Consider the following 57671-nt stretch of genomic DNA (forward strand, 5'->3'; position numbering starts at 1 on the left):
ATTCACCTAATGATATAGAAATAGGACCCAATGGTAAAATTTGGTTATCTACAACCAATAGTTATTTGTATGGTGATGGAGGAGGAGTCGTCTTTTCCTCTACAGATGGAAATACGTTTACTCAAGCTTATTCTATCAATGGAGCTGCTAGAACTCAAATAGCAGTATCAGCAACAATACCTGATAAAGTTTATGTGTTGGCAGAAACGGCATCTGGTGTTATTATCAAAAAAACAACAACTGCATTCGTGCCTGCTTTTTTAGTAGAAACAAAAGCATTACCAAATGATGCTGACCCTAATATTCCCGCAAATGACTTCGCTAGAGGACAGGCATTTTACGATTTGATGTTGGAAGTGGACCCAAGTAACGACGAGATTGTTTATGCTGGTGGAATTGATTTGTTTAAATCTACCAATGGAGCCACAACTTGGAATCAATTTTCTCATTGGTACGGAGGATTCGGATACCAAGAAGTGCATGCCGATCAACATATTTTAGCTTTTGGAAATAACGATCCAAGCAAAGTTGTTATTGGTAACGATGGAGGCGTGTATTATTCCAGCAATGGAGGGGCAACAACCCAACCTAGAAATACAGGATTCAATACATCCCAGTTCTATACTGTAGGAGTAGCACCAACCACTGCACTTTCCGGAGATTATTTTGCTGGAGGTTTACAAGACAATGGTACCCAATTATTGCAAAATGCAAATCCAAATGGTGTAGATGATGCTATTGAGCCTTATGGAGGTGATGGTGCTTATACCTTCTTTGATCAAGATGGAACCGACCGTTATTTTATTAGAAACTATGTGTATAATGCTGGAGTTGTTTTACGTTTTTTAAACGCGAATGGATCATTAGGTTCTGAAGTTGTTATAAATAATGAAAACGCTAGCAATGGATCTTTCATTAATCCACAAGCATTGGATTCCAACCTGGATATTTTGTATTCTAATTATAACTCTGGAGCAACCCCAGGTATTAGAAGATATTCTGGAATTAAATCATCAGGAACTTTATCTGCTACAACTTTAACTCATCCTGAATTAGTAACTATAGTAACTGCTTTAACGGTATCTCCCTATACAACCAATTCTTCAAAATTACTTGTAGGCGACCGTTTAGGAAACATTATTTTAATTGAAAATGCTAATACAGCAAACCCAACTTGGACAACTATTGATGGTAACTTGTTGGTAGGTAGTGTTTCAGATGTTGAATTTGGTCAGACTGAAGATGATATTTTTGTAACCATGCACAATTATGGTGTAAACAATGTTTGGTACACCAGCAATGGAGGAGTCACTTGGGAGCCTAAAGATGGTAACTTACCAGATTTGCCAGTAAAAACTATTTTACAAAACCCATTAAATCTTGAGCAAGTGATCATTGGAACCGAATTAGGTGTTTGGTTCACTGAAAACTTCTCAGATGCAAGTCCAACTTGGAATCAAGCCTATAATGGAATGAGCAATGTTAAAGTTTTGGATTTAGACCTAAGAGACGATAACATGGTGTTTGCTGCTACTTATGGTAGAGGTGTCTTCTCCGGTATGTTTACTGCCGATTTCTTAAGTGTTGAAGAAAATACTTTAGCCTCAGATTTAACTTTATTTCCAACAGTCTCTAATGGAGAGATTACCATAACTGCTAAATCCAACTTAGGGAAAATGGATTTATCCATTTATAACCTTAGTGGTCAGTTGGTCTACAATACGGCCTTGGATATGAACTCAAATAGTAGAAAACAATTATCGTTAGATTTAAGTTCAGGATTGTACTTGGCTAAATTTTCAAAAGGAAGTTTTAGTGAGACTAAAAAGTTTATTATAAAATAAACATTATTTAGATAATATGAAAAAGGTGGTTTTTTAAAACCACCTTTTTTGTTTTCCAACAATGAAAGCTTAGACGTATTTATTGATACATTTGGAAATAGAGATAGGATCGATGTGACATTCTATCTGTAGCTCCTCTATTGTCCCATGTTCAATAAAGGTATCGGGAATACCTAACAATTCAAAAGTGTTTTTATATTGATGTTTTGAAGCAAATTCCAATATGGCGTTACCAAAACCACCATTTACACAACCGTCCTCAACAGTGATGATGGTATCATAAATGGCGCAAATATCGTGTAGAAGTTTTTCGTCTAGAGGTTTCACAAAACGCATGTCGTAGTGGGAGACAGTGTCTGAATTTTCTAACAAACCTATGGCTTCGGTACAATTTTTTGAGATGGTGCCAATGCTCAAAATGGCAATTTTACTGCCTTTTTTCAAGGGTATTGCTGTCCCAATTTCAATCTCTTTAAAATCTAATTGCCAATCCATGGTAACACCTCTTCCTCTAGGATACCTAATGGCAATGGGTTGGGATAATTTTCCCAATTGAGCCGTGTACATAATGTTTCTGAGCTCTATTTCGTTTCTTGGTGCAAAAATAATGAGGTTTGGTATACAACGTAAATAAGCCAAATCAAAAACTCCATGATGCGTTGCTCCATCTTGTCCAACCAATCCAGCACGATCCAAACAAAAAACAACAGGTAAGTTCTGCAATGCCACATCATGGATTACTTGATCATAGGCTCTTTGTAAAAATGTGGAATAAATGTTGCAAAACGGAACGGATCCTTGTGTGGCCATACCTGCAGCAAGTGTTACAGCATGTTGTTCTGCAATGCCTACATCGAAAGCCCGATCAGGAATTTGTTCCATCATATATTTTAAAGAACTTCCAGTTGGCATGGCAGGAGTTATTCCAATTATTTTTTGGTTTTTTTTGGCTAATTCCACTAAGGTTAAACCAAATACATCTTGATATTTGGGAGGTTGTTTAAAATCTAGTTTTTTACTTAACTCACCTGTAATGGCATCAAATTTTCCTGGTGCATGATAGGTGACTTGGTTGTCCTCTGCTTGTTTAAGACCTTTCCCTTTTTTGGTAATTACATGTAAAAATTTAGGTCCTTTTACTGTTTTTAAACGCTCTAGTTCTGAAATGATCTTAAAAATATCATGACCATCAATAGGACCTGAGTAATCGAAATTTAAAGCTTCAAAAATATTGTCTTGTTTTTGGGTTCCTTTTTTAACATTGGTAAGATATTGTTTTAAAGCACCTACAGAAGGGTCTATCCCAATGGTATTGTCGTTTAGGATAACCAATAAATTGGCTTTGGTAACACCAGCATGGTTTAAGCCTTCAAAAGCCATTCCACTTGCAATGGAGGCATCACCAATAACAGCAATGTGATGTCTGTTTTCACCTTTTAATAGGTTGGCAATTGCCATTCCCAAAGCAGCCGAAATAGAGGTTGAAGAATGGCCTACACCAAAAGTGTCAAACTCACTTTCTTCTCTTTTTGGAAAGCCACTAAGACCTTTAATTTGTCTGTTTGTGTGAAAAACATCCCTTCTTCCAGTTAATATTTTATGTCCGTAAGCCTGATGACCAACGTCCCAAACAAGCAAATCTTTGGGTGTATTAAAAACATAGTGCAAAGCAATGGTTAATTCCACAACTCCTAAACTGGCTCCTAAATGTCCTTCTTTGGCAGCAACAATTTGAATAATAAACTGTCTAAGCTCTTTAGCAAGTTCCGGAAGTTGCTTAATGGGTAACTTCCTTAGCTCCTCAGGACTATGAATGGATTTTAATATATCTGTAATCATTGCTTTATTTGATTTGGTAAAATTATTAAAATAGAAGTTATTTTGGTGATTTTGATAAGTATTTTACTTATTTATTGTTATTATAAAATGTTGAGACCTATATTTGTTACATTAAATAAAATCAATAACTAAAAAATGAAAAATAATTACGCCCAAAAATTTGTGATAATTGGCATGTTATTATTTGGATTTATTGGGTTTGCCCAGCACAACCTTTCAGATTCAGAGTATGGCAGTCTTATCGAGACTTATTTAACCAAAAATTTAGCTACATATCAACTTACAGAACCGGATATTCAGGATTTATATGTTAGTAACGAGTACTTCTCTAAGAGTACTAAAATTAACCATGTATTTGTAAATCAACGTTATCAAGGGATTGAGATTTTTAATGCAACCTCTAGTGTGGCCATTAAAGACAATGCAGTTTTTTACTATGCCAATAATTTTATTGGTCAAGTTAGCCAAAAATTAAACACCATAACTGCTCAAATTAATGCACAGGACGCATTGGAAAACGCAGCCTCACAATTGAATCTTGGAAACGTTCAAGGATTGGAATTGATTTCTACCAAGCATAATGAATTCGTTTTTAACGGAGCAGGTGTTTCTCAAACAAACATACCTGTAAAATTGGTGTATTCTTACTCCGAAGCTGAAGATGCTTTAAAATTGGCTTGGGACTTAAACCTAAACACACTTGACTCCAAACATTGGTGGAGCGTACGAGTAGATGCAATAAGTGGCCAAATTATTGATAAATCTGATTGGGTTGTGTCTTGTAATTTTGGTGATGGAGATCACTCTAATCACGACTTTCACACAAATACCAATACAGATTTCACTTTATTTAAGCCCAATGCTATGGTTGCTGACGGTTCTCAATACCATGTGTTCGCCTTTCCCGTTGAAGCGCCTAGTTTTGGAGGAAGAACACTGTTAAGTTCCCCAGCAGATGATACGGCTTCCCCATATGGATGGCACGATACCAATGGAGTAGCAGGAGCTGAATATACCATAACAAGAGGAAACAATGTTTATGCTTATGAAGATACAGCAGACTCTGATACGCCTGGGTATTCACCAGATGGGACTGCAACTTTAAATTTTGATTTTTCACTAAACCTAAGTCAAGAACCATTGGGTTATCAAGATGTATCGGTTACAAACATGTTTTATGTTAGCAATGTGATGCACGATGTATGGTACCGTTATGGTTTTGATGAAGTGTCTGGAAACTTTCAACAAAACAATTATGGCAATGGAGGTGTAGGAAACGATGCTGTTCAAGCTCAAGGACAAGATGGAGGAGGCACTAACAACGCTAATTTTGCAACACCAGTTGATGGAAATGCACCAAGAATGCAAATGTATTTATGGTCTGCTCCAGGAGGAATACAAAATCTAGTTACAGTAAATAACACTCCTATTGCTGGTCCTTATCCAGCTGTTAACCCTGCAGCTACACCACCAAACAATATTACCGGAATTGGTGAAACACCTGTTACAGGAGACTTGGAGCTTGTTAATGATAGTTCTGCTGCTCCTTCAGAAGGCTGTAACCCAATTTCTAGTGTTGCTGGTAAAATTGCTGTGGTTAGAAGAGGTAATTGTGCCTTTGTGGATAAAATTCAACATGCTCAAGATGCAGGAGCCATTGCTGTTATAGTTGTAAATCATAATAACCCAACTAACGACCCTAATTACGCAGAATACGTAAATATGGCTGGAGAAGTCACTCCACCGTTTACCATTCCTTCTGTATTTATGAACTACACAAATGGTGAATTGTTAATTTCTCAAATGCAAACAGAAACCGTTAATGTTACCCTTCAAGGAACAGGTAACTATATGCGAGATGGAAGTTTCGATAATGGCATTGTAGCTCACGAATATGGTCATGGTATCTCAACCAGGTTAACAGGAGGTCCAGCCACAAACTGCTTGTCCAACCCTGAACAAATGGGAGAGGGATGGTCTGACTGGTTTGGGTTAATGTTGACGATGCAACCTGGAGATCAGCCAGAAGACCCAAGAGGAATTGGAACCTACGCTACAGGCCAACCAACCAATGGGATTGGTATTAGATTAGCACCTTATAGCACAGATTTTGCTGTTAATGACTATACATATAATGATACTAATGATGCAGCAAACGTGGCTGCACCACATGGTATTGGATTTATATGGAGTACTATTTTATGGGACTTAACATGGGCCTATGTAGATAAGTATGGTTTCGATCCAGATTTATACAATGGTACTGGGGGGAACAATAAAGTCATGCAAGTAGTTATAGATGGTCTAAAAATACAAGGTTGCAGCCCAGGATTTGTTACTGGTAGAGATGCTATTTTAACAGCAGATATGGCTTTAACCGGTGGCGAAGACCAATGTTTAATTTGGGACGTGTTTGCCAATAGAGGTGTAGGCTTAGATGCCTCTCAAGGATATGGTTTTAGCAGAACAGACCAAGTGGAAGATTTTGCAATGCCTCCATCTGATGATCCTACTCTGGCTAATTGTACCAGTTTAAGTGTAAATGAATTTAACTCCAACAGTTACAAAGTGTATCCAAACCCTACCAATAATCGTTTGTTTATTAAAACAAACAAAAACTACGGTCAGGTAACTCTTTCTTTAACTGATATTAACGGAAGACAAGTACTTTCTAAAAAAGTAGAATTGTTTAACCAAGTAGAATTGGATCTCAATCAATTGCAATCCGGTATTTATATCTTGAATATAAACGGAGAATCATTTAGTGCCAATCATAAAGTTATTAAAAACTAATTGATTTTTTCAATGAAAAAATTAAGACAGCTGGTAATTACTAGCTGTCTTTTTTTATTTTTACACCTATGGAAAACGTATTTAGTGACACCTATTTTATGAAGAAAGCCCTTCAAGAAGCCGAAATGGCTTTTGAGAAAGGTGAAATTCCCGTTGGAGCAGTTATAGTAATTGATAACCGAATAATTGCAAGAGCTCATAATTTAACCGAACTGTTAAACGATGTTACTGCTCATGCTGAAATGCAAGCCATAACAGCAGCTTCCAATTTTTTAGGGGGTAAATATCTTCAAAACTGTACACTTTATGTAACATTGGAGCCTTGCCAAATGTGTGCAGGAGCATTGTATTGGAGCCAAATTAGCAAAATTGTTTATGGAGCGAGGGATGAAGAAAGAGGATGCATCCAATTAAAAACAAAATTACATCCAAAAACCATCATGGTTGGAGGCATATTAGCTGATGAGGCATCACAGCTGTTAAAACGCTTTTTTATAGAAAAACGAAACTTAAATTAAGACTCTTTTTTATTATTGTATTCTCTCATTTTTTCTAAACTCTCCTTGGTTATCATATAATCTTTTACATTTCTATCTTTCCATCTGTAATAGGAAAACAAAGGAAAAACCACCAGAAAAAGCCCAACAACTCCAAAGCCTATGAGTTTTTGTGAATAAGCTACATCTAGGAAATAACCACAAGCAATGCTACTTATGGAAGCAATAAAAAAGAATGCAATTAGGTATTTCATGTGTGTTTAATGGGTAAAGTTTAACAATTCGCGTCTGTATGCCGTTAATAATTTGGATTTTGAAACAAAACCGTAATATTTGCCTTGTTTAATAACAGGTAAATTCCATGCATTGGTATCTTGAAATTTTTGCATAACCATTCTCATGTTGTCTTTTTCATAGTCAATGTGTCCAGGAGGTAACTGCATAAAAGTCTCTACAGATGTAGAATGGTACAAAGATTGGTCAAACATAATACTTCTAATATCATCTAAAAGAATAATTCCAACCAAAACATGGTCCTCATTAATAACAGGAAACAAGTTTCTATTGGATTTTGAGACACCTTTATGTAACATGTCGCCTAAAGACATTGTTGGGTTTAAGGTAATAAAATTTTGTTCAATAACACTGTCAAGGCTCATGGAAGTTAGAACATTTTGGTCTTTGTCATGCGTCAGTAAATCACCTCTTTCAGCCAATTCTTTCGTATAAATGGTGTGTTCCATATAATTTTTAGTAATCATATATGAAATAGCAACAGTTATCATTAAAGGTAAAAACAGCTCATAGCCTCCAGTAATTTCAGCAATTAAAAAAATGGCAGTTAAAGGCGCATGAATAACACCTGCTATAAGACCAGCCATTCCAACCAGTGTAAAGTTGGATTCGGAAACTTGGTGTCCAAGCCCAATATTATTAACTATTTTGGCAACTACATTCCCTAAGGCGCTTCCCATAACCATTGTAGGTACTATAACACCGCCAACACCACCAGCAGCAAAGGTTGTGGTCATGGCTATGGCTTTAAAAACCGTAAACCCAATAAGTAGCACGATAACTACCCAAATATTATCCAAATATTCATCAAATAAGTTGGAGCCTAAAGCGTGTAAGTAGTTTCCATCAAACAAATCTTTTGTAAAACTTAAACCTTCACCATATAATGGAGGAATAAAATAAAGCATGATCCCTATGGCCAAACCTCCAACCAGTAATTTGGAAAATCTGGTTTTAAATCTGTCAAAGAAAGCGTAAACCGCAAAATATATTTTAGTGAAATAAATAGACGCCACACCTGTTCCAATACCAAGAATTATATAAAAAGCAGTATCATGCAAGGTAAATTTATCAGTAAGCGTAAAATTGAATAAAACTTCATCTCCAAGGAAAAAATAAGATGTTAACACAGAAGAGATAGAAGCAATCAATAAGGGTAGTAAAGACGCAAAGGTTAAATCCAGGCTAAACACTTCTACAGCAAAAACTATGGCCGCAATGGGAGATTTAAACATGGAAGCTACAGCTCCAGCCGTTGCACAAGCAATAAGTAGCGTACGTGTTTTTTTATCAATGTGCATGAGCCTACTTAAATTGGAACTAATGGCAGAGCCAGAAGTAATGGCAGGTCCCAACAACCCAACGGAACCACCAAAACCAACTGTTAGTGGAGCTAGTATCAAGGGATGGTAGATTAATTTATAGGATAGAAGCCCTTTTTGTCTTAGCAAAGAATATAAAAGTGACGGAACGGCTCGTTTTATAAAAGGAGGTACCGAAGGCGTCAATTTTTTGCTGAACATGTATTTTTTTATAAGATATACTATCAGTAATCCTATAATAGGCAATATAAAATACAGATGGTTTTCTGAAAAAACAATCCCTTTTTCCAGTGTGTTTTGAATGAAATAAGTAATGTTTTTTAAGGTTACAGCAGCCAAACCAGCCAATAATCCAACAAAGGTGCTTAAAAACAAAACAAAGTTTTTCTGTGAGATATGTTTGTATCTCCAAATTAAAAATTGTTTTATTAAAGTTTTTATGTGCATTCTATAGTGCTATTTATTTACTGAATAGGTTATGAATTCATCATAAAATAAGCATAGGTATATAACCCAAACAGAATTATGGTAAAGATTAATGCTGTATATAAAACGATTTTTACAAGCTTCTTTCTCATGAATTAAAACTACTAAAAAATCCTGCAATTGCAGGATTTTTTGTCTTATGATTTTAAGTTGAGTTTTAAACTTAGCTCTTCCAGCTGTTTATTGTCTATGGGAGCAGGTGCATCTATCATCACATCGCGACCCGCATTGTTTTTAGGAAAGGCTATAAAATCCCGAATGGTTTCTTGTCCACCAAGAATGGCAACCAATCTATCCAAACCAAAAGCCAAACCACCATGTGGAGGAGCTCCATACTCAAACGCATTCATCAGGAATCCAAATTGGGCTTTGGCTTCTTCCTCAGTAAAACCTAAATAATCGAACATCAAGGCCTGGGTTTTTTTGTCGTGAATTCTTATGGAACCTCCACCAATTTCGTTTCCGTTCAACACCAAATCGTAGGCATTGGCTTTTACTTCTCCCGGATTTGTAGCCAATAATTCCAGCTGTCCAGGTTTTGGCGAAGTAAATGGATGGTGCATGGCATGATAACGTTCGGTTTCTTCATCCCATTCCAAAAGTGGGAAATCCATCACCCAAAGAGGTGCAAATTCGTTTGGATTTCGCAATCCCAAACGTTCTGCCAGCTCCATACGCAAGGCACTTAATTGGGCTCTTACTTTATTTTTATCTCCTGAAAGTACGCAAATTAAATCGCCAGCTTTTGCTCCAGTAGCTTCAGCCCATTTGGACAAATCGTCCTGGTCGTAAAATTTATCAACTGAAGATTTATAGGTTCCATCGTCATTGCATCTGCAATATACCATACCCAATGCGCCAACTTGTGGACGTTTTACCCAATCAATTAATTGGTCTATTTCTTTTCTGGTGTAAGCATTTCCTCCGGGAACAGCAATACCAACAACCAATTCGGCAGAGTTGAAAACACCAAAATCTTTATGTTGTGCTACCTCGTTCAGTTCCCCAAACTCCATCCCAAAGCGGATGTCTGGTTTGTCGTTCCCATATAAGCGCATGGCATCGTCATACAACATGCGTGGGAATTGGTCTATTTCAACACCATTCACTTCCTTTAAAAGGTGTCTGGTTAAACCTTCAAACGCATTTAAAATATCTTCTTGCTCCACAAAAGCCATTTCACAGTCTATTTGCGTGAATTCAGGTTGTCTATCGGCACGTAAATCTTCGTCCCTAAAACATTTTACAATCTGAAAATACTTGTCCATGCCACCAACCATCAACAACTGCTTAAATGTTTGCGGACTTTGTGGAAGGGCATAAAACTGTCCTTGGTTCATGCGACTTGGTACCACAAAATCTCTGGCACCTTCTGGAGTGGACTTGATTAAATATGGGGTTTCTACTTCAATAAAACCTTCTTTGGACAAATAATTTCTAACTTCCTGAGTGACTTTATGACGAAAAATCAAGCTGTTTTTCACAGGATTGCGTCTAATATCCAAATAACGATATTTCATTCTAATATCCTCGCCACCATCGGTTTTGTCTTCAATGGTAAAAGGTGGTAACAAGGCTTCGTTTAAAACAGTCAGTTCAGAAACCAAAATTTCTATGTCACCTGTTGGGATGTTTGGATTTTTGGAAGCTCGCTCAATAACCGTTCCGGTCACTTGAATCACAAATTCACGACCTAAGTTTTGAGCTTTTTCCATCATGGCTTTAGGCGTACGTTCTTCATCAAAAACCAATTGGGTGATGCCGTAGCGATCGCGTAAATCCACCCAAACAATAAACCCTTTGTCACGGGATTTTTGTACCCAACCAGCTAGTGTAACTTCTTTATTGATATGTGATGCCCTTAACTCACCACAGGTATGACTTCTATACATATATTGGAATATTAAACTTGAATTTTTATTTCAAGCTATTTAAATAGGTTGCAAATTTAAGGAAGTTAACCGATTATCAAATAAAAAAGCCCCAACATTTGTCGAGGCTTTTTCCGCTATTAATCAATCCTTCTAATTGAGAATAAAAGGAAGGTAATTAAATAAGATCTGTTGTTGCTCTTTTGTTACGAATCCACATTTTTAATTGCATGGATAAAAAGAACAATACAGGTACCACAATAAGTGTTAAAAACGTGGCTATCAATAAACCATAAATAACGGTCCAGGCCAAAGGGCCCCAAAAAACCACGTTGTCTCCACCCATGTAAATATTGGCATCAAACTCTTTAAATAAGGTAAAGAAATTGATGTTTAACCCAATGGCTAAAGGTATTAAGCCTAAAATGGTGGTAATGGCTGTTAAAAGTACCGGACGCAAACGGGCTTTACCAGCTTTTACAATGCTTTCAAATAAATCTTCCTTACTTAAATATTCCTGGTCATCCAATCCAAGTTGTTGTTTTTTCCTATCAATTAACAATTGCGCATAATCCAGCAGTACCACACCATTATTCACCACAATTCCTGCTAAGGAAATAATACCAACCATGGTCATCATGATTACGAAAGCACTACCTGTAATCACTAAGCCTCCAAAAACACCTATAAAACTCAAAAAGATGGCCAACATAATAATAGCTGGCTTTGAAATGGAATTAAATTGAAATATCAAGATGAAAAAAATAAGTCCCAACCCAGTAAAAAAAGCACCCATTAAAAAGGCCATTTGTTTGTTTTGCTCCTCAATCTGACCTGTATAATCTATTTTGATGTTCTTAGGTAGGTTTTTAAAGCTTTTCATCTCGTTTTGAATTTGGGCAACAATGGCGCCTGCATCTGTAAATCCTGGAGATAAAGCCGAGTAAACGGTTACCACACGTCTGGTGTCTTTGTGTTTAATGGCGCTAAAACCAGAATTGTTTTCATGTTTGGTTATGGCCGAAACAGGGATGCTTTTTATTTGTCCCGTATTGTCCCTAAATGTGATGTTTTGATTAAACAGTGCACTGGTGTTGTAACGGTTGTCCTCATTGAAACGCACGTAAATATCAAAGTCGTCACCACCTTCTTTGTAGATGCCAGCTTTAGAACCAAAAATAGAGTTACGTAACTGTTGTCCCACTTGGGCAGCACTAATGCCTAATTCTCCAGCTTTTTCCCTATCTATAACCACTCTCATGGATGGCTTGTCTTTATTGACATCTATTTTAAGTTCATCAATACCTTGAATGTTCTTGTTGTTGATAAACTCACGCATGTTTTCGGCCGTGTTAATCAACTCGTCATAATCGTCACCTTCAATTTCAATATTGATAGGAGATCCAGCAGGTGGTCCATTGGCATCTTTTTCAACAGAAATAAGTACGCCTGGGAAAATACCAACTAAGGCTTTTTGTACTTTCTGTCGTAACAATTCACTATCTTCTCCACGACGATATTTATACTCTCTCATGGATGCCGTTATTTTTGCTTTATGAGGCATTTCGGCAGAAGAACCACTATCCGTTTGAGGGTTTCCGGCACCTTCACCTACCTGCGAGACTGCACTTTCAACCATAAAGTTGTAGTTTCCATCTGTATATTGGTCATCGTTTATAACCTTATAAACAATTTTTTCTATTTCTTTGGTAATGGCATTGGTTTTTTCAATGGCAGTTCCTTGTGGATATTCTATATATACAATAATTTGATTTGGTTTGTTGTCTGGAAAGAATTCCACTTTGGTGCGTTGGGTTGATAAAGAAATCCCAAAAGCCACAAAAGCCAAGATCAATAGTGCAAAAGTACCAATAGTCAAAATATATGGTTTCTTAGCAGATAGTGCCCAACGCAATTGGCCTTCATACCAACGTTCTAATTTTACAAGCGCTTTTGTTTGAAAGCTATTGGCCCATTTTCGTAAAAACAAACGATAGATCCAAAGCATAATGGCAGTAAATACCATTAGGGTTCCAAGAGCTCGATACTCACCACCAACAATAAATACCAAAATCCCTAAAACAGCCATAATAACTGTGGTTCTGACAATTTTTTTAAGTGGCATGTTTTTATCTTCGGTATTCATAAACTGAGACACCAAAACGGAGTTAAAGAAAATGGCAACAAATAATGAAGATCCCAAAACCACAGAAAGCGTGATTGGTAGTATCATCATAAATTCACCCATAATACCAGGCCATAAGCCTAAAGGTATAAAAGCTGCTACGGTTGTTGCTGTAGAAATTATAATAGGAAAAGCTATTTCCCCAATTCCTTTTTTGGCTGCTTCAATTCGGCTCATACCTTCTTCGTCCATGAGACGATAGACATTTTCCACCACTACAATACCATTGTCCACAAGCATTCCTAATCCCATGATCAACCCAAAAAGGACCATGGTATTTAAACTTTGTCCTAACATGCTTAAAATCATGAGCGACATAAACATGGACATTGGGATGGCAAAACCTACAAATATGGCATTTTTAAACCCTAAAAAGAACATTAAAACGGTTACCACCAAGATAACACCAAAAATAATGTTATTCACCAAATCGTCTACCTGTCCTATGGTTACTGAAGATTGGTCGTTGGCAATGGTGACTTTTAAATCCTGAGGAAATACATTGTCTATGGCATCTTGAACAATAACTTGTATCTGTTCGGCAGCAGCGACCATGTTTTTACCAGCACGTTTTTTTACGTCCAGCATGACCACAGGTTCTCCAAATTCTCGGGCAAATGTGGTTTTATCTTCTTCTTGAAATGATACAGTTGCCACATCTTTTAAATAAATGGCATGACCTTCTTCAGATTTTACCACGAAATTTTTAAGCTGGTCTGGCGTTTCAATTTCCCCAAGAATCCTAATGGTTCTTCGTTGCCCACTGGTTTTTAGGTTTCCGGCAGACATGGTCACGTTTCCATTGTTTATGGCTCCTATAATGTCCGAAAAGGTAACTTCGGCAGCCATCATTTTATAGATATCCACTGCAACTTCAACTTCTTTTTCTTGGGCACCACGAATATCCACCTGTTTGATTTCCATTAAGTCTTCAATTTCATCTTGAAGATATTCGCCATATTCCTTGAGTTTTTCAACGGGATAATCACCAGAAATATTAATGTTTAAAATGGGCATTTCTTCCGAAAGGCTCAGCTCAAACACGTCTGGTTTTACTTTGGCACCATTGGACATTGGCCAATCTTCTCCTGCTGTCTTGGTGTCTATTTCGTCTTTTACTTTTTGTTTGGCCTGTTCTACTGTAAGGTGTTCATCAAATTCCACGATAATCATGGAAAAATCCTCTTGGGAAGTTGAGGTAATTTCTACCACATTGCTCACTGTTTTTAACTCATCTTCCAGTGGGTCCGTTATGAGTTTTTCAACATCTTCTGCCGTGTTTCCTGGGTATACAGAGCTTACATAGATTTTGGTTTCGTTTACTTCAGGGAAATTTTCACGTGGCATGTCGAAAAAGGCAGCAACGCCTAAATAAAAAATCACCAGAATAAGGACATACATGGTGGTTTTATTGTTGATTGCCCAGGATGATAAACCAAATTCCTTATCGACTTGTTTTTTCTTTTTAGTCATTGAATGTTACTTTTTAGTCGTTAGAATTATCGGTTGTCTCGTCTTGGTTTGGTAAATTGATCACTTTCACAATTTGTCCATCCTTAACGCTTCGTGCACCTTCCTTGATGATTTCTGCGCCATCGTCAATGCCCTCAAGCACTTCTATGACATCTCCTTGGGTTCTTCCGGTTTTAATGATAATGCGTTTGGCATCTGCTTCACCATTGGAGTTTTTATTGGTAACAACATACACATATTGCTCCCCTTCTGCGTTTTCTGAAATAATGCTTTGTGGTATAAGAATCGCTTCTGGATTGGTGTAGTCGTTAATTTTTAAACGTGCTGTTAGGTTTGGTTTAATGGATTTGTCTTCGTTTGGTATACCAACTTCCACTTTAAAGGTTCTGTTTGCAGGATTGATAACATCTCCTGCTTGGCGTACTTTGGTCTCGATGGTTTTTCCCAATACAGGAAATTCCACTATAACATTTTTGCCTTTGGTAACATTGGTTATATAGCCTTCCGGCACATCGGTTTCAATGTACATGTCTTCCAAATTTACAAGACGAATAAGAGGTGTTTGTCCAGCAGCTACCACACTTCCTTGCTCTGTAATCACATCGTCTATGGTTCCCGAAAAAGGAGCCGTTACATTGGTTTTGGCTATTTGTTGCTTTAACTGGTTTACAGATTCGGCTTGAGACTCGTAGGTGGATTTGGCTTGTAAGTATTGAATTTCACTCCCAATATTTTGGTCCCACAAACGTTTTTGACGTTCAAAAGTGGTTTTGGCTAAATTGGCTTGAATTTCCAATTGTGCCAATTGCTGACTTAGGCCTCCATCGTCAATTTTAGCTAATAGCTGTCCTTGACGCACCTTTTCACCTTCTTTAACATACACATTGGTTAAAATGCCATTAAATTCAGGTGTGATAACCAACAGGTTTTTGGTTGTAACGTTCCCTTGAATTTCCAAATGATGGTTAAATACTTCCTGCTTGGCTTTAATGGTGGTAATTAAAGGAACTTTCCTAACCGTGTCCAATTGCGCTATTTTTTCATTAAGCAAGCTTATTTGTTCGTTCAGTTGTTGTTGTTTGGCATCTATTTCGTTGCGTTTTTCTTTTAGTTCCGATACATTATCAGAAGCTAGGACTTTTTCAAATGATTTTGCTTCCTTATCACCACAAGAGCTAATAAGAACGGCAAGAATAAAGAGGAGATGTATGTTTTTCATGAGTGTTATATAATTAATGGCTTAGTAATTTACAGTGTTTAGTATGGTTTCTAACTCGGCTTTTTTGGCAATCACATCGAACATGGATTGCAAATATTCCTGTTGTGCAGTATAAAGTTGGGTTTGTGCTTGTCTTAAATCGAAACTGGACGCGATCCCTTCAAAAAATTTGGTTTGGTTTTTTTGCTCAATACGTTCGGCCAGATTTAAGTTTTGACGTTTGTTTTCGAATTCTTCTATGGCAAACCGATAATTGCTCTTTGCATTTGCTATATCAAATTTAAGCTGTTGTTCTGTTTGCGTTAGTTCTTCTTTGGCAATTTCCAAATCTATTTTGGCACGTTGTGTAGCAGCACTGCGCATGCCAGAACTAAAAATGGGAATGGACATGCTAACACCCAAAAGTGAAGACCCATACCATTCCTGGTTATTGGTGGTGAATTCAAATTTTTCGCCATATCCACTGTAGCCAGCATTAACAAAGGCACTTAAACTAGGTAAAAATGTGCTTTTCTCTAATTTTAAAAGCAGTTCTTTGGATACTTCCTGGTTTTTGGCAATTTGATAATCTATATTGTTCTCAATACTTTCATTGGCTTCCAATAATTCCAAAGAAATATTTTGAAGGGTCAAACTTTCAAGGGAATCTGTTAAAACAGTGTTTTCATATAAATCTATTCCCAAGGTAATGTTGAACATTTTATATGATAAATCCTTTATACGTTCTACATTGTTTTGATAGTTTTCCAAACTGGTTAAGGTAATTTGCAGTTGTTCGACGCTCTCTTCTTCAGCAAGACCATTTTCATAGATCTTGGTGGTTTCGTCAAGGTTTATTTCAAGTACTTCTATGTTTTTATTGACTATTTGTAAGTTTTCTTCAGCCAATAACACATTGCCATAGGCATTTATTACAGCTTGACGGACTTCCAAATCGGTTTTGGTCTTGGCATTTTTTGAGATTTCCAAATACACTTTTGCCGATTGTAAGCCTACAATATAAGAGCCGTCAAACAATAATTGATTTAGGGTTGCCATGGCATTAACACTTTGTTTTGGGCTAAAGGTTACAGGTACAAAGGTGCCAGGTTCCCCACCAGCAATTTCTGCTGGCAGTAAAGACACTTGTTGCTTAAGCCAATTTTGGTAATCTACAGCGCCATTTATTTGTGGTAATCCTGTGGCTGTGGTTTCCCATTTTTGTTTTTCTACAGCTTCAATGTCCCTAACGGCGTTTTTTGCCAGTCTGTTATTTTCCAAAGCAAAATCTATGGCTTCTTGTAGCGTGAAACTACTTGGAACTTCTTGGGCAAATAACCAAGAAGTAAAGCATAACATAATTATTACTAGTGATTTGTGTTTCATGTTTGTTAGAACGTAAGTTTTAGTGGTTTTGTTTGGTGTTTATAATACTGTTTAGTTTATCTATTCCTTTCTCTGTGCTGATTCCACGAATGTGATACTCTAAAAAATTATCCATTAAGGTTCTCATGGAAAAATCGTTCAATGGAAATAAGTCTGGGTCCTTTAAGCACATCATGGTGTTAAAATATAGCCTGGAAATAAACTCAATATCAATGGATTTTCGGTAATACCCTTCTGCCACACCACGTGCAAGGTTGTTTGTGACACAGTCTTGCATGATACAAAATTGATTGGTTTTTAACTTTTCGAAAATCTTTGGATAGTATTTTTGAAGTTGGTGCTGTGGCGACGATTTTTCATCCTTTAAGTGCTCCATGGTGAATTTTTTTATCTCGTAAATTTCATCAATAGGGCTTTTGTTTAAAGCACAAATGCAATCTATGCCATGCGAAATAAATTCAAACATGTATAGCGTAGTAGCTTCCACCAATTTGGTTTTGGTGTCAAAATGTTGGTAAATGGTTTTTTTAGATATCCCAATTTTATTGGCAATATCATCCATTGTTACGCTTTTAAACCCATAGTTTAAAAACATGTCTGCTGCATTAATAAGTATCTTGTCTCTCATAATAGGAGGCAAATGTACAATAGGAAACTATAAAAACCTAAAAAGTTTCCAAAGTTTTAACAATTTGTTAATATTCAAAAAACTTATTGCAAAAGTATCTTTAATTGCACTATTTTTGTTTGATGCAACAAGTATCAATTTATCAAGAAGCCTTTGTTTCTTATTTAAACAATTTCATCAAGCCAAGGGAACCGGAATCTCTATACAATCCCATAAATTATATTTTAAAACTAGGAGGCAAGCGTTTGCGTCCAGTTTTAACTTTAATGACGGCCGAAATATTTAATTGCGACTACAAAAAAGCGCTGGATGCAGCTTTGAGCATTGAAGTGTTTCACAACTTTTCTTTGGTGCATGACGATATTATGGACGATGCGCCTTTAAGAAGAGGTGAGGAAACCGTACACGAAAAATGGGACTTGAACACTGGTATCCTTTCTGGCGATGCCATGTTAATTATGGCTTACCAATTGTTTGAGAATTATAGTCCAGACGTTTTTCAGGCTTTGGCCAGATTGTTCAGTAAAACAGCTTTGGAAGTCTGCGAAGGACAACAGTTTGATGTTGATTTTGAAACCAGGGACAATGTTACCATTCCCGAGTACCTAAAAATGATAGAATACAAAACAGCTGTTTTGGTTGGTGCAGCCATGAAAATGGGAGCCATAGTGGCTCAGGCCACAAAAGAAGACCAAGATATTATATATGAATTTGGTAAAAACTTAGGGATTGCCTTTCAATTACAAGACGATTACCTAGATGTGTTTGGGGATCCAAAAACCTTTGGAAAACAAGTTGGAGGCGATATTATTGAGAACAAAAAAACCTATTTGTATTTAAAGGCAGTGGAATTTTCTGAAGCAGATAAAAAAACCGAACTGCAACATTTATACAGCTTGAACACCACAGACCATTCCGAAAAAATAAAAACAGCCAAACAAATTTTTGTGTCCAGTGGTTCTGCAGAGGCTACCAAAAAAGCCATAGAGGCCTATACCAATAAAGCTTTTAGGGTTTTAGACCACTTAAATGTGTCTGAAAAAAATAAATTAGGCCTTATAGCTTTTGGAAAGCAATTAATGGGTAGAAATGTGTAATGGCTTTAAAGCTATGGTTTTATGATGATGAAACAGTTAAAAACAACTCAAGAGATTTTGGATGCGTCCTTGCAACAGGATTTATACAATAAATTGGTCCAACAGCTAAACAAGGATTTTTTATATGCCAACATCGATTTGAGTTTTAACGAAGATGTCTTGCCATCTAGCCTAAAACTCATCTTGCACGAAACCATTTACATTTTAATTCAGGAAAAATTCATGGATTACCTAAACCTGCTTTATATTATAGATGTTCCAGAATACAAAGTAAAACAACTGGATGGTAGCGATGTGTTGGCACTTTCAGAACAGGTTACCTTTTTGCTGCTACAAAGAGAATGGCAAAAGGTGTGGTTTAAACAACAATATTCTTAAAAATACACACGTACAAATGGCATCCAAGGATCTGCATAAGTGCTTTTGGAATTGTCGTAAAGCACATCAAAACGTATGCCTATGGTGACGTTCCTGGCATGATAGCCAGCTCCAAGAAATAAGGAAGGGTACCAATAATTTTCGTTAGCAAAGCCTGTTCTGCTGTCCCAATCAATACTGACATTGTTTTCTTCAAATTCAGCAGAGATTTGAATCTCATTAATTGGATTAAAAAGTCCAATGATACTTCCTCCAATTATGGTGGATTTGTAATAATTTTTTTGAGAATTGTATGTGCCACTCAACCCAAACCCTAAAGCAAACTGTCGGTTAAATTGATAAATGGCACTGGGAGCCAAGGTGCCGCTAAAGAAATTGTTGCCAAAACTCAAACCAATACCACCTCCAAACCGAACATGATTCCAAAAATCACTTTTTTGACTGTAATTGTTTTCTTGTGCAAAAAGAGGTGCTGAAAACAAACAGATTAACAGCATAAGCATCCTGGATTCGTGTATAATAAGGGATTTTTTTTTCATAATAGGGTTTTTGGTTAAAATAGGTTGGATAAAAATAATAAAAGCATATCTAATTTTACTAAAAGTTGTACTTTTGTATTAATTTTATTTAAACGTTTTAGTTTTTCATTTTATATGGACAAATATTCCTTCTTAAATGCAGCACATACAGCTTACTTTGCTGAATTATACGACCAATATTTACAAAACCCAGATTCTGTAGAACCAAGTTGGAGAGCCTTCTTTCAAGGCTTCGATTTTGGCAGCGAAAGTTATGGTATGGTAGATCAGCCTGTAGAAGCTGCCTCCTGCGAACATGTTTCGGAAAGCCTTACCAAGGAATTTCAGGTAATCAAGCTTATAGATGGCTATAGGACAAGAGGGCATTTGTTTACAAAAACAAATCCGGTTAGAGAGCGTAGAAAATATGCTCCTACTTTGGAAATTGAGAATTTCGGCTTGTCTAAATCCGATTTAAACACGGTTTTTAGTGCAGGTGAAGTTATTGGGATTGGGTCTCAAACCCTTCAGGAAATCATCAACCACTTAGAGAAAATTTACTGCAGCTCCATAGGTGTTGAATATATGTACATTAGAAAACCTGAAGAAATAAAATGGATTCAAGACAAATTAAACATTAACGACAATCAGCCTAACTTTTCAGCAGAACAAAAAAAATACATCCTTAAAAAGCTAAACGAAGCTGTTTCTTTTGAAAGTTTCTTGCACACCAAGTATGTTGGACAAAAACGCTTTTCATTGGAAGGAGGCGAGTCTTTAATTCCAGCATTGGATGCCTTAATTGAAAAAGCTTCAGAATATGATGTTAAGGAATTTGTGATGGGAATGGCACATCGTGGTCGTTTAAGTACCTTGACCAATATTTTTGGAAAATCGGCCAAGGATATTTTTAGCGAGTTTGAAGGCAAAGATTACGAACAGGAAGTGTTTGATGGTGACGTAAAATACCATTTGGGTTGGACTAGCGATAGAATAACAAATTCTGGAAAGAAAATTAACTTGAACATCGCTCCAAACCCATCGCACTTGGAAACCGTTGGTGCCGTAGTGGAAGGGATTGTTAGAGCCAAACAAGACGATAAATATGCTGAAAACCCATCACAGGTTTTACCAATTATCGTTCATGGAGATGCAGCAATAGCAGGTCAAGGCTTGGTGTACGAGATCATTCAAATGGCCCAATTGGATGGGTATAAAACCAATGGAACCATTCATATTGTGGTAAACAACCAAGTAGGATTTACAACCAACTATCTAGATGCTCGTTCCAGTACCTATTGTACAGATGTTGGCAAAGTAACACTTTCGCCTGTTTTGCACGTTAATGCAGATGATGCAGAAGCTGTGGTTCACGCCATGTTGTTTGCCTTGGATTTTAGAATGCAGTTTAAACGCGATGTGTTTATAGATTTATTGGGTTATAGAAAATATGGCCATAACGAAGGGGATGAACCACGTTTTACACAACCTAAATTGTACAAAGCCATTGCAAAACATAAAAATCCAAGGGAGATTTATGCCGAAAAGCTAATTTCTCAAGGGATTGTTGATGAAGCTTATGTAAATAAGTTGGAAGAGGAATACAAAGCGACCTTAGAGGAAAAATTAGAAGACTCAAGAAAAGAAGACAAAACCGTTATTACGCCATTCATGCAAAACGAATGGGAAAATTATTTTACGGTTGAAGAAGATAAAATGATGAAACCTGTAGATACCACCTTCCCTAAAGATGGTTTGGCTAAAATCGCCAAGGTGCTCTCATCATTACCAAAAGACAAAAAATTTATACGTAAAATATCCCGTTTGGTAGAGTCCAGACAAGATATGTTTAACGAAGATAAACTGGATTGGGCCATGGCAGAACATTTAGCTTATGGTTCTATTCTAGAAGAAGGATTTGATGTTAGAATCTCTGGACAAGATGTGGAAAGAGGAACCTTTTCCCACAGACACGCTGTGGTAAAAGTGGAGGACAGTGAAGAAGAAATTATATTGCACAATAATATCAGTGACAAACAAGGGAAATTCTTTATTTACAATTCCTTGCTGTCAGAATATGGTGTTTTAGGTTTTGATTATGGTTACGCTATGGCAAGTCCAAAAACACTTACCATTTGGGAAGCCCAATTTGGGGACTTCAGCAATGGCGCACAAATTATGATAGATCAATACATATCTGCAGCCGAAGATAAATGGAAACTTCAAAATGGTCTGGTCATGTTGTTGCCTCATGGTTATGAAGGCCAAGGAGCAGAGCATTCTTCTGGTAGAATGGAGCGTTATCTTCAGCTTTGTGCTAAAGATAACATGTATGTGGCAGATTGTACTACACCTGCAAACATGTTCCATTTGTTAAGAAGACAGGTAAAAGCTAAATTTAGAAAACCATTGATCGTGTTCACACCTAAAAGCTTGTTACGCCATCCTTTGGTTGTTTCCACAGTAGATGAATTTGCAAATGGTGGGTTTAGAATGTTAATTGATGATGAAAGAGCAAAAGCCGAGAGCATTAAAACCTTGGTATTTGTTACTGGAAAATTCTATTACGATTTACTTGAAGAACAAGAAAAATTAGGAAGGGAAGATATGGCCTTGGTGAGAATTGAACAATTGTTTCCACTTCCAGTAGATGATATTAGAGCCATTTTAAAGAAATACAAAAATGCCGAAGATGTGGTTTGGGCTCAAGAAGAACCTAGAAACATGGGAGCTTACAGTCATATGTTAATGCACCTGGACGAAGCCAAAACGTTTAGGGCAGCAACCAGAAGAGCATACGGAGCTCCTGCAGCAGGAAGTACTGTGCGTTCTAAAAAACGTCATAAAGAAGTCATTGATTACGTGTTCGATAAAACAAAAAACAATCAACGTTAAATGAAAAAAAGCGTATTTATATTATTATTTTTTATTACTCTAGGTTCTTTTTCGCAAGAACAGGAAAACTATAAAAAAGAAGTGTCAGAATTGGTGTCATTTTTTAATGAGCAAAATTATGATGCCATATATAATATGTATAATTACGATATGAAAAAGGCTTTGCCTTTAACTAAAACAAAAACCTTTTTTGCAGATTTGAATAGTAGCTTGGGCAAAATCTCCAAGACTGAATTTAAAAATTTAAAAGAATTGGCTCATGTCTATAAAGTAACTTTTGCCTCAGAAGTGAGGGATATGTTGGTTTATTTAGATAAAAACAACAAAATAGGTGGCTTGCAAATAACTTATCACAAACCAGAAAACCTTCAGGTTATTGAGCGAAATACAACTAAAATGATATTGCCATTTCATGAAGAATGGTTTGTGTTTTGGGGAGGGACCACAGAAGATCAAAACTATCATGTAGCCCATGAAAACCAGAAATATGCTTACGATATCTTGATAATGAAAGATGGCGTATCCTTTACGGGAGACCCTAAAAACAATGAGAGTTACTTTGCTTTTGGAAAAGAAATTATAGCACCTTGCGATGCTAAAGTAGTAAAAGTGATCACAGGAGTAGAGGACAACATACCTGGAGAATTAAACCCTGAACAACTTACTGGAAACACCATAGTTTTAGAGACCAGCAACAAAGAATATATTTTGTTTGCACATTTAAAGCATCAATCCATAGTTGTAAGGGAAGGCCAATTTATAAGACAAGGAGCACTTTTGGCGCAATGTGGTAATTCTGGTAATACATCAGAGCCTCATTTGCATTTAAGTTTGCAAAACACCTTGGATATGAATATTGCCACAGGAGGAAAATTGTATTTTGAAAAGATTTTGGTCAATGGCGAATTACAGAGAGTTTATCTGCCTGTTAAGGGAGATGTTGTTAAAAATATAGGAAGATAGTATTTTAAGAACTATAAACACAAATACAACAAACAGTTTAAAGATGTGTCTGAAGCTTTAAACTATTTATTACAAAAGGACAAAAAGAAATAGAACAAAAACAACGTAAGCAAATAGGTTACAAATAAAATTATCATTATGATTTTAGAAATGAAAGTTCCTTCACCAGGAGAATCAATTACAGAAGTAGAAATAGCAACTTGGTTGGTGCAAGATGGAGATTATGTAGAAAAAGACCAAGCCATTGCCGAGGTAGATAGCGATAAAGCAACACTGGAATTACCAGCTGAAGCCAGTGGTACCATCACACTTAAGGCAGAAGAAGGTGATGCTGTTGCTGTTGGAGCAGTTGTATGTTTAATAGATACAAGTGCTTCGAAACCAGACGGAAGTTCTGCTCCTAAAAAGGAAGACATAAAAGAGGAAGCTCCTAAAAAGGAGGAGGCTCCCAAAAAGGAAGCTGCTGTCACTTCTAGCACAGCAGAGACCTCTTCAGAAACCAAAACCTATGCTACTGGAACTGCAAGTCCAGCTGCAAAAAAGATTTTAGCCGAAAAAGGCATGGACGCCTCAAGTATTTCTGGTACCGGAAAAGATGGTCGTGTTACAAAAGAAGATGCTGTAAAAGCAGTACCATCTATGGGAACACCAACGGGTGGATCCAGAGGAACTTCAAGAAGTAGAATGTCTATGTTACGTCGTAAAGTTGCAGAACGCTTGGTTGAAGCCAAAAATACAACAGCCATGTTGACCACTTTTAATGAGGTAGACATGTCTCCAATTTTTGCTTTGAGAAACGAGTATAAAGATACGTTTAAAAACAAACACGGAGTTGGATTGGGCTTTATGTCTTTCTTCACCTTGGCTGTGGTGAGAGCCTTGAAAATGTATCCTGCCGTAAACTCAATGATAGATGGAAATGAAATGATTTCTTACGATTTTGTGGATGTTTCCATAGCCGTTTCCGGACCTAAGGGCTTAATGGTTCCTGTAATAAGAAATGCCGAAAACCTAACTTTTAGAGGCGTAGAGTCTGAAGTGAAACGTTTGGCTATTCGCGCACGCGACGGACAAATAACTGTAGATGAAATGACAGGTGGAACCTTTACCATTTCCAATGGAGGTGTTTTTGGAAGTATGTTATCCACTCCAATCATCAACCCGCCACAAAGCGGTATATTGGGCATGCACAATATTGTGGAACGTCCAGTGGCCATTGATGGTAAAGTGGAAATAAGACCAATCATGTTCGTGGCTTTATCTTACGACCATAGAATTATAGACGGTAAAGAATCTGTAGGGTTTTTGGTTGCCGTTAAAGAAGCTCTGGAAAACCCAACAGAGTTGTTAATGAACAACGATATTAAAAAAGCACTGGAATTATAACCAGAGATATTTGTCTGTTTATAGGAAATAGCTGAAACTTTAAAAAATAAGTCTCAGAAGGTTAAAAACAAGGAAGCGCAATCTAATTTTTAGATTGCGCTTTTATCTTGAAAATAACTAACTAAAAAAAATTAACAAGAATATTAATGGAAATAACCGTTACAACAACAATAACCAATCCAATTATAAAAAATTTGTTGATAGAATTATACTCATCATCCATGACTTAAAAATTTTGATTAAGGGACTTCTTTTAATCTTTAAGAGGAAATAAAACCCTGTGCTTTTTAACACACAGAGTTTTATAAATTTTCCCTTAAAGGTAATTGATTAATAGCAGTGTAAATATCCTAATAATCTGAATGCCAAACAATACGTAACGTTACGTATTTTTATTAGTTAAAGTATATAAACGAAGAAAGCTCCAGACAAATACATTTATCTAGAGCTTTCATAATTCTCCCTAAGAACTAATTAATAGCAAAGCAAATATCGGGATTAAAAGCACATCAAACAATACGTAACGTTACGTATATTTTATTCTAAAAGAGTTTGATTTTCTTTAGCCCAGATTAAAAGACTGTTTTGAATAGGAGCAAGATTAAGCTTTTTAATAATATGGCTTTTGTGTTTTTCTACAGTTCGATTAGATATAAACATCAAGTCTCCAATCTCTTTGGCTGTTTTATTTTGAGCAATATGTTTTAGTACCTCTTTCTCTGTTGGAGTTAAGGTTTCTAATTCTTTGGGTGTGCTTTCAACTTCTAAATAAGACAATAATTCTGGACTAAAATATGGGATGTCTTTGGATACAGTATCAATACATTGCTCTATTTCTGTAAGTGCAAATTCTTTTAAAACATACCCATAAACACCTAGGGACTTTGCTTGCTTGTAAATGGTCTCGTCTTTTTCAAAAGTAATAAGTACAATCTTGGTTTGATAGTTTAAGGCTTTGCATTTTTCGGCAATTTCCAAACCTGTATAATATGGCATCTGGATATCTAAAATCGCAATCTCTGGTTTATGGGTTTCAATAAGTTCCAATGCATCTTTGCCGTTTACTGCACTGGCCAATACATTGTATTTTTTTTCCAAGAGAAAATCATTCAATCCTTTAAGGATTAATGGATGGTCGTCTGCTATTATAATGGAAGACTGCATAGGTTTTTAAATAGTAGAAATAGTTATTAAATATAAGTTTTTTTGTTAAAAAGACAGAACGGATTTATAGTTTTAGGTATAAATACTTTTTTTCATAATCAATAATGCCTTTTCCTTTTTTTAAGATATCTGCTCCTATAATGCCATCCACAGGTTGGGAATTATGTGTTGTTAAGGCTGTATTGACATGGGTTAGATTAAATAAAACAAGTGCCACTTTATCTTTTTTCCACCTCCCAATTTTCAAATTGTTTTTTTGTGATATTTGGGTAAGCATGTCTGTGGCTCCAGCCCCAGCTGCTTTAATTTCAGAATCCTTGGCTTTAAGCTTAAAGGTTTCAACAGCCTCAAAGCCCACACAAGAACTGGATGCTCCTGTATCTAAAATAAACAATCCCTTTACGCCATTAATGGTGGCTTTTATTTCAAAATGATTGGTTTTTGTTAGCTTGAGCTTAATTTTTGTATAGCCTTTTGCCAAAAGAAAGTCTTTAAGGTTTAAATGCGACAGGTCACTCATAATCATTTTTGTTTTTTGACGTATAAAAATACAACAATAATAACAGTTAGTGCAGCAAAAAAATAATAAAGCATATTAGGGGTTTCTTTTTTAAAATCAACAGGATTGCCATAGTACACAAAGGCGCTCCAATAATATGGTGATTTTTTTACGTTGCTAATAGATGAGTCTTTTAAATAGGATAGTTTGGATTGTCTGTTGGCCACTGAAGCAGAAGCAGTTTTTTTATAGTTTTTGTAAAACAAAGACATCATATTTGCCGTAGAAGCATCGTTGATTTGCCATAGGGAAAACAAAATGTTTTTGGCACCAGCATATTGAAATCCCCTGGCAATGCTCATGGCTCCTTCGCCTTTTTGCAACTTGCCAATTCCTGTTTCGCAGGCACTCAAAACCACCAATTCGGGATGGATATTCAAACTGTACAATTCGTTTAAAAGCATGGGCTCGTCGTAAAACGCCATAGAAGCTGGGTTTATGAAATCGCCACTGCTTGCATGTGTAGAGATATGCAAGATGTTATGGTTTGATGCAGATTTTAAAAAATTGTTTTTGGTGGCTTCAGAATTAAAAAACATGGTAGCATCCATTTCTTTTTCTATGGCTTTGGCTTCATCCAAAGAGTAGCTAAGTGGCTGATTGCTGTTTTTGAATACAGGGAAAATACCTAAAACCTTAGAGTTTTCTGGCACTTCAGGTGTTTCTAAATAAAATGTCAAACTAGAATTGTAAACTACCTGTTGTTTGGTCACCAAAAAAGGCATTTTCGAAAAATTGAAGCTGGTTGTCTCTTCTGTCAGTAAGGCTTCAAATGGCATGAAGTTTAACAAGCCATCTGGAATAATAATGAGGTTTTTCGCCGTTATGGTTTCATTTAAATGTAAAAATCGATACATGTTAAAAGCTTGGTTGGTGAAATCCTGGATGTTGTTGTTGATGGCTGAAGCCGTATCGAATAAATGAATGAAATCTGTAAGGGATTTTTTAGAACTTTCCTCTAATGTCATTTTTAAGAAAGCCGTGTTTTTTTCTGATATGATGAACTGATAAATAGCACGTTCACCATAAAAATAAATAACGATGTTTGCCTGATCCAATGCAAGTTGTTTTTGGATTTTAGGGACATCTACAGCCTGTTTTTCCTCAGGATATGTGGCGTCAATGTGTTGTTGTAGGGTTTTTAAAGCCATGCTTATATCCAAAAGCTGCTTGTTTAAACTATCGTTTGCCGTTGCTTGGTAACCTAATTGCGTTTTTATCAACACACTGGTTAATTGTTCTTGTGTTACAAGAAGTTGCTGTTCTTTTAACAATAAAGTATCTGTTGGATGTTTCTCCAGGAGCGTTTTTTTTCGGGATACATCCTTTAAAACATAAGCTTTATGGGTTTCGGCATATTGTAAGGCTCGCGTAAAAAGTTCAATGTTTGAATGGATTTGATAGCTTTCAAAAAGCAGGTCTATACAATGTTCGCTACGTTTTCTGTTACTAACTTGATTGGTGATTATCGATTCTTGGGATGTTAGATTTTCTATTAACAATCCGGATACATAAAAGCTCAAATCGTAATAGGCCAAAGCCTTTTCGGAGCTATTTTGTAATCTCGCCAGCAAATCAAAAATATCTATAAAGGTGTTTTCTGCATATAGATGTGTTTTTTCAGGAATGGTTTTTCGTTTTAAATTGGGCAGTAAGGTGTGTAGTGCCGATTGCAAATTTTGATTGGCTTTCTCAAAACTACGCAATAGATACTGTAATTGGGCCTTTTTAACAAAATGCTTAGCAATGTCCCTGTTGGTTAACGAATCCTTTTTTTGAAATATTTCTGAAAGATTCAAATGTTTTAAAGCCAATTCATAATTCCCTTTTTTCAATGCCAATTCGTATTCCAGTTGCTGTTTGTTGAACATATCTTTAGAATTAGGAAAAATGACATCATTATCTAAATTATTGGCGATAGAGGTGTTTAACGCAATTAAACTAGAGGCTTTAAGCGCGTTTAATTTGTCTTTTTGTTTGGTTTCTATATTTGAAATGTGCTTGGTTTTATCTATCAAATCCAAAACCGATTGGTGCATGCCACGCGTTTGATAGAGCACAGAAAGATTTATGATTCCCGCAATGTACTGGGTATTGTTTTTGTTTTCTTTGGCTAAAGAAAGGTATTGTTTTATGGTGTTTTCGGCATCTGTATAATTGTTGGTTTTGGTGTATAAATTCCCCAAAGGTTTTAGGCAATACTCGATTATATCGTAATCGGAAATACTTGAAAGCCGGTTATCGTTATAACGCTTCCATGCAGTTTCGTAGGTGGAAATTGCCAGATGGAACCTGTTTATATCTTTTAGATAATAGGCCTTGTTGCAAAGTAAAAATACAAATGCCAAGTGTTCGTCTTTTGTTGAAACTTGCGACTTAAAGGTTGCTTCCTGTTTACTTAATGTTTCAAGGGACTGTATGTTTTTATTGGCTATAAAGGTTTCGGTAGCCGTGTAAATGGATTCTTCCAAATGTTGTGAAAAGGAAAGATGGCAAATCATGAACATCAATAATCCGTACCATGTTTTTTTCATAGGAAGCTGTTTCACATAGGTTTTTTAAAATTTCCAAATGGCGTAGAATTGCCAATAACTAAAATCCTGTTTAAAATTCAGGACATATCGTGCGCCAATACTTGGACCAATTCTAGCAAATCCAGCAGTAACATCGACTAACAAGCCTGTTCTAAAATTGGTAAAGCCGTTTTTGTTTTCGTTGGAATAGGTAGCACTGTTCATTAAAAAATTGTCAGTGACACCTTCAAACTGTTCTACCAAAACGTTTTGGGTTTGCTTCTCGCTTATGCTAAACATGCCTTGCAATCCTGCGCCAACGCCTATGTAATTATTTATGTTGTAACGCACAAGAACAGGGATTTCCCAGTCCACATTGCGATAGCTGTTATTGGTTGTGGTGCGTTGTAAAAACAGAAAGCCTTGCCCGCTGTCAACCAATTCATCGGTTGTTTCAGTGTCATCACTGTATTTGTGAAAACTGTTCAATAGCTCCACTTGCCAATACCATCTATAGGATTTATAGGGCGAGATGGTGGCACCAAGAAAGTAACTTTCGGAGTTTTTTAGATATGGGAAAGCATTATAGCCCACTTTGGCTCCTATGGAAATGCCAGGAGCAAACCTGGTTGTGGAATAATTGGTGATGATGGGTTCGTTTTTATCAAAGATAATGGCTGTCCTGCTTTTGGTTTTTTGTTTATGAAAATCTTTGGCAAACTTAATATGGTATGTAACAAAGCCTTTGGTGGAATCGTATTCCTTCACATTTTTTTGTTCACTACCTGGTAAGTATATGTTTTTAAAGGTGAAAATGGCTTGGGTATCTGTAAAGGTGGTATCCAAACAACTGTAATTTACTTCTTCTTTTGGGCAGATGTCACATTTGGGATACATGTCTGTAACCTCAATAGTCGATTTGTCCAACATGTCTGGAATATCGGTTTCCAAACGAATGGTTCTTGCTGGTCCTTCACCATTATTTTGAAATTTGATTTTATACTTTAAGGTTTTAAAACGTACCGTTCTATAACTCATAAACGTACCATTGCTGGCCATCCTGTTGGGATCGTGAGAGGTTACAATTTCCATCTCCATGTCCTTTACCTTGTGGTTGTCAAAATTAACATCTGGCACATACACACCACGTATGGAAATAATGGCACTTGTGTCCTTGAGCATTTCTGGAGGTGTTTTTAGGGTAAAAAACAAATGGCGCTCTTCATTGGGTTTTAAATTGTTGAATTCAAATTGTTCGTAGTTCCTGTAATAAGATTTCGATTCTTCCAAGGTTAATGGTAAATTGGTTTTTATGGTGGAATCCTGTGGTTTGGCTTTTAGGTTTAAAACATTTTTTTCAGCTGAAGCCAATAAGGAATATTCAAAATCATCTATGGCATTTGTGTAAACAAAATTGGCTTTTGGAGTGCGTTTTTCGTTGTGGTAAGCTCTTATGTCTTCCATTATAAAGTTGTCTGCTTTGTATTTATGTTCGTTGTAAAAGAGGAACAGTTTACCGTTTGTGGTATCATTCAAGTAGTTTTTATAGCTCATAATCACAACAATGTCTTCTTCTGGCATCGGTTCCCTGTTGCGTTGAAGCATGAAATCTTCGGTCATGGAAGCACTGTCGTTTGCTGAAGCATCAGCTTGGGTAACCGTTATTTTTTTTGGTCTGGAACTAGGGGGTTTTCCAGTGTCGTAATGATTGGTGGCCCAAAGCTTCACTTCGTAATCGCCAGGGTTTTTATAGCTGTGTTTCGGGTTTTTTTCCTTGCTGTAAGTGCCATCGTCAAATTCCCAATAATATGAATAAAACGCTTTTGGAGCACCAGCAATTTGTTCTAGGGTTGGGGTTTCCGGTGAAAATTGAATGGCATCCCCTTCTACTTGATGAATTATCGTTGCCACACGTGGAATACTATCTTGAGAGCGTGCTTTTTGTGCAGAAAGCCATTGAAAGCAACAGCATAAAAGAATAAAAGTAAAAAATGATCTCATGATACATTCAATTAGGTTCTTGCTAAAATACAAAAAGCGATGGTCTTTACAACCATCGCTTTTCTTTAGGTTAAATTAGGGTAGATTATTGATAATAACTGTCAGTTCTGCTTCTGTAGCTGTATCTGTTTCGTTGAATGAAAAACCAATAATATCGTTTTCTGCAATGGTAACGGACTTTACAGCATATCTCCAGTTGCCATTTTCTTCGGTTACAAATATTAAATGACATTCCAGTCCAATTGGTATTTGGCCATAGTGTTCACTAAACAATCCAGATTCAGGATCGTAGGTGTCTAAATGTGCTAGTCCGGAATCTTCACCATCGTAGGACAGGTACACAGCACTATTGGTGTTGTTGTATCCTTCTGGAACTTCCACATTAATAGTGGTTTTTGGTCTAGGATCGTTATAGAACCTGTCTATGTTTGTCCAGCCAAAGTCATTAAAAAAGGCATAATATTCCGTACCTTCAACAAACACCCCGTTTTCGCCTTGACCAGCTGGATCGTCTTCCATTTCATCCCAAGTAAGATCTCCGTTTTCATCTATAACGCCTGTCCAAAGAATCATGCTGTTGTCTGGAGCTCCTGTAAGTCCAGCAGGGACATTTAGCTGTAAAGGACAGTTGGTTTCCAAAGGAACTCCATCTTGTGTGGCTTCCAGAAAGAATTCGCCTCCAGTAATTAAAAGCGCTTTGTCTCCATTAGGCATCAAACCCATGGTTGGTTTGTTTGTGGTTAACATATTACCTTTTTCAAATACTTCAACATATTCTAAATCTACCGTTCCAGAAACAGCATTGCCGTTTTTTGTTAAACAGTTTCCGTTTATTGAAATCGTTACCCCATTGTCCGAGGTTAAGGAAATAAGGCCATCCTCTGCATTAAATTGAAAATGTTGCGTTACGTTTTCCAAGGCTTGCTCTCTAATATTGGCAAACTCTTGAGCTGACGGTCTATCTGGAGCTGGAACATAATCAACATCGTCGTTGGTATCACAACTTGAAAATAATAAGCTTGCCATTAGAAGGGTTCCAAGAAGCTTTTTGGTGTTTTTGTTCACATTTTTAATAAGTTTAAAATTGTGACTTTGCTTTGTTGTTTTCATAATTAAATAGGATTTAAATTGTTATTCATGTTTATATAAATAGGGCAACTGTTTTGTTACCCTATTTTTTGATTTTTTTTAGACCTTTCATAAATTTGAAGAGTATTTGCTGTCAAATTATTTTTAAGTTGACTTTGGTTTCAAAAAGACACTTTAAAAAACCACAAACCTGAAGACGGAGTTTTTAATAAACTTTAAAGCCTAAAGGAATATAAGGCTGGGCAAAATCTTGGACTGGGCCACCAGAGCCATAGAAATTTGAACTTAAAAACTCAACACTTCCCTGACCAATAGGATATGGAACGTTGGAATAATCTGCTTTTCGCAACACACGCCCTATGGTTTCGTTTAATGCAGAATAGTTGTTTATGGTGCGTACAACTTTTATAATATCTCCAGTATTTACAGGAATTGGAGTTATGTTTTGATAATCCAGTTGTGCTTGAGAAAAGGTGTGTAATCCAGAATACGAAGTGTTTGAGGTTTCATTTATTACCTCCATGATGTAATCTCCTGTCCAAGTACTTGGATTTTGGTATCCAATACTGCAAATTTCTCCAATGGCATTAATTCTTATACGGTATTCATGCGTTTCTAGGTCCATATATTCCGGTAAATCATCATAACCGTTTGAAGAAGAAAAAACATTGGTAATGATAGAGCTAACATAAGTGTTTTCGCAAACATTGTTTGTAGCGTCATCGTCGCTATCGCAAGATGAAAAAGTAAATAAACTTATAAGTACTAGACATGCAATATTTTTTAATTGTTTCATAATGTATTGTTTTAAGGTTTAATTTGTTTTTACACCTTTATATCAACACCATAATTATTTTGTTACCCTATTTTTTTGTTTTTTTATTCAAGCACCTTTAGTTGCTGGTTGATTTATATTAAAAAAAAAAGACCCTTCAAATACATGAAGAGTCCCTTTTCACTGAATTGGTTTTTACCATTCAGTTCCCGATTAATAGCAATCTTTATTTCTTTACTCGAGCTTTTTTTCTTGGAGTTCCTTTAACAACACCACTAATAATCACTTTTGAAGTAACAATCTCGCCTTTGGCAATAAGTTGGATCATTCTGTTGGCATCGTCTTCAGAAGAAGAAAATCCTTTAGCATAGCCATAGGTGCTTTCTACTTCCCAAAAATACAATCTGTTACTGTTGTCTTCGGCTTCATAATTAAGCATATAAAAGCTTTCAATTTTTTTCTCAAGAACCACCTCGCCTGCACTAACTAATGCAATCATTTTATTGGCGTGCTCTAAATTTAATGAGGTTCCTGAATACGTACTTTTGTTGGTTGTTACATTCCAGTCGAATACCTGAACCATGTTTTCTTTAGAAATTGTTACCACTTCATTAAAAGTGTTGAGGATCTTGTTGTTTTCAGTAGCCTTGATACATAATATGGAAAAGGCTACCATTGCGATACTTAATATTGATTTTTTCATGACTTAAAAATTTAATGGATTAATTAATTTTTTGTTTGTATGGCTTTTTCTGCCCTTACAACCTGATATCAAAACCTTTTTGAAATTGTTACCCATAAATCTGAAACTTTTTTTACTTTAGTAGAAAATACAAGGGTTCATGAGCCATAAAAAAAATCACGAAGACCAAAAATATATCGATGGATTGGTTCAAAACAATGCGTTTGTTATTCAAACCATTTACGATAAGTTTGCCCCAAAGGTTATAAACTACATCAAACAGAACAGTGGCGATGTTGCCAATGCCAAAGATGTTATCCAGGAAACCATTATTACCATTTACCATCAAGCAACCGAAAAAGGTCTGCAACTAACTTGTCCGTTCGACGCGTATTTTTTCTTGTTATGTAAACGCAAATGGCTGAACCAGTTAAAAAAAAGAGGCAAAAAAGAGGTAACAATTAACGAAGAGGTGCTATCTAAGGATGACGACGCTCAAGAACTGGCTTTTGAAACCAGCTTATTTGAACAGCAACACAGTTTGTTTAAGGACATGTTTCAAAAATTGGGTCAAGCCTGTAAAGACTTGCTGACAGCCACTTTTAAAATAAAATCCATGGAAAAAGTTGCCGAAAGCCTAGGCGTAACCTATGCCTATGCCAGAAAAAAGAAGTCCTTATGTATAGGGAAACTCACCAAAATGGTTCAAGAGTCACCACGTTATAAAAACCTAAAACCGTAACCATGCAAGACCAAGATTTTATATTATTTGAAGACTACCTTTCGGGACATTTGTCTTTAGAAGAGAAACAGGCTTTTGAAACAAGATTGGAAAGTGATGCCCCTTTTAACAAAGCTTTTGAAGCCTATAAGGAAACTTCTGGTTTTTTGGAACATCATATTAAAAACACAGCAGGGACCGAAGCTTTCAAAGCCAATTTAGAACGTGTTTCATCTGCTTATTTTAACAAACAAGTACCTTCAAAAACCAAACGGATGAACCCTTGGTATTACTCTATGGCAGCTGCAGCTATTTTGGCCATTGGGTTTTTTATAGCACAACAATTTTCAAGTCCTGTTTACGATGATTTTGCCAATTACGGATCCATCAGTTTAACGGTTAGAGGGACACAAAACAATTTAACAACCAAAGCAGAAACAGCCTTTAACAACCATAATTACAAAGATGCTGAAAGATATTTTTTAGACATGTTAGAAACAGACAAAGACAATATAGAATTACAGCTTTACAGAGCCGTGTCCTTAGTTGAACTGAATAAGTACAACGAAGCAGATAAACTCTACAACAACATCATACAAACCCCTTCGGTTTATAAAAACAAAGCCATTTGGTATTTGGCATTGAGTAAATTAAAGCAAGGAGACGAAGAGGCTTGTGTGAATGTGTTGAAAACCCTTCCCGAAGAAGCAGAAGATTACCAACAGGCGCAAGAACTCATTGATAAACTGGATTAAAATGAGGCACAAAGTTGTTTGAAAAGTTATTCCAAAGAGATGGATCGCTTTAAAGGAATGCATCCCATAGTGCACAGTTGCAATGGTTTTTTTCAAAATCAATATCCAAACAGACCTGACAATCTAGAAATTTCGGGATAAAACCTAATAGGTTTAAAATTTCAATATTTCAGTATAAAACACGAAAAGTCCTTAAGGTTATTTGTGAAAGAACCCATACTTTTGCAACATGATAATAACCGATACACATACCCATTTATATAGCGAAGCGTTTGCTGATGACAGAAATGAGATGATACAAAGAGCCATAGATGCTGGCGTATCGCGTTTTTTTATTCCAGCCATAGATTCTAGATATACAGAAGCCATGTTGCAATTGGAAAAAGCCTTTCCACTACATGTATTTTTAATGATGGGGCTGCATCCAACTTCGGTAAAGGAAAATTATCGTGAGGAATTGGCTCTAGTAGAAGCTCTGTTGGCCAAACGTGACTTTTATGCCATAGGCGAAATAGGGATCGATTTGTACTGGGACACATCCACATTGGAGATTCAAAAGAAAGCCTTTAAGCATCAAATCCAATTGGCCAAGAAATACAAATTACCCATTGTAATACATTGTCGCGATGCCTTCGATGACATTTTTGAAGTTCTGGAAGAAGAGAAAAGCGATGATTTATTTGGTATTTTCCATTGTTTCACAGGAACTTTGGAACAGGCCAAACGTGCCATTTCCTTTAACATGAAATTGGGCATAGGAGGTGTGGTCACTTTTAAAAACGGAAAAATAGACCAATTTCTCAATCTCATAGATTTAAAACATATTGTTTTGGAAACCGATTCGCCTTATTTGGCGCCAAAACCTTATCGAGGCAAACGCAATGAAAGCAGTTACATAATTAAGGTATTGGAAAAACTATCGGAACTTTATGCCTTGCCTCAAGAAAAAATTGCCGAAATTACCACTCAAAATTCTAAAGACATCTTTAAAATATAGTATGGAAGCGAACAACCCTAACATTCTTTTAATCTACACAGGAGGTACCATTGGGATGATAAAAAACCCAAACACAGGGGAATTGAAGTCCTTCGATTTTAATAATTTGTTAAAACGTATTCCGGAATTAAAGTTGTTGAGTTGCAAAATTTCTACCGTTTCTTTTGAAGAACCTATAGATTCTTCCAACATGAACCCAGAATACTGGTTGCAAATGGCAGAAATTATAGAAGAAAACTACAATGCCTTTGATGGTTTTGTGGTGCTTCACGGAAGTGATACCATGAGCTATACAGCCTCTGCCTTAAGTTTTATGTTGGAAAATTTAGCCAAACCGGTAATTTTAACTGGATCCCAATTGCCCATTGGGGATTTACGTACAGATGCCAAGGAAAACCTGATTACCACCATTCAAATGGCATCTTTAAGAAAAAACAACAAACCGGTTATTAGGGAAGTAGGCTTGTATTTTGAATACAAATTATATAGGGGCAACCGAACCACTAAAATAAATGCCGAGCATTTTGAAGCGTTCGAGTCATTAAATTACCCACATTTAGCAGAGTCTGGGGTTCATATTAAAATAAACAAGGAGGCCTTGTTTGTACCCAATACCAAAAAAAAGTTGGTAGTCCACAAAACATTGGATACCAATATTGCACTTATAAAACTATTTCCAGGCATATCAAAAACCATTTTGGAGGCAATAATCAATAATCCCAGTTTAAAAGGTATAATTTTGGAAACCTATGGAGCAGGAAATGCCACTACAGAACCTTGGTTCATAACTTTAATAGATCGGGCCATAAAAAGAGGGCTTCAAGTAGTAAATGTCACACAATGTTCTGGAGGGAGTGTCAATATGGGACAGTATGAAACCAGTTCAGAGTTAAAAAAAATAGGGGTAATTTCCGGAAAAGACATCACAACAGAGGCAGCCATAGTAAAATTAATGTATTTATTGGGAGAAAAAATTTCGGCTAACACCTTCAAAACCATATTTGAAACATCATTAAGAGGAGAATTGTCTTAAAATTAACTTCCAAAATTTTTAGCTTTCAAAAGTTTTTTTGTTATTTGCCTATCGTATTATTGAATAATATAACTAGAGAGGTGGCCGAGTGGTCGAAGGCGCACGCCTGGAAAGTGTGTATACCCCAAAAGGGTATCGAGGGTTCGAATCCCTTCCTCTCTGCTGTTATTTTTATTTTTTAATCGTATTTTTTTTATATCTTTAACACTTTAACTAATAAAATTAAGAACAAGAACAATGAAAAGATTATTTTCTATTCTAGCCATTACCGGAATGATGGCTTTCGGAACTGTTAATGCAAATACAACTGCAAACATAACAGCATCAATAGCAGCAACCGTTGCTAGTGTATCACAAGATGAAGCTGCTACAGATGAGGCAGCAACTGAAGATCTTGGATTTCACCAAGAACTAAAAAAACGTTTTATAGAAGGTGGACCAGGTTTTATGGGGATCGTTCTATTGTGTTTAATTCTTGGTTTAGCAATTGCTATTGAAAGAATTATCTTTTTAAACCTGTCCACTACAAATACTAAAAAATTAACTCAAGACGTAGAAGAAGCATTACAATCTGGTGGTGTTGAAGCTGCAAAAGAAGTATGTAGAAACACAAAAGGTCCTGTTGCCTCCATTTTCTATCAAGGTTTGGATAGAACAGATGAAGGTATCGAAGCTGCCGAAAAAGCCGTTATTGCTTATGGTGGTGTACAAATGGGGCAATTGGAGAAAAACGTATCTTGGATATCCTTATTTATCGCTTTGGCCCCAATGTTAGGGTTCATGGGAACAGTAATCGGGATGATTCAAGCCTTTGATAAAATTGAAGCAGCAGGAGACATGCAACCTTCTTTAGTTGCAGGTGGTATTAAAGTAGCACTTTTAACAACTGTATTTGGTCTAATTGTTGCTATTATACTTCAAGTATTCTACAATTACATTATTGCAAAAATTGATAGCATTGTAAACGATATGGAAGATGCATCAATTACTTTAATGGATTTATTGATTAGAAACAAGAAGTAATAATAACCTAAAAACACATGAAACAATGAGTTTACATAAAATATTAAAAATTATTGTTGGAATACTTTCAGTAGTAGGTGTCATATTCGCTTTAATGATTATGTCCGGAAACGAAGGTATGATAGACAATATGATGTATGTTACTTATGTAGTCCTTGCGCTTATACTAGCTTTAGTTCTAGTTTATGTGATTAAAGGATTATTTGCAGGTGACATAAAAAAGACCCTACTTTCTGTAGGGGCATTCTTGGTGATTATTGTAATTTCTTATGCCATGTCTTCAGGAACAGATTTGGATTTAGAACCTTTTACCAGTAAAGGCGTTGATATTACAGAAGCAACCTCTAAATATGTTGGGGCAGGATTGTACGCATTCTATGCTTTGGCTATTATAGCAATTGGCGCGATGGCGTTATCTGGAATTAAAAAAATATTTAATAAATAATTATGGCAAAAAGATCAGCACCAGAAGTGAATGCAGGCTCGATGGCTGACATTGCTTTCTTACTCCTTATATTTTTCTTGGTTACCACAACCATAGAGACAGATTCTGGACTAAACAGAAAACTGCCTCCAATTGATGATACAGAACAAGAAGATGTTATTATTAAAGAGAAAAACATTTTTCAACTGAATGTGAATAAAAACAACCAATTGTTCTTAAAAACAGGAGGAGAGGAAAAAGTAATTCAAATAAAAGACCTACGTAAAGCTGCTGTTGCCTTCCTAGATAATGGTGGTGGAACAGGTCCTGATGCCTGTAAGCGTTGTCAAGGAAAGAAAAACCCGAGATCTTCGGATAACTTCGATAAGGCCATTATTTCGTTGCAAAGTGATAGAGCTACCAAATACGATACGTATATAGCCGTTCAAAACGAAATAATTGCAGCTTACAATACCTTAAGAAACAGAGAGTTTGAAAGAAGTTTTCCTAACTTGGGAATGAGCTTTGTGGAAGCAGAAAAACGCTATTCAGATCCTAGAACTCCTTCAGCAGAAAAAGCGAAATTAAAAGATAAGATAGAAGAAATTAAAATTTTAATTCCTCAAAAATTCTCTGAAGCAGAACCTAAAAAGTCTAATTAGATAAACAAAACATATGTCTAAATTTAAAAAGAAAAAAGGAGGCGATTTGCCAGCTATCTCTACAGCATCTTTACCTGATATTGTATTCATGCTCTTATTCTTTTTCATGGTGGCAACTGTTATGAGACAGAACACCCTTATGATTGAGAATAACTTGCCATTTGCAGATCAAGTTGAGAAGCTGGATAAAAAAGATTTGGTAATGTATATCTATGCAGGAAAACCTAGTAGTAATTATAAATCTACCTATGGTACCGAAGCCAGAATTCAGCTAAACGATAAGTTTGCAGAGGTTTCTGAAATTCCAGCATTTATTGCTGCAGAACGCGCTTCCAAAAGAGAAGAATTGATCCCGTTTTTAACTACCGCCCTAAAAGTGGACAGTGATGCCAACATGGGTTTGGTTACAGATATTAAACAGGAATTACGTAAAGTAAATGCACTTAAAATTAATTATACAACCAAAAAAGGTGATGCCTTACAAGGGTTGAAAAACTAATTGAATTCTTAATTTTATATTATTTAAAGGCGTTTTGAGCAATCTTAACGCCTTTTGTTTTATATTTAGTTATATATAAATGGTATCTATCAATATGAAGCTTCAAATTGCTTTTACATTACTTTTTTTGTGCGTAACCACACTTTTTTCCCAAGAAGTTGCCATAGATTCTTCCAAGGTTGTAGACACCAAATACAGGGAAGATCAGTTCTATCTAGCCATAACTTATAACCTCTTGGCAAATAAACCTCAAGACGTTTCACAAACAGGCTTTTCCAGTGGGTTTCATTTCGGGTACATTAGGGACTTTCCTTTAAACAAACGAAGAAATTTTGGCTTGGGCTTGGGCTTGGGAGCTTCCATTAACTCTTACAACCATAATATTTATGTGTTTGAAGATGATAAGGGCAATATAAGCTATGCTAATTTAAACGATCTAGATCTCAGCTATTCCAAAAACAAGTTTGCCACTTACCTTTTTGAAGTGCCTTTGGAAGTGAGGTGGCGAACCTCTACGGCTACCGAATATAAATTCTGGAGAATTTATACAGGCTTTAAAATGGGATATTTGGTGGCAAGCTCCACGAAGTTTAAAGGAAGTGGAGGGAAAGTAAAAAACAGTAATATAAGTGATTTTAATAATCTTCAATACGGACTAACCTTTAGTGCTGGTTACAACACCTGGAATTTCCATATTTATTATTCTTTAAACCCAATTTTAAATAAGGATGCCAAATTGGATGGAGAAACCATAGACATGTCTGCCATTAAATTTGGGTTGATTTTCTATATTTTATAAAAATCCAAATCTTTAAGAAGCTATCTTATTTAAAAATACAATCCTTAATTCCCTTCAGTCTATGTTCTTGATTCTTGAAGCGAAGTGGTCTTAATTCTATTTATAACCAGTAATTCACTAATATAAGTTGAGGTAGCAAACCAATAAAGGCACCTATCAACAACTCTGTAGGTGTATGTGCTTTTAAATGAAGTCTGGAAGTGGCAATGGCACCAATTAAAATAAACATAAGTGCCAAGGTCCCATTGATATTAATGCTAAAATGAATGCTAAGCGCTATATAGAACATGGTAACACCACAAACGGCTATCATATGAATACTGGCTTTAAAGTTTAAAAGAGCCAATATAAAACAGGCTAGGGTGGAAATTAAAATACCAACAAAAAAATAGTACAATTCAATAATCTCGGTAGGAGGAAGCACGCGATTTATAATTAAAACGCTAATACACCCATTAATGAACAAGGGGAGGACTCTTTCTTTGGTGCTATTTAAATAAAAAGATTGAACCTGTCCTATGTTTTTTAACAAATAATACAGCAAAATAGGTAAAAAGATGGTCAAGATGCTCAACGAAATAATCTTGGCCCTAATTATTTCCATGGGAATAAACCTGGGCGATTTTGAAAAGTAAAAAACCACACCTAATAACGGCATGAGGACAGGATGAAAAATAAACGAGATACTTTTTAAAAGCTGATTCAAATTTTTGATTTAAAATTAAGGAATTTTACCATTATTTGAAGAGAACCGTATCTTAAGCTCGTCTTGTGTTTTTAATTTTGGACCATGAATCCACGATTGCTTATTTAATATTCGTGTATTCGTGGCATTTTTTAAAATAAATCGCTAAATCTTCTTACGCAACCTGGCCACTGGAATATCCAATTGCTCTCTGTATTTGGCAACCGTTCTTCTGGCTATAGGATAGCCCTTTTCCTTTAAAATTTTGGCTAAGGCATCGTCCGTTAAAGGCTTTTTCTTGTTTTCCTCCTCGATAACCGTTTCCAGGATTTTTTTAATTTCCCTGGTGGAAACTTCTTCGCCTTGATCGTTGGTCATCGATTCCGAAAAGAATTCCTTAATCAATTTGGTGCCATAAGGTGTGTCTACATATTTACTATTGGCCACTCTGGAAACGGTGGACACATCCATGTCTATTTCATCTGCAATATCTTTCAGGATCATAGGTCTTAACTTGCGCTCATCGCCTGTTAAAAAATATTCTTTTTGATAGTGCATAATGGCACTCATGGTAACAAACAAAGTCTGCTGACGTTGCTTTATGGCATCTATAAACCACTTGGCAGCATCCAGTTTTTGCTTGATAAACATGACAGCATCTTTCTGCGATTTCGATTTGTCCTTAGACTCCTTGTAACCCTTCAGCATGTTGTTGTATTCCCTGGACACATGAAGTTCGGGTGCATTCCTGCCATTTAAGGTCAGTTCCAATTCGCCATCTACAATTTTAATGGCAAAATCTGGCACCACGTGTTCTACCATGCGGTTGTTACCGGAATAGGAACCTCCAGGTTTCGGGTTGAGGCGCTCAATCTCTTCTATGGCATCTTTAAGTTGCTGTTCGGTAATATCGAATTTTTGAAGTAATTTTTTATAATGTTTCTTGGTAAAACTCTCGAAAGCATTATCTATAATATCAATAGCTAATTCAATAGCTGGCTTTTTTTCTTTACGGTGTAACTGGATGCTCAAGCACTCTTGAAGATTTCTGGCGCCAACACCTGCAGGATCCAGTTGATGGACTATTTTCAAGACTTTTTCTATTTCATCTTCAGTGGTATAAATGTTTTGGGTAAAAGCCAAATCGTCCATAATATCAGGTAAGGAACGACGGATATAACCACTTTCATCAATACTGCCTACAAGGAATTCGGCAATATCAAACTCATCATCGGTAAGCCTAAAGGTATTTAATTGGTTGATTAAATGTTGCGTAAAAGAGGTTCCAGCAGCATAAGGCATGGTTTTTTCTTCGTCGTCACTACTGTAGTTATTGGCTTGGGTTCTATAATCAGGAACATCGTCGTCGCTTAAATACTCGTCCACGTTAATGTCGTCTGCATTTATAGAGTCGTTGTCATCGTCATAATCGTTGCTATTACCAAAATCGTCATCGTATTCATCCAATGGTTCTTTACCACTTTCCAAAGCAGGATTCTCCTCCAATTCTTGTTTCAAGCGTTGCTCAAATGCTTGCGTAGGCAATTGTATCAGCTTCATCAATTGGATTTGTTGAGGTGATAACTTTTGTGATAATTTAAAATGTAAATATTGTTTAAGCATGGTATGGATTTCTATATAAAAATAAAAAAAACAATCTACTCTGCGAACAGAATAGCGAAGATAGTTTTAATGAAAATAATTTTCATAGAAATTTGGTTTTTGTCATTTTTTTTTTTTTTTGTAGATTTATGTCATTATTCCCTCATAGACACATCGCAAATGTTGCCCATGCCTGTGGCAAACATTACCAAGCGTTCAAAACCTAAACCAAAACCAGAATCTACAGCCGTTCAGTATTTACGTAAATCCACGCTACCATGGCGTTTGGGTAAAAGCATACCGCTATGATAGTAGTCGTTTTACTATTTTTAGGAGTTACTTTATTTTAAAGAACGTCATGGTTAATCTAAAGATTAATCAAAATCTAAAGTATAAAAAACCACCTAGGCTCCTAGATGGTTTTACATTATTTTTACAAGATAATTACTTTGCTTTTTTAACTGGATGTTGGTGCGTGTTGAATACGGAATAAACGAATATGGTATCTTTTATTTTTTCGTAAATAATAACATAGGGAAATCGTTTTAATGGTAATTCCCGAAATACTGGTTTCCTTTTTATGGGAAAATCTACATTTCCATTTTTTAAAGTTTCAAAATAACCTTCCAGATAGTTGTAAAATTCTTCTCCTAAACCTAATTGCTTAGATTCGTACCAGTCAATTGCATCATAAATTTCAATTTCAGCATCTAAACCAATAACTAACTTAGAACCCATACTTCTTTCTAATCCCGCTTTTTACATCATCCCAACTTTTACCTTTGGTTTCTCCAGATAGATGTTTTTTTCTGCGTTCTTCAATTATTTTATAGTGTTCTTCTGAAACTTGTGATGGCGATTCTACTACATTAATAGAATCGAAAACACCATCCAAGGTCATTAACTTTGAATCATCTTTGATAATCCTGTTAAACCGTTCTATTAAACTTTTTCTTAATTCTATTGCTGCCATAATACCAAAGATACAAATTATTAAATTCACGTGGTTTTTATTTTTCAATTCATAAACCATACCTAAAATAACATACTTTCCATTGGATGGTGAAATTCCAGTTTCTTCTGCAATGGTAGCTATCTTATCATTGTCATCGTCAGGATCCATAAAATTAGGAATTCCGTCTCCATCAAAATCATCATTATACGCATTTCCATCTTGATTGGTATCTTCCAAATAATCAAATACAAAATCTAAATCATTGTCTGTGTAAAAACGATTAGGTATTTTATAATCTGATTCTGTAATTGTTTGGGAAGAAACAATTTCAAGATCATTTCCTAGATTGTTTGTTAAGAAATCTGGATCTAAAAAGGAAAAGTAAATGATATCTTCAACATCGCTATTTGTAATATCAAAACTATAGTTTAAATAAGAAAAACCCCAATGGGGATGCGTTCTTCGCCTACATCTCGACTGCACTCAATGTAACACTCTATATTATGGTAATTGAGCGTAGTCGATTGGTAACTGAGCCTAGTCGAAGTTAAAACTCAGCATTTTGAGGTGTTCTAGGAAACGGAATCACATCGCGAATATTACCCATGCCAGTGGCAAACATTACCAAACGCTCAAAACCTAAACCAAAACCAGAATGGACGGCCGTTCCGTATTTACGTAAATCCAGATACCACCATAATTCTTCTTCGTCTATGTCCAGAGCTTTCATTTTTTCTTTAAGCACGTCCAAACGTTCTTCACGTTGCGAGCCTCCAACCATTTCGCCAATGCCTGGAAATAAAATATCCATGGCGCGAACCGTTTTGCCATCTTCGTTTAAACGCATGTAAAAGGCTTTGATGTTGGCAGGATAATCAAACAAAATAACAGGGCAGTTAAAGTGTTTTTCCACTAAATAACGTTCGTGCTCACTTTGTAAATCGGCTCCCCATGCCTCAATAAGATATTTGAATTTTTTCTTCTTGTTTGGTTTGCTGTTTTTAAGGATGTCTATGGCTTCGGTATAGCTTACGCGTTTGAAATTGTTGTCCACCACGAACTTAATTTTTTCAATCAAGCTCATCTCGCTACGCTCGGCTTGGGGTTTGGTTTTTTCTTCTTCCAACAAACGGTTTTCAAGAAATTCCAAATCTTCACGATTGTGTTTTAAAATATAGCTTAAAACCGATTTCATGAAATCTTCGGCTAGATCCATATTTCCAGCCAAGTCCATAAAAGCCACTTCTGGTTCTATCATCCAAAATTCTGCTAAATGTCTAGAGGTATTCGAGTTTTCGGCTCTAAAAGTAGGTCCAAAGGTGTACACTTTCCCCAAAGACATGGCATAGGTTTCAGCCTCTAATTGTCCGGAAACGGTTAAATTGGTTTCTTTGCCAAAAAAATCTTCTTTAAAATTGACGTTTCCAGCCTCGTCCAATGGTGGGTTTTTGGCATCTAAATTGGTCACACGAAACATTTCCCCTGCACCTTCAGCATCACTACCAGTTATAATTGGTGTGTGCATATAATAAAACCCATTCTCGTTAAAATATTTATGAATGGCAAAAGACAGGGCAGAACGCAAACGCATCACAGCACTAAAGGTGCTTGTTCTGGTGCGTAAATGTGCGTTTTCCCTTAAAAATTCGAAAGAGTGTTTTTTAGGTTGAATAGGAAAACTTTCAGGATCTGAATCCCCTAATATGTCAATGGAACTTACTTGTATTTCAACACGCTGTCCTTTACCTTGACTTTCTGTCAACGCACCTTTAATATGAACAGCAGCTCCGGTTGTGATTCTTTTTAACACAGCTTCGTCGGTGTTTTCAAAATCTACAACACATTGTATGTTATGTATGGTAGAACCATCGTTTAAGGCAATAAATCGGTTGGCTCTAAAGGTTCTAACCCAACCTTTTACTTCAACATCCTGTAAGGTGTTTTCCTTGGAAAGTAAGTTTGCAATGGTACTTGATATCATGGTTTTATTATTTTGAATGCAAAGATAAGTCTTTGTGCTGTTTTTTTAAGGGTTCTTGTTTGTTTCAGTTTGGTTTTCATCTTCATCTTCATCTTCATCTGGAATGATATTTATGGATGGTTCTTTTAAAACTTCCTTGTTGGCAATGTTTCTTTCCAACGATAGCAATAACGAAGGCAATAGCAACAAATTAGATAACATGGCAAAAAGCAAGGTAGCAGAGACCAAGGCTCCTAAGGCAACGGTTCCTCCAAAACTGGAAAAGGTAAACACCAAGAAGCCAAAGAACAATACAATAGAGGTGTAAAACATACTTACGCCAGTTTCGCGAAGGGCTCCATAAACCGATTTTCTAATTTTCCAGTGGTTGGCTTGTAGCTCTTGTCGGTACTTGGCCAAAAAGTGAATGGTATCGTCCACCGAAATCCCAAACGCAATACTAAATACCAAAATGGTTGATGGTTTTATGGGAACACCCAAATATCCCATTAAACCAGCTGTAATGACCAAAGGCAACAGGTTAGGGACCAATGAAACCACAATCATTCTAAAAGAGCGGAACATGTATGCCATAAATAAGGAAATAAGCAAAATGGCCAAGGACAAGGAAATGGCTAAATTCTTAACCAGATATTTGGTGCCTTTTTGAAACACAAGAGCCTTTCCTGTAATGGTAACATGGTATTTCTCTTCAGGAAACAGTTTGTTGATCTTGGTTTGAAGATCTTCTTCTATGTCTTCCATCTTATCTGTACCAATGTCTTTCATGAATGTGGTGATACGTGCATATTGCCCTGTGCTATCCACAAAATTGCTTAACAGGTTTAAATTGGAAGAAGAATTTTTGGCATAACTTAAAATAAAGCTGTTTTCTTGTGAGGTTGGCAATTGATAATATTTAGGATTGCCATTGTAATAAGCTTGTTTGGAATATTTCACCAAACTTACTATGGAAATGGGTCTGGAGAGTTCCGGTATTTCCAAGATAAGTTCCTCTAGTTCGTTCATGCGCTTTAGGGTAGCCAATTTCATGACGCCTTTTTTGCGTTTGGTGTCCACTAAAATTTCAACAGGCATGATGCCATTGAATTCTTCTTCAAAAAACCGAATGTCCTGGAAAAATTCGGCTTCTTTAGACATGTCCTCTATTAAACTCCCCGATATCTTTATTTGGTAAATACCAATCATACTTGCAATTAAAAGCACAATGGATGTAATGTATATGGTAATGCGTCTTTCTTTTACCATACGTTCCATCCAATTGACAAAACCTCCAATCCAACGTTTGTTTAAGTGTTCTAAATGTCTGTCTTTAGGAAACGGTAAAAACGTGTAAATTATTGGAATAATCAGTAAGCATAAAATAAATATGGAAAGAATGCTTAAAGAGGCTACCACACCAAATTCCTTTAACAGGGTACTTTCGGTTAACATAAAAGTAGCAAACCCAGAGGCTGTGGTCACGTTAGTCATTAAAGTGGCATTTCCAACTTTGGTGATAACCCGTTGCAGCGATTTTACTTTATTGCCATGCAGTTTGACTTCGTGCTGGTATTTGTTAATTAAAAAGATACAGTTGGGAATACCAATTACAATAATAAGTGGTGGTATTAAAGCTGTAAGAACGGTTAGTTCGTATTGTAAAAACCCAATAATCCCAAAGGTCCACATAACTCCAATACAAACTACTAATAGCGAAATAAAGGTGGCTCTAAACGACCTAAAGAACAGGAAGAAAATAAGTGAAGTAACACCTAAGGCCAAAGCAATGAACTTCCCAATTTCGTCAACAATATTTTGGGCATTTAAAGTTCTTACATAAGGCATTCCAGAAATTCTTACGTCTAAATTTGTAGCTTTTTCAAAGGCCTCCACTTTTGGTAACAAAGCATCAAACACAAAATCTTTACGTGCAGCTGTATTTACAATGTCTTTTCTTAAATAAATGGCTGTACGTATGGTTTTGGTGTTCTTGTTGAACAGGAAATTATCGTAAAACGGATATTTTTGAAACAGATCTTCTTGAAGGGAATCCAACTGCCTGTTAGTATGAATGGAATCTGTAATAAAAGGTTCTAGCTCAAAACGTTCCTCTTCTGTGTTTTTTACTAATTTTTTTAGGTCTTTTATGGAAACCACGGCTTCAACTTCATCCAAAGACTTGAAGGCTTCAGAAAGCTTGTTCCATGCGTTTAAATGTTCAACCGTAAACAATGACGAATCTTTAACACCCAACACTACCAGATTGCCTTCCTCACCAAATATGTTTAAAAAATCGGTATAGACTATGTTTACTTCGTGATCGTCCGGGAGTAAATTGGCTTCGGTATAGGTAAAGCGCATATGGTTCCATTGCGTACTAAATAGAACGGTTATGGCTACAATGGAAAGCAGGATTGCAATTTTATTCCTTAGAATAATACGAGCAACCACGTCCCAAAACCCTTTTGTAAATAATTTTAACATACTAAAATAAAAACAGGCGCAAAGTTAGCGAAAAGCAATGTATTTGCTCACGGATTTTAATCATAATCTATGTTAAATTAAATGTTTGGTGTAAAAAGCGATCCTCTAAATAGGGATTGCTGCGAAAATTTATTTAAAAACGGAATATAACAGAATTGGAATTGGTGTTTCCTTGTGTAAATACAGGGTTTCTTTTTAAAAATGAAATCATTAAAAAAGCGACTTCAAGTCGCTTTTTTACAATTACACGGTCATAATTTCTTTTTCTTTGACTTCCAGTAAGGAGTCAATTTTTTGAACATAGGTATCCGTTAATTTTTGAACATCCGCTTCAGCATTTTTTTGAAGATCTTCAGAAACATCTGCTTTTTTTATGTCGTTATTGGCATCTTTTCTGGCGGTACGCACACTTATTTTTGCATCCTCGGCTTCTGCTTTTGCTTGTTTTGCCAAGTCGCGTCTGCGCTCTTCGGTTAAAGGTGGTACGTTAATAATAATGGTGTCACCATTGTTCATTGGGTTAAAGCCTAAATTGGCAAACATGATCCCTCTTTCAATTTCCTGAAGCATGTTTTTTTCCCAAGGTTGAACCGTTATGGTTCTACCATCTGGCGTGTTTACGTTGGCAACCTGACTTAATGGGGTTTGGGAGCCATAATAATCTACCATCACACTTCCCAACATGGCAGGACTTGCTTTGCCAGCTCTAATATTAACAAATTGTTTTTCTAGATGCTTAATGGCGGCATCCATAGATTCCTTTGCTGAGTCTAATATAAATTGAATGTCTTCGTTCATCTTTTAAAATTTATTTTTAATGGCTTTTTCAAAAAACAAGCCAAAAGTAAAAGTACGTATTATAAATTAACTTTAGTTCCTATATTTTCACCAGAAACCACTTTTAACAGATTGCCTTTTTTATTCATATCAAACACAATAATGGGCAATTCGTTTTCTTGACTTAAGGTAAAAGCAGTGGTATCCATAACCTTTAATCCTTTTCGTAACACATCGTCAAAAGAGATATGATCAAATTTTACGGCCTTGGAATCCAATTCTGGGTCTGCATTGTATATACCATCCACTCGGGTCCCTTTTAAAATCACATCGGCTTCAATTTCTATGGCACGTAACACAGCTGCAGAGTCTGTGGTGAAATAAGGGTTTCCTGTGCCACCTCCAAAAATGACCACACGTCCTTTTTCCAAATGTCTTAAAGCCCGTCTTCTTATAAAAGGTTCTGCCACCTCTTCAATATGGATGGCTGTTTGCAACCTGGTTGGTACACCAGCATCCTCCAGAGCACTTTGCAGCGCCAGACCATTTATAACGGTAGCAAGCATGCCCATGTGATCCCCTTGAACTCTGTCCATACCGTTACTGGCTCCAGCAACACCTCTAAAAATATTGCCACCACCTATAACTATGGCTACTTCAACACCTTTGTCTGTAATTTCTTTAATGTCTTTCGCGTACTCTGCCAAACGTTCTGGGTCTATACCGTATTGTCTGCTACCCATTAAAGCCTCTCCAGATAGTTTTAAAAGAATTCTTTTGTATTTCATGTGTTTTTTAGATGAATATCATTCCTGTTACAAGAGGAATAAAGCGTTTTGCAAAGCTACATAAATTTTTTATTTATTGAATTTTTATAAAATGAGATTTTACCAATAAAAAAACCACTACCTCTTAAAAAAGGTAGTGGTTTGATATAATAAGTAATTCTTGCTATTGCGAGAATTTATTCTCCTACTGATACACGTTTAAAACCTGTAATGGAAACATCTCCATAAGAGGCTACATATTTAGCAACGCTCATTTTCTCATCTTTAATAAAGTTCTGGTCCAATAAGCATTTTTCTTGATCTAACGTGGTGTTGTCTGAAATAAAACGTTCCATTTTTCCAGGAAGGATTCTATCCCAAATTTGTTCTGGTTTTCCTTCAGCTTTTAGTTCTGCTTTTGCAGCTTCTTCTGCTTGGGCCAATACTTCAGGTGTTAATTGTGCCATAGAAATATATTGAGGCACATTTTTTAAGGTTTTACCTAAACGTCCCAATTCAATATTGTCTTTTTCAATAACAGCAATTCTTGCTTCTGTTTCAGCAGCTATAAACTCAGGATCAAAATCTTTGTAAGATAAGGTAGTTGCTCCCATGGATGCTACTTGCATAGCAACGTCTTTTACTAAGGTTTCAGCATTTTCCACTTCTTTGGATAAACCTACTAAAGCTGCAATTTTGTTAATATGCACATATTGTCCAACGTAAGGAGCTTCTAATTTTTCAAAAGCGGTAATGTCTAGTTTTTCTCCAATAACACCTGTTTGCTCAACTAATTTATCGGCAACGGTCATGCCTCCAAAATCAGACGCTAAAAAGTCTTCTTTAGAGTTGAAGTTGATGGCCTTTTCCGCCAATTCGTTAGCAAGGGCCACGAAGTTTTCGTTTTTACCAACAAAGTCTGTTTCACATCCTAAAACAATAGCAACACCAACTGTGTTGTCGTCGTTTATTTTAGCGATAGCAGCACCTTCAGAAGATTCTCTGTCGGCTCTTTTTTCTGCCACTTTTTGACCTTTTTTACGTAATACGTCAATGGCTTTGTCAAAATCGCCTTCTGCTTCAACTAATGCTTTCTTGCAGTCCATCATCCCTGCACCTGTAGCTTGTCTTAATTTATTAACCTCTTGGGCTGTAATTTTTACCATAGCTTCCATTATATGTTTAATATTTAAAAAAGTCGTTTAATCTATTTTCAGTAAGAAAAGAATAAACGACTTTTTAATGTGTTTTACTTAATTTTTATTCTTCCTCTTCTGTAGCTACTGCTTTCTTTTTGGATGCAGATTTTTTATCAGCTTTAGGAGCATCTTCTTTAGTTGCGTCTTTCTCAGCTTTTCTTTCTGCCAAACCACCAGCAATAGCGTCTGTTACGTAAGTTAAAATTTTGTTGATTGACTTAGAAGCATCATCGTTTGCTGGAATTACATAGTCAACTTGACGTGGGTCTGAGTTGGTATCTACCATAGCAAAAATTGGAATGTTTAATTTTTGAGCTTCTGCAATCGCAATATGTTCACGCTTAATATCCACTACAAACAAGGCAGCTGGTAAACGCGTCATGTCGCTAATAGAACCTAAGTTCTTTTCTAATTTAGCACGTTGACGGTCTACTTGTAAACGTTCTTTTTTAGATAAAGAATCGAAGGTACCATCTTTCTTCATTCTATCAATGGTAGCCATTTTTTTAACGGCTTTTCTAATAGTCACAAAGTTTGTTAACATACCACCTGGCCATCTTTCTGTAATGTAAGGCATGTTGATGTTACCTGCTTTTTCAGCAACAATATCTTTTGCTTGTTTTTTTGTTGCAACAAATAAAATTTTACGTCCGGAAGCTGCAATTTTAGCAAGTGCTGCTCCAGCTTCGTCAATTTTAGCTGCTGTTTTGTAAAGGTTGATAATATGGATGCCGTTGCGCTCCATATATACGTAAGGAGCCATGTTGGGATCCCATTTACGTGTAAGGTGACCAAAGTGTACACCTGCTTCTAGTAAGTCTTTTACTTCTACTGCCATTTTGTAATAGTTTACGTTCTGTTGAATTAGCAATGATTAAGTGGTCCACACCCCATGGTGTGTCGCCAAAATCATTTAGATGCTAAACTAAATCCTGACCTCTGGGCCATGGACAACAATAACTGGGTTATTTTTTTTGTTTTGTTTCAACAAGATGGAAATATATGATATAAAGGTCCCATCTTGTTGAAGTTGTATTAACGTTTAGAGAACTGGAACTTCTTACGCGCTTTTTTCTGACCGAATTTTTTACGCTCTACCATTCTTGGGTCTCTAGTTAATAAACCTTCTGGTTTAAGAATAGATCTGTTTTCTGGATCTAACTCGCACATAGCACGAGATAAACCTAAACGGATTGCTTCAGCTTGACCTGTTATGCCACCTCCATATACATTTACTGTAATATCAAAGTTGCCATCATTGTTAGTCATAACTAAAGGTTGATTTACTTTATACTGTAAAGTTGAAGTCGTAAAGTAATCTGTCATGTCTTTTTTGTTCACGGTCATGTTCCCTTTTCCTGGGGCAACATACACACGAGCAACAGCCGTCTTTCTACGGCCAATTTTGTGAATTACTTCCATTAATTGAATTCGTTTAAGTTAATTGTTTTTGGTTTTTGAGCCTCATGTGTATGAGTTGCACCAACTACAACGTTAAGATTACGGAATAAATCGGCACCTAATTTGTTTTTAGGTAACATTCCTTTTACTGATTTCTCTACCAATCTTGCTGGATCTTTTCCATACAATTCTGTAGCAGATAAACTTCTTTGACCACCTGGATACCCTGTGTGACGAATGTAAGTCTTATCGTTCCACTTGTTTCCCGTTAAGTTGATTTTTTCTGCATTGATAACAATAACGTTATCTCCACAATCAACGTGTGGTGTGAAGTTAGGCTTGTGTTTACCTCTTAAAAGTTTTGCAACTTTAGAAGCTAAACGGCCTAGGCTTTGACCTTCAGCATCAACTAAAACCCACTCTTTTGTAACAGTAGCTTTGTTGGCTGAAATTGTTTTGTAGCTTAATGTGTCCACACTTATTAATTTTTTTTAACCTGTCTGCCGACAGGCAGATTAAACATTCCTCTCTTAAAAAGAGTTTGCAAATTTACGATTATATATTTGATTACCAAATAGTGTGAAGAGATATTTTTGATAACTTTGTTTATGTCTTTTTTCTAACATATTATATATTGAAAATTATTAAACCCCTATTGATGATTAAATTATTTTTTTCAGTCTTTCAGTACATTTTAAGTTTAACAAAAACGAACTTAAGTTAATTCAGTTCAATTTTTTTTAAGACTCATTAACATGAATCGTTAATCTTGGGTTAAACCCTCTTAATTTCTTGACTTCTGCCCATATTAAAGGTATCTTGAAGTAAATAATAATTAATTAAAAACACACACAAAAATGGAAAACTTAAATAGAAAGACCGTTGCAATATTAGCAACCAATGGATTTGAAGAAAGTGAATTAAGAGAACCAAAAAAAGCTTTGGAAGAAGCTGGGGCAGATGTGCACATCGTTTCTTTGGAAGCTGGAGAAATTAAAGCTTGGGCAGATGGAAACTGGAGCAATACCTATAAAGTAGACAAAACAATTGATGAAGTTTCCCAAAAGGATTACCATGCTTTAATGTTGCCTGGAGGTGTTATTAATCCAGATTTGTTGAGAAGAAACGATCAGGCAGTTGCTTTTGTAAAATCGTTTTTTGAAAATAAAAAACCTGTAGGAGCTATTTGTCATGGACCTTGGCTCCTGGCAGAAGCAGATGTTTTAAAAGGACGAAAAGTGACCTCCTACAACTCTATTAAAACCGATATTAAAAATGCAGGTGCCAATTGGGTAGATGAAGAAGTAGTCGTTGATGAAGGATTGGTTACCAGTCGCTCGCCTAAAGACTTGCCGGCATTTAATTCCAAATTGGTAGAGGAAGTTTATGAAGGCAAACATGAGATGCAAACAGCATAAGGTGTAGACATCCATCTAATAAACCAAAAAAACAGGGCGTGAATTCACGCCCTGTTTTTTTGGCTTGCCTATGTTAACATATAATATATAAGGAAATAAGCAGATGCAATTGTTAGGTATAACACCATAAGAAATACAGTCATTTTAGGGTTAAAAAGTATTATTGTAAAATAATATCAGGATTTATTTATTGATCTGTTTAGCTATTTTAAGACAGGTTATATCAACGGCTAGTATATGGCTTAAGTATAGCTTAAGTATAGATAGTGTATGCAGAGTGTATGGAGAGTATATGAAACCTGTACAATCCATTCGGGATTAAATAGTATTATAGTATCATAAATCAGGATGTAATTAATAACCTGTATAGCTATTTTAGGACGGCTTTAATCATATAGATACTCTATAGATACTCCATGGATACTCCATGGATAATGTATGAAGGCCAGCGTTTTTTCCTACAAAACCGAGTTATTGTTTCATGGGATAAAAATAGTAGAAAGAAAAAACAGTCGCTTAATGTGCTTCTAACCAATTGTCACCAACATCTAAATCAACGTCCAAAGGCACTTTTAGTTTAAAGGCAGATTCCATTTCGGTTTTAATTAAGGGTTTTATGTGCTCCAATTCAGGTTTGTAAACATCAAAAACCAATTCATCATGTACTTGTAGCAACATTTTGGTTTTGTAATGTCCAGCTTCCAGTTTTTTATGGATATTAATCATGGCTACTTTAATAATATCTGCAGCACTTCCTTGTATAGGGGCATTAACGGCATTCCGTTCGGCTGCTCCTCGAACTACGGCATTCCTGGAATTGATATCCTTTAAATAACGTCTTCTGCCCAAAACTGTTTGTACATAACCATGGTCTCTGGCAAAATCCACCTGTTTTCCAATATAGCTTTTAAGTTTTGGATAGGTTTCATAATAGGTGTCAATCAGCTCTTTCGCTTCACTCCTGGATAAATTGGTCTGGTTGCTCAACCCAAAGGCCGAAACACCATAAATAATTCCAAAATTAACCGTTTTTGCATTGCTACGTTGTTCGCGTGTCACCTCATTTAAAGGCACATTAAACACTTTGGATGCCGTAGATGCGTGAATGTCTTCGCCGTTTTTAAAGGCTTCAATCATGGTTTCTTCATCACTTAAGGCAGCAATAATTCGCAATTCAATTTGAGAGTAATCGGCTGCCAATAAAGTATAATCCTCATTTCTTGGAATAAACGCTTTCCTAACTTGTCGGCCACGTTCTGTTCTAATAGGGATGTTCTGTAAATTGGGATTGTTACTGCTCAACCTTCCTGTTGCAGCTACCGTTTGCATATAATCTGTATGGACACGACCTGTTGAAGGCGCCACTTGTAATGGAAGTGCATCAACATAGGTGCTTTTTAGTTTGGCCAAACCACGATACTCCAAAATGTGTTTTATAATGTCATGATCCTTTGCTAAATAGGACAAAATATCCTCAGACGTAGCGTATTGACCAGTTTTGGTTTTTTTGGGTTTATCAACCAGTTTTAATTTATCAAATAAAATGTCTCCCAATTGTTTTGGCGAAGCGATATTAAAGGCTTCACCAGCTTCCTTGTAAATATTGGCTTCCAAGGTTTTGATATCGCTATCCAATTGTTTTGAAAGTGTATTTAAATAAGCAATATCCAAGTTAATCCCTTCCAGTTCCATATCTGCTAGCACACGTAGTAAAGGGATTTCAATCTCGTCAAAGAGTTTTTGGGTATTGGCCTCACCTAATTCCTTTTCAAAATGTTCTTTAAGTTGTAAGGTAATATCGGCATCTTCCACAGCATATTCCGTTTGTTTTTCCAAAGGCACATCTCTCATGGAAAGTTGATTTTTACCTTTCTTCCCTATTAATTCCGTAATGGAAATAGGTGTGTAATTTAAGTAAGTTTCAGCCAAAACATCCATACTGTGCCTCATGTCTGGATTGATTAAATAATGTGCCAACATGGTGTCGAACAATTTGCCCTTAATGGTTACTTGATATTTTTTAAGAACCTTAATATCGTATTTCAAATTCTGGCCAATTTTTTCAATATTCTCATCTTCAAAAAACGGGCGCAATTGCTCTATGAGTTCTTGGGCTTCATCCTTTTTTTCAGGAAATGGTATGTAAAACCCTTTGCCTATATCCCAAGAAAAAGCAATCCCAACCAACTCTGCTTCCAACGGGTTTAAACTGGTTGTTTCAGTATCAAAACAAACGCTTTTTTGACTCATTAAATTGTTAATAAAGAGTTGGGTAGCCATTCCTGGTGCCACACTTTGATAAAAATGAGAGGTCGTTTCGACTGTGTTTCTGGTATATTCTGAAGTGGTCTCGGTTTTTGAAACTGAAGGGTCGCCACCAAACAATGAAAATTGTCCAGCTCCTGCAGACGCCTGTTCTTTTGGACTTGTTTTTTTTGGATTGTCTGCATTGGAAGCTCCCGTTGTCTTTGAAGTTGTTTCGGTTTCCGTACCAAAGGTTTTCAGAAAATTATCAATCAATCGTCTAAATTCCAATTCCTGAAAAATTTGGGTCACAGCTTCCACATCGGGTTCAGACATTTCAAAATCCTTTTCATCAAATTCCACAGGAACATCCAACATAATACGCGCCAATTCTTTAGAGAGCATGCCTAATTCTTTGGAAGCTTCAACTTTCTCCTTCATTTTCCCTTTTAGCTCATGCGTATTTGCCAATAAGTTCTCCATGCTTCCATAGGCTTGAATGAATTTTTTGGCCGTTTTTTCCCCAACCCCAGGCAAACCCGGAATGTTGTCGCTGGAATCTCCCATCATTCCAAGAAAATCAATCACTTGCTCTGGACGTTCCACTTCAAATTTTTGCTGTACTTCCGGAATGCCCCAAACTTCATAACCACCACCAAAAGATTTTGGACGATACATAAAGATGTTTTCTGAAACCAATTGGGCAAAATCTTTATCTGGAGTTACCATAAAGGTTTGATAGCCTACTTTCTCGGCTTTTTTTGCCAAGGTTCCTATCACATCGTCGGCTTCATAACCCTCTTTAACCATGATGGGAATGTGCATGGCCTTTAAAATCTCACAAATGTATGGCACAGCAATCTTAATGGCTTCTGGTGTTTCATCTCTATTGGCTTTATATTCAGAGAACATTTCCACTCTATCTGAGCTTCCACCCTTATCAAAACAAACAGCAAGATGATCTGGTCTTTCACGCTTAATGACATCTAAAAGGGAGTTCATGAAACCCATAATGGCAGACGTGTCCAGTCCTTTCGAATTGATTCTTGGGTTTTTTATAAAAGCGTAATAGCCACGAAAAATTAACGCGTAGGCATCTACTAAAAAAAGGCGTTTTTGTTCAGACATCGGATTGTTTTTGTAAGAACATCAAAGCTACAAAAAAGTTATTAGACCATATGGGTTTTTAAATCTGGAAACATCTTAATTTTTTTAAACAGTGAGTGCGTTTTGAAATTTTGGGAATAGCTGTAAAACAACATTTGTATCTAACCGCTTGAGCTCGAACAAATGGAACCCTGCTTTTAAAAGTTGTTGGATATTAAATGTCTCAAACATTTCAGTATATTTACCATAACCAATCTATTTGGCAAAACCCCAAAATTTAAAGAACAAGAATCCAGAGGCGAATTAATTAGTGCAGATTA

48 protein-coding genes and 1 tRNA gene are annotated in these 57671 nt (G+C 36.2%); 20 read left to right on the forward strand and 29 right to left on the reverse strand.

Annotated elements, in window-relative coordinates; translation table 11 throughout:
• Positions 1-1844, forward strand: a 1844-nt coding sequence (locus AACY93_RS06420; protein WP_287006120.1) for a T9SS type A sorting domain-containing protein, incomplete at its 5' end; no start/stop codon positions are given.
• Positions 1845-1913: 69 nt separating this feature from the next.
• Here the strand turns inward: AACY93_RS06420 and dxs are convergent.
• Positions 1914-3683, reverse strand: coding sequence for a 1-deoxy-D-xylulose-5-phosphate synthase (dxs, locus tag AACY93_RS06425; protein WP_007647663.1), 1770 nt, complete (start codon positions 3681-3683; stop codon positions 1914-1916).
• A gap of 135 nt (positions 3684-3818) precedes the next feature.
• On the opposite strand from dxs, the gene AACY93_RS06430 reads away from it, so the two are divergent.
• Positions 3819-6476, forward strand: coding sequence for a T9SS-dependent M36 family metallopeptidase (locus AACY93_RS06430; protein ID WP_287006122.1), 2658 nt, complete (start codon positions 3819-3821; stop codon positions 6474-6476).
• A 68-nt stretch (positions 6477-6544) separates the two neighbouring features.
• A complete protein-coding gene (locus tag AACY93_RS06435) occupies positions 6545-6994 on the forward strand; it encodes a nucleoside deaminase (RefSeq protein WP_007647666.1) in 450 nt (149 codons plus the stop codon).
• On the opposite strand, the gene AACY93_RS06440 is transcribed toward AACY93_RS06435, so the two are convergent.
• The 7 genes from AACY93_RS06440 to AACY93_RS06470 form a co-directional block, all read right to left on the reverse strand.
• The gene (locus tag AACY93_RS06440) at positions 6991-7227 is read right to left on the reverse strand and encodes a hypothetical protein (RefSeq protein ID WP_007647667.1); all 237 of its coding nucleotides are present in this window, start codon (positions 7225-7227) and stop codon (positions 6991-6993) included. The genes AACY93_RS06435 and AACY93_RS06440 overlap by 4 nt on opposite strands.
• A gap of 6 nt (positions 7228-7233) precedes the next feature.
• Positions 7234-9036: a chloride channel protein gene (locus AACY93_RS06445; RefSeq protein ID WP_007647668.1), complete on the reverse strand. Its 1803-nt coding sequence runs from the start codon at positions 9034-9036 to the stop codon at positions 7234-7236.
• A gap of 176 nt (positions 9037-9212) precedes the next feature.
• A complete protein-coding gene (gene aspS, locus AACY93_RS06450) occupies positions 9213-10967 on the reverse strand; it encodes an aspartate--tRNA ligase (RefSeq protein WP_007647669.1) in 1755 nt (584 codons plus the stop codon).
• 157 nt (positions 10968-11124) lie between these two features.
• Positions 11125-14604 (reverse strand): efflux RND transporter permease subunit, encoded by a 3480-nt coding sequence (locus tag AACY93_RS06455; RefSeq protein ID WP_286854603.1) that lies wholly within the window; start codon positions 14602-14604, stop codon positions 11125-11127.
• A 13-nt stretch (positions 14605-14617) separates the two neighbouring features.
• Positions 14618-15823: an efflux RND transporter periplasmic adaptor subunit gene (locus tag AACY93_RS06460; protein WP_286854604.1), complete on the reverse strand. Its 1206-nt coding sequence runs from the start codon at positions 15821-15823 to the stop codon at positions 14618-14620.
• Positions 15824-15844: 21 nt separating this feature from the next.
• Positions 15845-17188 (reverse strand): TolC family protein, encoded by a 1344-nt coding sequence (locus AACY93_RS06465; RefSeq protein ID WP_286854605.1) that lies wholly within the window; start codon positions 17186-17188, stop codon positions 15845-15847.
• A gap of 19 nt (positions 17189-17207) precedes the next feature.
• Positions 17208-17816 carry a TetR/AcrR family transcriptional regulator gene (locus tag AACY93_RS06470; protein WP_040491315.1) on the reverse strand — a complete coding sequence of 203 codons (609 nt, stop codon included), beginning with the start codon at positions 17814-17816 and terminating at the stop codon, positions 17208-17210.
• A gap of 122 nt (positions 17817-17938) precedes the next feature.
• On the opposite strand from AACY93_RS06470, the gene AACY93_RS06475 reads away from it, so the two are divergent.
• Both AACY93_RS06475 and AACY93_RS06480 read left to right on the forward strand, forming a co-directional pair.
• Positions 17939-18913 carry a polyprenyl synthetase family protein gene (locus AACY93_RS06475; protein ID WP_286854606.1) on the forward strand — a complete coding sequence of 325 codons (975 nt, stop codon included), beginning with the start codon at positions 17939-17941 and terminating at the stop codon, positions 18911-18913.
• 21 nt (positions 18914-18934) lie between these two features.
• Positions 18935-19291 (forward strand): hypothetical protein, encoded by a 357-nt coding sequence (locus AACY93_RS06480; RefSeq protein ID WP_286854607.1) that lies wholly within the window; start codon positions 18935-18937, stop codon positions 19289-19291.
• On the opposite strand, the gene AACY93_RS06485 is transcribed toward AACY93_RS06480, so the two are convergent.
• Positions 19288-19830 (reverse strand): alpha-ketoglutarate decarboxylase, encoded by a 543-nt coding sequence (locus AACY93_RS06485; protein ID WP_286854608.1) that lies wholly within the window; start codon positions 19828-19830, stop codon positions 19288-19290. The two genes, AACY93_RS06480 and AACY93_RS06485, sit on opposite strands and share 4 nt — an antisense overlap.
• Before the next feature lie 114 nt (positions 19831-19944).
• Here AACY93_RS06485 and AACY93_RS06490 point away from each other — a divergent pair, with 114 nt between their 5' ends.
• The 3 genes from AACY93_RS06490 to odhB all read left to right on the forward strand — a co-directional run bounded on the left by AACY93_RS06490 (position 19945) and on the right by odhB (position 25053).
• Positions 19945-22704 carry a 2-oxoglutarate dehydrogenase E1 component gene (locus AACY93_RS06490; protein WP_287006126.1) on the forward strand — a complete coding sequence of 920 codons (2760 nt, stop codon included), beginning with the start codon at positions 19945-19947 and terminating at the stop codon, positions 22702-22704.
• Positions 22705-23667, forward strand: a complete 963-nt coding sequence (locus AACY93_RS06495) for a M23 family metallopeptidase (protein WP_287006128.1) — start codon at positions 22705-22707, stop codon at positions 23665-23667.
• A gap of 138 nt (positions 23668-23805) precedes the next feature.
• Positions 23806-25053: a 2-oxoglutarate dehydrogenase complex dihydrolipoyllysine-residue succinyltransferase gene (gene odhB, locus AACY93_RS06500; RefSeq protein ID WP_287006130.1), complete on the forward strand. Its 1248-nt coding sequence runs from the start codon at positions 23806-23808 to the stop codon at positions 25051-25053.
• Positions 25054-25590: 537 nt separating this feature from the next.
• Here odhB and AACY93_RS06505 read toward each other — a convergent pair.
• The 7 genes from AACY93_RS06505 to AACY93_RS06535 form a co-directional block, all read right to left on the reverse strand.
• Positions 25591-26217, reverse strand: coding sequence for a response regulator transcription factor (locus AACY93_RS06505; protein ID WP_287006131.1), 627 nt, complete (start codon positions 26215-26217; stop codon positions 25591-25593).
• Positions 26218-26281: 64 nt separating this feature from the next.
• Positions 26282-26737, reverse strand: coding sequence for a retropepsin-like aspartic protease (locus tag AACY93_RS06510; protein ID WP_286854612.1), 456 nt, complete (start codon positions 26735-26737; stop codon positions 26282-26284).
• A 2-nt stretch (positions 26738-26739) separates the two neighbouring features.
• Entirely contained in the window at positions 26740-29310 is a 2571-nt protein-coding gene (locus tag AACY93_RS06515) for a CHAT domain-containing protein (protein ID WP_286854613.1), read from the reverse strand.
• 24 nt (positions 29311-29334) lie between these two features.
• A complete protein-coding gene (locus tag AACY93_RS06520) occupies positions 29335-31290 on the reverse strand; it encodes a PKD domain-containing protein (RefSeq protein ID WP_286854614.1) in 1956 nt (651 codons plus the stop codon).
• A gap of 75 nt (positions 31291-31365) precedes the next feature.
• Entirely contained in the window at positions 31366-32400 is a 1035-nt protein-coding gene (locus tag AACY93_RS06525) for a hypothetical protein (protein WP_007647699.1), read from the reverse strand.
• Between the two features lie 184 nt (positions 32401-32584).
• Positions 32585-33175 carry a hypothetical protein gene (locus tag AACY93_RS06530; protein ID WP_286854615.1) on the reverse strand — a complete coding sequence of 197 codons (591 nt, stop codon included), beginning with the start codon at positions 33173-33175 and terminating at the stop codon, positions 32585-32587.
• A gap of 205 nt (positions 33176-33380) precedes the next feature.
• A complete protein-coding gene (locus AACY93_RS06535; protein WP_286854616.1) occupies positions 33381-33857 on the reverse strand; it encodes a hypothetical protein in 477 nt (158 codons plus the stop codon).
• A gap of 139 nt (positions 33858-33996) precedes the next feature.
• On the opposite strand from AACY93_RS06535, the gene AACY93_RS06540 reads away from it, so the two are divergent.
• The 10 genes from AACY93_RS06540 (at position 33997) to AACY93_RS06585 (ending at position 40749) form a co-directional block, all read left to right on the forward strand.
• Positions 33997-34578 carry a sigma-70 family RNA polymerase sigma factor gene (locus tag AACY93_RS06540; protein ID WP_007647702.1) on the forward strand — a complete coding sequence of 194 codons (582 nt, stop codon included), beginning with the start codon at positions 33997-33999 and terminating at the stop codon, positions 34576-34578.
• Between the two features lie 2 nt (positions 34579-34580).
• Positions 34581-35312, forward strand: coding sequence for a hypothetical protein (locus tag AACY93_RS06545; protein ID WP_286854617.1), 732 nt, complete (start codon positions 34581-34583; stop codon positions 35310-35312).
• Between the two features lie 229 nt (positions 35313-35541).
• On the forward strand, positions 35542-36309 hold the full coding sequence (locus AACY93_RS06550; protein WP_286854618.1) for a TatD family hydrolase: 768 nt from the start codon (positions 35542-35544) through the stop codon (positions 36307-36309).
• 1 nt (position 36310) lies between these two features.
• Entirely contained in the window at positions 36311-37342 is a 1032-nt protein-coding gene (locus tag AACY93_RS06555; protein ID WP_286854619.1) for an asparaginase, read from the forward strand.
• 74 nt (positions 37343-37416) lie between these two features.
• Positions 37417-37504 (forward strand) — tRNA-Ser (locus AACY93_RS06560).
• Positions 37505-37579: 75 nt separating this feature from the next.
• Positions 37580-38365, forward strand: a complete 786-nt coding sequence (locus AACY93_RS06565; protein WP_286854620.1) for a MotA/TolQ/ExbB proton channel family protein — start codon at positions 37580-37582, stop codon at positions 38363-38365.
• Positions 38366-38390: 25 nt separating this feature from the next.
• Positions 38391-38810 carry a hypothetical protein gene (locus AACY93_RS06570; RefSeq protein WP_286854621.1) on the forward strand — a complete coding sequence of 140 codons (420 nt, stop codon included), beginning with the start codon at positions 38391-38393 and terminating at the stop codon, positions 38808-38810.
• 2 nt (positions 38811-38812) lie between these two features.
• Positions 38813-39451, forward strand: a complete 639-nt coding sequence (locus AACY93_RS06575) for a biopolymer transporter ExbD (protein ID WP_286854622.1) — start codon at positions 38813-38815, stop codon at positions 39449-39451.
• 13 nt (positions 39452-39464) lie between these two features.
• Positions 39465-39950 (forward strand): biopolymer transporter ExbD, encoded by a 486-nt coding sequence (locus tag AACY93_RS06580; RefSeq protein WP_286854623.1) that lies wholly within the window; start codon positions 39465-39467, stop codon positions 39948-39950.
• A gap of 94 nt (positions 39951-40044) precedes the next feature.
• The gene (locus tag AACY93_RS06585) at positions 40045-40749 is read left to right on the forward strand and encodes a porin family protein (protein WP_286854624.1); all 705 of its coding nucleotides are present in this window, start codon (positions 40045-40047) and stop codon (positions 40747-40749) included.
• Positions 40750-40849: 100 nt separating this feature from the next.
• On the opposite strand, the gene AACY93_RS06590 is transcribed toward AACY93_RS06585, so the two are convergent.
• A complete protein-coding gene (locus AACY93_RS06590) occupies positions 40850-41407 on the reverse strand; it encodes a hypothetical protein (protein WP_287006136.1) in 558 nt (185 codons plus the stop codon).
• A 192-nt stretch (positions 41408-41599) separates the two neighbouring features.
• Positions 41600-43057 (reverse strand): RNA polymerase factor sigma-54, encoded by a 1458-nt coding sequence (rpoN, locus tag AACY93_RS06595; RefSeq protein ID WP_286854626.1) that lies wholly within the window; start codon positions 43055-43057, stop codon positions 41600-41602.
• A gap of 99 nt (positions 43058-43156) precedes the next feature.
• On the opposite strand from rpoN, the gene AACY93_RS06600 reads away from it, so the two are divergent.
• Entirely contained in the window at positions 43157-43345 is a 189-nt protein-coding gene (locus AACY93_RS06600) for a hypothetical protein (RefSeq protein WP_286854627.1), read from the forward strand.
• A gap of 135 nt (positions 43346-43480) precedes the next feature.
• Here AACY93_RS06600 and AACY93_RS06605 read toward each other — a convergent pair whose 3' ends face one another.
• The 10 genes from AACY93_RS06605 to rplM all read right to left on the reverse strand — a co-directional run bounded on the left by AACY93_RS06605 (position 43481) and on the right by rplM (position 53058).
• On the reverse strand, positions 43481-43774 hold the full coding sequence (locus AACY93_RS06605; protein ID WP_286854628.1) for a type II toxin-antitoxin system RelE/ParE family toxin: 294 nt from the start codon (positions 43772-43774) through the stop codon (positions 43481-43483).
• Entirely contained in the window at positions 43764-44474 is a 711-nt protein-coding gene (locus AACY93_RS06610; RefSeq protein WP_286854629.1) for an addiction module protein, read from the reverse strand. The genes AACY93_RS06605 and AACY93_RS06610 overlap by 11 nt, the downstream gene beginning before the upstream one ends.
• Before the next feature lie 64 nt (positions 44475-44538).
• Positions 44539-45972 carry an asparagine--tRNA ligase gene (asnS, locus tag AACY93_RS06615; protein ID WP_286854630.1) on the reverse strand — a complete coding sequence of 478 codons (1434 nt, stop codon included), beginning with the start codon at positions 45970-45972 and terminating at the stop codon, positions 44539-44541.
• A 45-nt stretch (positions 45973-46017) separates the two neighbouring features.
• The gene (locus AACY93_RS06620) at positions 46018-48438 is read right to left on the reverse strand and encodes an efflux RND transporter permease subunit (protein WP_286854631.1); all 2421 of its coding nucleotides are present in this window, start codon (positions 48436-48438) and stop codon (positions 46018-46020) included.
• 243 nt (positions 48439-48681) lie between these two features.
• Positions 48682-49236 (reverse strand): ribosome recycling factor, encoded by a 555-nt coding sequence (frr, locus tag AACY93_RS06625; protein WP_007647729.1) that lies wholly within the window; start codon positions 49234-49236, stop codon positions 48682-48684.
• Positions 49237-49295: 59 nt separating this feature from the next.
• On the reverse strand, positions 49296-50003 hold the full coding sequence (gene pyrH, locus AACY93_RS06630; protein ID WP_286854632.1) for a UMP kinase: 708 nt from the start codon (positions 50001-50003) through the stop codon (positions 49296-49298).
• Positions 50004-50179: 176 nt separating this feature from the next.
• Positions 50180-51157 carry a translation elongation factor Ts gene (tsf, locus tag AACY93_RS06635; protein WP_286854633.1) on the reverse strand — a complete coding sequence of 326 codons (978 nt, stop codon included), beginning with the start codon at positions 51155-51157 and terminating at the stop codon, positions 50180-50182.
• A gap of 85 nt (positions 51158-51242) precedes the next feature.
• Positions 51243-52019, reverse strand: coding sequence for a 30S ribosomal protein S2 (gene rpsB, locus AACY93_RS06640; protein WP_286854634.1), 777 nt, complete (start codon positions 52017-52019; stop codon positions 51243-51245).
• Between the two features lie 197 nt (positions 52020-52216).
• On the reverse strand, positions 52217-52603 hold the full coding sequence (gene rpsI / locus AACY93_RS06645) for a 30S ribosomal protein S9 (RefSeq protein ID WP_273006231.1): 387 nt from the start codon (positions 52601-52603) through the stop codon (positions 52217-52219).
• Complete coding sequence (rplM, locus tag AACY93_RS06650; RefSeq protein ID WP_273006229.1) at positions 52603-53058, reverse strand: 50S ribosomal protein L13; 456 nt, start codon at positions 53056-53058, stop codon at positions 52603-52605. The genes rpsI and rplM overlap by 1 nt, the downstream gene beginning before the upstream one ends.
• Positions 53059-53439: 381 nt before the next feature.
• On the opposite strand from rplM, the gene AACY93_RS06655 reads away from it, so the two are divergent.
• Positions 53440-54000 (forward strand): type 1 glutamine amidotransferase domain-containing protein, encoded by a 561-nt coding sequence (locus AACY93_RS06655; RefSeq protein WP_007647741.1) that lies wholly within the window; start codon positions 53440-53442, stop codon positions 53998-54000.
• A 516-nt stretch (positions 54001-54516) separates the two neighbouring features.
• Here the strand turns inward: AACY93_RS06655 and polA are convergent.
• Positions 54517-57372 (reverse strand): DNA polymerase I, encoded by a 2856-nt coding sequence (gene polA, locus AACY93_RS06660; RefSeq protein ID WP_286854635.1) that lies wholly within the window; start codon positions 57370-57372, stop codon positions 54517-54519.
• Positions 57373-57671: the final 299 nt, after the last annotated feature.

This window comes from uncultured Xanthomarina sp., assembly GCF_963971605.1.
In the GTDB taxonomy this organism is placed as follows: Bacteria; Bacteroidota; Bacteroidia; order Flavobacteriales; family Flavobacteriaceae; genus Xanthomarina; species Xanthomarina gelatinilytica.

Excerpts from the sequence above, each read along its gene's own strand:
- rpsB (WP_286854634.1), bottom strand. The coding sequence starts at position 52,019 with ATGGCAGTAGAAGTAAAAGACTTACTAGAAGCAGGTGTACACTTTGGT.
- AACY93_RS06435 (WP_007647666.1), top strand. The coding sequence starts at position 6,545 with ATGGAAAACGTATTTAGTGACACCTATTTTATGAAGAAAGCCCTTCAA.
- AACY93_RS06440 (WP_007647667.1), bottom strand. The coding sequence starts at position 7,227 with ATGAAATACCTAATTGCATTCTTTTTTATTGCTTCCATAAGTAGCATT.
- AACY93_RS06495 (WP_287006128.1), top strand. The coding sequence starts at position 22,705 with ATGAAAAAAAGCGTATTTATATTATTATTTTTTATTACTCTAGGTTCT.
- AACY93_RS06455 (WP_286854603.1), bottom strand. The coding sequence starts at position 14,604 with ATGACTAAAAAGAAAAAACAAGTCGATAAGGAATTTGGTTTATCATCC.
- AACY93_RS06515 (WP_286854613.1), bottom strand. The coding sequence starts at position 29,310 with ATGAAAAAAACATGGTACGGATTATTGATGTTCATGATTTGCCATCTT.
- polA (WP_286854635.1), bottom strand. The coding sequence starts at position 57,372 with ATGTCTGAACAAAAACGCCTTTTTTTAGTAGATGCCTACGCGTTAATT.
- AACY93_RS06620 (WP_286854631.1), bottom strand. The coding sequence starts at position 48,438 with ATGTTAAAATTATTTACAAAAGGGTTTTGGGACGTGGTTGCTCGTATT.
- AACY93_RS06605 (WP_286854628.1), bottom strand. The coding sequence starts at position 43,774 with ATGGGTTCTAAGTTAGTTATTGGTTTAGATGCTGAAATTGAAATTTAT.
- AACY93_RS06490 (WP_287006126.1), top strand. The coding sequence starts at position 19,945 with ATGGACAAATATTCCTTCTTAAATGCAGCACATACAGCTTACTTTGCT.
- AACY93_RS06430 (WP_287006122.1), top strand. The coding sequence starts at position 3,819 with ATGAAAAATAATTACGCCCAAAAATTTGTGATAATTGGCATGTTATTA.
- AACY93_RS06485 (WP_286854608.1), bottom strand. The coding sequence starts at position 19,830 with ATGAAAAAAAAATCCCTTATTATACACGAATCCAGGATGCTTATGCTG.
- AACY93_RS06585 (WP_286854624.1), top strand. The coding sequence starts at position 40,045 with ATGAAGCTTCAAATTGCTTTTACATTACTTTTTTTGTGCGTAACCACA.
- AACY93_RS06535 (WP_286854616.1), bottom strand. The coding sequence starts at position 33,857 with ATGAAAAAATCAATATTAAGTATCGCAATGGTAGCCTTTTCCATATTA.
- AACY93_RS06505 (WP_287006131.1), bottom strand. The coding sequence starts at position 26,217 with ATGCAGTCTTCCATTATAATAGCAGACGACCATCCATTAATCCTTAAA.
- AACY93_RS06530 (WP_286854615.1), bottom strand. The coding sequence starts at position 33,175 with ATGAAACAATTAAAAAATATTGCATGTCTAGTACTTATAAGTTTATTT.
- AACY93_RS06520 (WP_286854614.1), bottom strand. The coding sequence starts at position 31,290 with ATGAGATCATTTTTTACTTTTATTCTTTTATGCTGTTGCTTTCAATGG.
- rpoN (WP_286854626.1), bottom strand. The coding sequence starts at position 43,057 with ATGCTTAAACAATATTTACATTTTAAATTATCACAAAAGTTATCACCT.
- dxs (WP_007647663.1), bottom strand. The coding sequence starts at position 3,683 with ATGATTACAGATATATTAAAATCCATTCATAGTCCTGAGGAGCTAAGG.
- AACY93_RS06510 (WP_286854612.1), bottom strand. The coding sequence starts at position 26,737 with ATGAGTGACCTGTCGCATTTAAACCTTAAAGACTTTCTTTTGGCAAAA.
- AACY93_RS06570 (WP_286854621.1), top strand. The coding sequence starts at position 38,391 with ATGAGTTTACATAAAATATTAAAAATTATTGTTGGAATACTTTCAGTA.
- AACY93_RS06540 (WP_007647702.1), top strand. The coding sequence starts at position 33,997 with ATGAGCCATAAAAAAAATCACGAAGACCAAAAATATATCGATGGATTG.
- pyrH (WP_286854632.1), bottom strand. The coding sequence starts at position 50,003 with ATGAAATACAAAAGAATTCTTTTAAAACTATCTGGAGAGGCTTTAATG.
- AACY93_RS06480 (WP_286854607.1), top strand. The coding sequence starts at position 18,935 with ATGATGATGAAACAGTTAAAAACAACTCAAGAGATTTTGGATGCGTCC.
- AACY93_RS06550 (WP_286854618.1), top strand. The coding sequence starts at position 35,542 with ATGATAATAACCGATACACATACCCATTTATATAGCGAAGCGTTTGCT.
- rpsI (WP_273006231.1), bottom strand. The coding sequence starts at position 52,603 with ATGGAAGTAATTCACAAAATTGGCCGTAGAAAGACGGCTGTTGCTCGT.
- AACY93_RS06525 (WP_007647699.1), bottom strand. The coding sequence starts at position 32,400 with ATGAAAACAACAAAGCAAAGTCACAATTTTAAACTTATTAAAAATGTG.
- aspS (WP_007647669.1), bottom strand. The coding sequence starts at position 10,967 with ATGTATAGAAGTCATACCTGTGGTGAGTTAAGGGCATCACATATCAAT.
- AACY93_RS06590 (WP_287006136.1), bottom strand. The coding sequence starts at position 41,407 with ATGCCGTTATTAGGTGTGGTTTTTTACTTTTCAAAATCGCCCAGGTTT.
- AACY93_RS06575 (WP_286854622.1), top strand. The coding sequence starts at position 38,813 with ATGGCAAAAAGATCAGCACCAGAAGTGAATGCAGGCTCGATGGCTGAC.
- asnS (WP_286854630.1), bottom strand. The coding sequence starts at position 45,972 with ATGATATCAAGTACCATTGCAAACTTACTTTCCAAGGAAAACACCTTA.
- AACY93_RS06470 (WP_040491315.1), bottom strand. The coding sequence starts at position 17,816 with ATGAGAGACAAGATACTTATTAATGCAGCAGACATGTTTTTAAACTAT.
- odhB (WP_287006130.1), top strand. The coding sequence starts at position 23,806 with ATGATTTTAGAAATGAAAGTTCCTTCACCAGGAGAATCAATTACAGAA.
- AACY93_RS06445 (WP_007647668.1), bottom strand. The coding sequence starts at position 9,036 with ATGCACATAAAAACTTTAATAAAACAATTTTTAATTTGGAGATACAAA.
- AACY93_RS06565 (WP_286854620.1), top strand. The coding sequence starts at position 37,580 with ATGAAAAGATTATTTTCTATTCTAGCCATTACCGGAATGATGGCTTTC.
- frr (WP_007647729.1), bottom strand. The coding sequence starts at position 49,236 with ATGAACGAAGACATTCAATTTATATTAGACTCAGCAAAGGAATCTATG.
- AACY93_RS06555 (WP_286854619.1), top strand. The coding sequence starts at position 36,311 with ATGGAAGCGAACAACCCTAACATTCTTTTAATCTACACAGGAGGTACC.
- AACY93_RS06475 (WP_286854606.1), top strand. The coding sequence starts at position 17,939 with ATGCAACAAGTATCAATTTATCAAGAAGCCTTTGTTTCTTATTTAAAC.
- AACY93_RS06460 (WP_286854604.1), bottom strand. The coding sequence starts at position 15,823 with ATGAAAAACATACATCTCCTCTTTATTCTTGCCGTTCTTATTAGCTCT.
- AACY93_RS06465 (WP_286854605.1), bottom strand. The coding sequence starts at position 17,188 with ATGAAACACAAATCACTAGTAATAATTATGTTATGCTTTACTTCTTGG.
- AACY93_RS06580 (WP_286854623.1), top strand. The coding sequence starts at position 39,465 with ATGTCTAAATTTAAAAAGAAAAAAGGAGGCGATTTGCCAGCTATCTCT.
- AACY93_RS06655 (WP_007647741.1), top strand. The coding sequence starts at position 53,440 with ATGGAAAACTTAAATAGAAAGACCGTTGCAATATTAGCAACCAATGGA.
- tsf (WP_286854633.1), bottom strand. The coding sequence starts at position 51,157 with ATGGAAGCTATGGTAAAAATTACAGCCCAAGAGGTTAATAAATTAAGA.
- AACY93_RS06545 (WP_286854617.1), top strand. The coding sequence starts at position 34,581 with ATGCAAGACCAAGATTTTATATTATTTGAAGACTACCTTTCGGGACAT.